This is a genomic window from Spirosoma liriopis (genome assembly GCF_023196085.1).
Lineage (GTDB): Bacteria > Bacteroidota > Bacteroidia > Cytophagales > Spirosomataceae > Spirosoma > Spirosoma oryzicola.
In genome coordinates this window covers 115343-173013 of the sequence record NZ_JALPRF010000007.1, presented here as the reverse complement: position 1 = coordinate 173013, position 57671 = coordinate 115343, and the positions used below count along the sequence as shown (strand labels likewise).

Sequence of the window (57671 nt, the reverse complement as noted above, 5' to 3'; positions counted from 1 at the left end):
GCAACATGAAATAAGTCAGCTAAGTCAGGTAGAAACGACCTTGGCCACCAACTGGTACTACGAGCCCCTTAAAATGGGTAAAGATTCCGTAACGCTAAACGATAAAACACTGGAACTAAATTACGTAAGTATTGACCCACGCACAATTGAAGCAGAAGGTATCCGCTTACTAGCGGGGCAAAATTTTCCTGAAAGTATGCCCCAAAGTACGGAGCAATATGTGTTGGTGAATGAAGCTGCCGCAACATTACTGGCATCTAAAACAAAGACCCTAGTGGGGCAAAATCTCTTGCTGGACTCGGCCTCTATACAAGTTATTGGCATCTTACCCAATGAGCTTATTGGCCAACAACGTCCTTTACTCTATCGGTATTTGCCCCATGAAATAACTACCCTGACTATAAAAATAAAGCCAAATACAGAAATGCAGGCGATCAAGGCCATTCAATCGGTATGGAAAGACCATTTCCCCCAGAAAACGGCAAATCTTTACAACTTAAAAGCATATCGTTATTCAGGCGAAATCAACGGAGAAATCAGTGGAGAAATGGAAATTTTCGGAGGCTCTGCCCTGATTGTGATGCTGATCGCTGCTTTGGGCATTTTAGGCATAGCCAGTTACTCGGTAGAAACGCGCACCAAAGAGCTGGGTATCAGAAAAGTATTAGGAGCAAACAATATAAAATTGGTGTGGATAGTTACCAAGAATTTTGGCCTTCTTATCCTAATTGCCGGCCTGATTGGTATACCCGGGGGCTTGTTTTGTGGTGATTTACTAAGAAAAGAACTGGGCACTTATCTTGATTTGGGTCTTATAAACGTAAGCATAGCCTTTGGTTTGGTTGCAACAGTCGGGCTTCTGACTGTTCTATCCCAAACCCTTCGAGCGGGACAAATTGAACCGGTAAACGTGTTAAAAGTAGAGTAAAAAAGGGTAACGGATTCATGGGCAGGTTATGACGATGGTAAGGCAGTTAATTCTATTGGGCAAGCCCATGACGAGACTGTAACGACCGACTACCCGTGGCGAGAGAGAAAAGCACATGTTGCTAACAAAATGGCTCGGCAGTGGTAGGGGCGAAGCGATAAGGGTGTAAAGTCAGCTAAGAGTGCACAAATGAGGCCGGGCTGCCGCCGTAAAACGAGATGAGAGCCTATTAGCATGCAGATTAGCTAAGCGCTAATTCATAGATGTCCGTCGCTTAAAACGCCCTATATGGGAAGCAGGTACATGAAGACTCCCCCGTCTCAGGTGGGAGCGCTTTTTGAGATAAAGAAATTTACGACTACCGATTTTCTTAAGCTTTGCCCAGTATTCTTCCGAAAAAATAGGCGAATAGGTAAAGATTATTCAAGTAGTTAAATCCATTCTATTATCGAGTTCCGCCATAGTGTAATCTTGCCCTAAAATCACTCTGGCCATGAAACGGCGAAACTTTCTGCAAACAGCGGCTCTCACCGGCGTCATACCCCTATGCACGGGAGGTAGCTCCAATTCCATTCCGCCCCTAGGGCCAACCCCGCCCTTATCGGCTTCTGAGCAAGAGGCCATTGCGACCGCTTTGGGCAAGAAGGGGACCTATAATGAAGCCCAGGCGACTTACTCAGTGCCCTTGCCCCGCAATGATCTTAACGTAATGGTGAAAGGTGTGCCAGTACCGATTCCCTTCGGCTTTGGAGGCTGGGTAGCCTTCAAAAAGACCCTTGATGGGAAACAGACCGTCATGATGAGTGATACCGTCCTGCTGGAAGCTGAGGTTAATCCGCTCATCGACGCCACTCACGCAGCGGGTCTGGAGGTAGGCGCTATTCACAACCACTTCTTCTATGAGCAGCCCCGCATCGTTTACATGCACCTGCACGGCATGGGCCAGACGGCCGATTTGGCCCGCAAATACACGCAGGCTATTGCCAACACGAAACTGCTTCCGGGCGTCGCCACACCGGCCAATCAGCCAGGTAGCGCGGCTACACCTAACCAAGCGGCTCAGTCGGGTAATAACGCCACCCCAACGCCCCAAAGTACCACGCCGACTGGCAAGGAATTATTCGACTTGCCAGCCTTAGACGAATTGGTGAAGTACAAGGGCGTAGTGAACGGCCCCACCTACAAGTACACCGTCGGGCGCGACGACGTGCAGATTATCGCGATGGGGACCGACATGACGGCTGCCATTGGGCTTAACTCCTGGGCTTCGTTGGCGGGTAAACAGGAAGATGCCCACATGGCTGGCGATATAGCCATGCTGGAAGGGGAAGTCAACGCGGTCGTGCGGGCTTTGCGTGATCATCAGTTGGAAGTCGTCGCCTTACACCATCACATGCTGGGCGAGCAGCCCCGGACGGTGTTCCTGCACTACTACGGGCGGGGGGCAGCCGTCAAACTGGCGAAAGGCTTTCGAGCGGCTCTGGATCAATTAGGCAAAGGTGGATCAATGAAACATTAAGCCGCATAATCTAAATCACTCGTCTGGCCTTTGAAACATCGGGCCAGTATGGATTCACGCCCATTCTCAACAAGATCGTCCGCAAAGGCCCAACCAAGAGCTATTTCGTGGCCCTACCGCTACCAGTTCGTTTTGGTAACGATCATGCGGGTTCCTTCACCGTCGGTTTCCAATTTGGCATCATCTTTTAACTCGTTTTAGCGATGGAATCATCTCAGGCGTCCTATACCCAAACTGATCTAGTTAAATACTTCCTTCGCTTAGGCACCCTAGGCTTTGGGGGACCGCCCGCTCTGGTCAGTGCCATGCACCGTGATCTGGTCATGGAGCGGGGCTGGATCTCGGAAGAAGACTACCGGGAAGGCATAGCCCTGGCCCAGTTAGCACCAGGGCCTTTAGCCGCTCAGCTATCCATTTATCTAGGGTATGTTCATTATGGAGTTTCGGGGGCAACCCTGGCCGGATTGGCCTTTGTACTGCCTTCGTTTGTGATGGTACTGGCCCTAAGCTGGGCCTACGTCCAGTTCAACGGCTTTCCCTGGATGCAGGCTATTTTCTATGGCATCGGTGCCGCCGTCATTGGCATCATTGCGATGGGCACCTACAAACTGACCCTAAAAACGGTGGGTAAAGACACACTGGGCTGGGTTCTCTTTGCCATTTCGGCCCTGGCGACGGCTCTAGCTGAGCAAGAGATCCTAGGGCTGGTGCTCTTGTCAGGGGGCATTTACTGGCTGGTTAAAACGTCGGACTTCTTTCAAACCGGCGTAGGCAGCGGCTATGCACCGTTCTTGTTGCAAGCCCTCACGGTGCCCACCGATTCACTGCTGTGGAAACTGGCCCTGTTCTTTACCAAAGCGGGCGCTTTTGTCTTTGGCAGTGGACTAGCCATTGTGCCGTTTCTGTATGGTGGGGTGGTCAAGGAATACGGTTGGCTTACCGAACAGCAGTTTTTAGATGCAGTGGCGGTGGCCATGATCACACCCGGGCCGGTGGTGATTACCGTTGCCTTTATTGGCTACCTAGTGGCTGGATTTCCAGGCGCCTGCGTGGCTGCCGTGGCTACGTTTCTGCCCTGTTATCTGTTTACAGTGCTGCCCGCCCCTTACTTCAAACGCTGGGGGAAGCATCCAGGGGTGAGGGCCATCGTCGATGGTATTACCGTGGCCGCAGTGGGAGCCATTGCCGGGGCGGTGGTGGTGTTGGCCCGTCGGCAGTTGGTGGATGTACCTGCTATTGTGATCGCGGTTGGCACGCTGGGGCTACTTTACCGAGTCAAGAAACTTTCTGAGTTATACCTAATTGGGGGAGCAGCATTAATAGGTCTTCTGTTGCGCTATTATACTTAGCAAAAGGCGTTTACTACAAATCTTCTAAAAAGCCCCATTACAGACGCCTATGGATGAGGACTAGACGTTTGTCTCAGGTGGGAATGTAAAAAAAAAGGAAATTATTCGATAACCGCTTTCGTAAATCAGATAAACCTATTTAATGAGGTTCGATGTTGCGAAGTGATCGCTTCTAAACGTATACCTAATTGATATTGGTCAATGTTTTCTTAGTACATTTGGAGAACTACCATCAATGGAATGCCCCTTTATGACCGATATCAAAAACTCTATGCAAACCTTTAAAATCTTTTTTCTGGGTCTGGCAGGCATACTCATTACAGGTTGCGCTCTGGCGCAAACCACCGGCACGGCCATTACGCTAGGTGGGAAAACAATTCATACCGTTGGTAAACTCCCTGCGGTTGGAACATCGGTTAAAGAGGTCACCTTGACGGGTGTTGATTTGAAGGATAATACGCTAGCTGATTACAAAGGCAAATATGTGATCATGAATATTTTTCCTAGTGTAAATACAGGGGTTTGTTCTAAATCAGTACGGAAATTTAATGAGGATGCAGCTGGCCTAAAAAACACCACCGTACTCTGTATTTCCAAAGACCTGCCTTTCGCCCAAAAAGCTTTTTGTGGCGCGGAAGGTATTAAAAATGTGGTGATGCTTTCGGATTTCAGAACTGATTTTGGCAATTCCTACGGCGTGCAAATTGCCGATGGCCCCATGAAAGGTTTGTTAAGTCGTGCGGTAATCGTGGTGAATCCCGAAGGAAAAATTATCTACGAACAGCAGGTACCAGAAATAGGTCAAGAGCCTGATTACGCTGCTGCCTTGGCTGTCATTAAGTAGTGTTTGAGAGCTAGTATTAACAGGCTTCAACGATAGGATACAAAAAACGCTCTGGCCACCAGCCAGAGCGTTTTTTGTGGTAACAAAGTAAAGAAAAATATATGGATATTCTGCCTCCACTCAAAGCAGCGTTTACTGAGAATAGGTAACGCACGCTTTTAATGTGATGAAAAATAAAGTTTTTACTTCTTCGACTTGCTAACTAGTCTTGAAAACGGTATGTGATTTTACGGCGGAGTTTGATTGATCAAACTTCGCCATTGATAAGCGCACAGATGGGCGCATTGATGACGGTCATTGCTGCAAAGCCGGTCTGCTGTAAGCTGCTAATCTAAAGCATAATTCAACAAATCGTCATGGCCATTACGGCTGTTTATATATACCAAATGTATGAATGGCTAAACTAGCCTTGCCAGAATCAACTCGCAACCTAACGCTTGATGCCGTTACGGGCTTGAACTTGACCAACCACTTGTAACCAATGGATTGTTTGTTGGTTGCCTCCGGGATAGCTACCCATTTTTTTCCATCCGATGAATAATCCACCGACCAACCCGTGGTACGGTGACCCAGTTCAATAACCTCCTGCAACATCAATACGTCAAATGTTTTCTTTTGGCCCAGATTAAACGTTATTGTGTCCGTAACAGCTTTATCATTCGTTGCGTAATAAGTACGCTCGTTGTCATCGATCATATTAGTCGGTTTATAATCACCCCCCCGTGGATGGAGTGATTTAACGACGGCACCAGTTGCTAGATTGGTTTTGAAGGTAGCCTTAATTAACTGTTGTAATCCAGCTGCCCTTGCCGAATCGATGGCCGAAATCAGCCCACGTTTATCAGGTGGAAAATTCAATAACAGTACGCTGTTATGACCAACTGAGTTGAAATAAAGATTCCATAAATCAGCCACACTTTTTACCTGCGTATCCTCTTCCTTGTGATAAAACCAACTGGGACGAATCGACACATCAACCTCGGCTGGTACGTAAGCGGTACCATTCACCTCACCATGGTTTAACTGAGCAATATGCGATTCTTCTTCTCGAATCGAAACTGGGTTGATTGTGGACCAGCATGGATCGCCGGATAAGCCGGATTCGTTACCCATCCAGCGGCAGTCGGCATAGCGGTATGAGTTTTTAGTGCCAAAAACAACACAGTTGGGTTGCAGTGTGCGGACCGTATCCGCCCAGCGATCATAAAAAGAAGACGTGATTTGATCAGCACCGGCACCATCCCACCATATTTCCCAGACAGGACCATAGTTGCGCAGTAACTCTGATAATTGACTGGCGTAATAAGTGCTGTAATCAGGTGTGCCGTACCGTGAATCATGGCGGTCGTGGGGCCCCAGATAGATGCCTGCTTTTATACCCGAGTCCTGGCAAGCATTGGCAAACTCGCGTACAACATCACCCTTACCATCTTTCCAGGGGCTATTTTTTACCGAATAATTTGTATGGGCGGTAGGCCAGTTGCAAAAGCCGTCAGCATGCTTGGCCACGAAGATGGCAGTCGAAATACCGGCGCTCTTCAGTACGCTTGTCCACTGATTACAGTTTAACGCCGTAGGATTAAATAGGTGCGGGCTCGCCGTACCGTCGCCTTCATTAACCTCGGCAAACGTATTCATTCCGAAATGAAAGAAAGCGATCATTTCTCGGTGGTACCATTCAATTTGTCTGGCGTTGGGCACTGGTCCAACGGGAGTCGGCGGTGGTTGGGCAATGGCAGTGGTCGCCATCGAAACGCAGGCTATTGCGCCTACTCCAAAGTGCGTTTTTAGTCGAGCTAAAATGTGTTTTAACTGCATACAGATACTTATCGAAAAAAATAAATAAACGGCTTTGTCATTGATTGTCTGACTGATGAACACAGTTTTCCCATCGCCACGAGTTGCTGGCTAGAATGTGACGAGAAATGAAATGCCAGTCTGACTTGTACCAACCCGACGTTATTATTTGCCCGATTGCCTAGCAAGCGAAAATCGGCGAATTTCGTAAACGAGCTGGTTCTTGCCCGAGAACAGCGGTTCCTGCATTTTGCGAAGGACTAATTTGCCGCGTGAGAACGCCAGAATACGAAAGCTGCTTAATACAGTACCAGTCTTGCCGACGTACTGCAACGAATCGCCGTTGATGACCCGGTAGCGGACAGGTCGCGCTTCAGCTTCCTTCCGCATGGTCATCGTGCCCGTACCGTCATAGTCGTAGATAATGTTGTCGGCATCGTTTTGTACGGCTTTTCGTTCCGTAAACCCGTTGGCATAGCGGTAGATGGAATCGGTCTTCCAGGCTCCTTTCAGGTCAGCCTCAGTTACGCGGAGCTTTGATTGACAGCCCATCAGCAGTAGGGTAACAAGTAAGAATAAGTAGGGCATTTACAGACTTTGGATAAGGTTTAAATGGTGTCAGAGCGGGACCACTAGCCCGGCCTGACACCACTAGCCTGTTAATTCACATAGTACTGGTTCTGCTTCAGCACCCCGTTGCTCAGGTCGATTTCGCGCTGGGGCAGGGGAAAATAATAGTGCTTGGGCTTGACGAACGTACGGCCGGGTTTGTATGGACCCCGGTCTTTTTTATAATGCGACACAATGTCGATCAGGCCCGCTTTATCCCAGCGCATGAGGTCCTGATGCCGTTCGTTTTCACCCGCCAGTTCGACCCGACGCTCGTGCATGATGTCGGTCATGGTCGCACCCGTTTTCGCTTTCAGACCCACCCGCTTCCGTACGGTATTCAGCTCGGTATCGCCACTTTGTCCAGACCGAATTTTAGCTTCGGCGACCAGCAGATAGACGTCCGACGTCCGAAGCCAGGGGGCGTTGAGTCCCTGATCCATGTCGCCGGCGTCGGTGAAACCGGTGTATTTACGGAACGCATGTCCCGTCACACGGGTCAGGTCGGGCGTAAACGTGCTGATACCGTTCGCTTTCCGATCGACTTTATCTCCATCGACCAACACGGTATAAACCCGGCGTGGGTCACCCGTTTCAAACTCGTTGACGAGGTCGGCGATGGGTTCGTGAAAACCCCAGCCACCCCATGAGCCCACTGTATGATAGTAAGCCGGCGAGTCATCAGTCGTCCAACCCGATTTGTATTGCAACGAGAACAGGATTTCAGAGTTGTTTTCCGTATCAAGCTGAAAGTTCTGGTCGAAGCTAGGAGCCAGCTGATAGGCCGTGTTACCAATCACTTTGTTACCACTGGCAATGGCTTTGGCCCACTGCGACTGGTACACATATAGCTTGGTCAGAAAACCGTTGGCGGCTCCCTGCGTGGCCCGGCCTACGTCGCTGCCACCGTACGACACCGGAAGCAGACTGGCCGCTTTCAGGAAGTCCGATTCTGCCTGTGCCTGCACTTCAGCTAGTGACGATTTAGCTTTGTTGAAATTACCGGCCAGTACATCGGCTTCGAGCAGGATAGGTACTTCACCGTAGATAACCGCCAGCCGCCAGTACACGAAGCCACGCAGGAAGTACGCTTCGCCCAGGCTACGATTGCGGATGCTCTCGTCCATCGTCACCTTCGGTGCGTTGATCAGCACAGCGTTAGCGCGGGAAATCACTTCATATTTGGTCGACCAGGTGTTCAGGATGTGGGTATTGGTCGGATCGAAGGTGAACAGTTCAAGCGACGTTTCGTCGGGGTGATCGCCTGCCCGGTTCATGTCATCGGAGCAGTTATCGAAGGTGTATTCGGTGTGCGCGAAACCGTCTTCGTCGAGCAAGGGCGCGTAAATTGCGTTGGTCGCCGATACGACATCGTCACCATTGCGCCAGAATTTGTTCGACGCTGTCAGGCCGTAGGGCGTCGATTCGAGCAAATTTTTCTGGCAGCCCGTGAGGCTCAATATGAGCAGTAGACTAGCCAATGTGTTTATATGTTTCATTGGAGAAAAAGCTTTTGTAAGTGTCGTTACAGACAGAATTCGGTGGGTTTAAAAAGCCAGTGTCGCACCCAGCGTGAAGGTGCGAGCTTGTGGATACTGCGCGTAATCGACGTTTTGTTGTGCGTACTGCCCCTGCGACCGGTCGCCATCAGCAAAGCCCAATTCGGGGTTCAGGCCAGCATACTTCGTGAACGTAAACACGTTCTGGCCCGTCACGTAAATACGCGCCTGCGACAGACCAAACCGGTTCATCAGCGTTTTAGGTAGTGTATAACCGAGGGTCAGGTTTTTCAGACGTAGGAAGTCCCCCCGCTCGATGAACAGGTCGGAGGTGCGGAAGTTGCGGTTCGAGTTGGTGATGCTGACGCGCGGTACGCTATTGCTCGTGTTCTGGCCGGTCCAGCGGTTCGTTTCCTCGGCGTAGAGGTTAAACGAGTAACTGGCGTCGAGTCCCTGCATCCGGTCGGCGTTGTAAATGTCGACGCCACCCTGTCCGAGGAAGAAAAGGGTCAGGTCGAAGCCCTTGTAGTTTAGTCCCGTATTCAGACCGTAGGCGACTTTCGGTTGTGGACTGCCTAGGATTGTGCGGTCGTTGTTGTCGATCACGCCGTCGCCGTTCAAATCCTGGAAGCGTACATCGCCGGGACGAATTAGCCCCTGTGTCCGGCGTGGGTCGTTGGCCAGGGCCGGGTCAGCGTCGATCTCGCCCTGCGTCTGATAGAGGCCATTGGTACGCCAGCCGTAGAACGTGCCGTACGCATAGCCCTCGTAGCTGCGGGTAATTTCCTGATCGGTGCGGCCGTAGGTCTGCGATCCGAGGAAGCTGCCGGGAGTCAGCAGTTTGGTGATCCGGTTCTTGATGAACGTCGCGTTACCGCTAACCGACAGGGTCAGGTTGCCGACTTTCTGTTGATAGCTTAGTTCCAGCTCCAATCCCTGGTTGCGTAGCTGCCCTACGTTCTGATCGGGAATGGTGGCCCGGCCCAGTGTACCCAGTGAGGGGGGCGATAGCAGCATGTTCTTCGTATTCTTGATAAAGTAGTTGACCGACGCTCGCAAACGGTTTTGCAGGAAGCCTGCTTCGAGCCCAAAGTTGCTCATCTCAGCCGTTTCCCAGCCGATGTTGGCATTGGCCAACCGTCCCTGTGCAGAACCCGACGTATTCTGATCGCCGAACGAGTAGCGGTAGTTTGAATTAATGAGCGCCAGGTATTGTAACGAGCTGACGTTCTGGTTTCCTAACTGACCCCATCCGCCGGTCAGTTTCAGGTTGCTAATGGTCGACAGGGCGCTCTTGAAAAACAGTTCGTCGGAGATACGCCAGCCGAGCGAGAAGGCGGGGAAGTAACCCCACTTGTTACCTGGTGCAAACTTCGATGAACCATCGGCGCGGAACGTAGCCGTTAGCAGGTAGCGATCTTTGTAGGCGTAAGTGCCCCGGCCAAATACCGATTGTAGGGCATCGTAGCTGCGGCCTCCGTCCTGTCCATTGCCAATGGCGACAATCGAACTGGCATAACGCATGTACCGAAGATCGGCATCTTCGCTGGCAAATTCGCGGCCCCGCGTTCCCGAATACAGGTCGTTGAAGGTCTGCGAGGTGTAGCCGCCCACCAGTCCAATCGTATGCTGACCGAACGATTTGTCGTACGACAGGAAGTATTCCTGTAAAAAGGCCCAGTACTTATCATTCGTGAGTGTCAGCTGGTTATACTGGTTAGTGCGGTATTGATCGGTGATTTTGACGCCAAATTCGCGCGTGTTGGTGAACGTTGCATCGAGAGCCAGGTTGGCGCGGGCTTTGAGTCCTTTCACGATCTCAAACTCACCCGTTACGCTTCCCAGCAACCGGTTGCGAGCGTTGTCTTTATCCTGCGTGTCAATGGTGTACTGCGGGTTGTTGATGTCGCCGAACGCGCCTTTCCCCTGTGTGGTGCTATAGGTGCCATCGGCGTTCATCACCGGCAGACCGGGGTGAAACCGGATCGCGCTCCACAGCAGTCCGTCCTGCGCCGAGAGCGTGTTGGGTGCGTTGTCGTGCGTATTGGTAAACTGGAGATTCTGCCCGATTTTGAGCCGCTCGGTGATTTTATGATCCGAGTTGATGCGGAACGTGTAGCGTTTGTAATACGAGTTGCCGATGATACCCGTTTCGTTATAATAACCCCCCGAAATGGCAAACGATGAATATTTACCACCCCCGCGTAGCGCCACGTCCAGATTTTGCGTAGTCCCCTGCCGAAGTATCTGGTCCTGCCAGTTGGTTTGCTGGGTCTGGTATTGCGCATCCTGCCAGATCGATGGAACCGTCAGACCGTCGTTGGTGTAGGCTTCTCGCTTGATGGCGGCCAGCGTGGGCGCGTCGAGTACGGGTAGTGTTTTGATACGGTTCGAAACGCCCGTGTAGCCGTTGACGCTGAACCGAAGTTTATCGTCGAACCGGCCCCGTTTTGTTGTGATCAGGACAACGCCGTTAGCCGCCCGCGTTCCGTAAATCGCGGAGGCCGATGCATCTTTTAATACGTCGATACTCTCAATGTCGTTGGGGTTGACGTCGTTCATGCTACCGGCTGGCACCCCGTCGATGACGATCAGCGGGTCGGCGTTATTGACCGTACCTAGACCCCGAATACGAATAGAGCCCGCATTACCCGGCGCACCACCGTTCCGGACGACGTTGACACCCGCTGCTCGACCCTGTAGAGCCTGCTGCGCACCACCCGAAGGTAGGTTCTGAATGTCGGCCCCTTTCACAGCCGAGATGGCCCCGGTCACGTCTTTCTTTTCCTGCGTACCATACCCAACGACTACCACTTCACCCAACTGCTGCACGTCGTTTTTTAGCGTTACGTTGATCGTTGCACGATTGCTGACGGGTACTTCCTGGGTACTATAGCCGATAAACGAAAAGACCAGCGTGCCGTTTGCGTCAGGAACGGTCAACGAATAGTCGCCGTCAGTGTTAGTAACGGTACCGGTGTTTGTACCTTTCAGTAGAATGCTGACACCCGGAATTGCCTGTCCATCCTCGCCCGTCACCCGGCCCCGTATCGTTACAGCCAGGGTCTGCCCTGCGTTGGAAAGCTGCGATTGAAAGCCGGTTGGGGTTAATGCGGAAGATGGTGTTTTAAGTTCTGCCTGCTTGACCGATTTTACAATGAATACGCCTTTTTTGACCTGTTTTACCGTCAGGTTTTGGGACGTCAACAGGCGGCTTAAGGCGGCTTTCAGGTCGGCTGCCTGCATCCAGTCGTCCGACGGTATGGGTCGGTTATCGAGAGTGGTAGCTGCGTAGCCAATCGTTACACCGTAGCGTCGTTCCAGTTCGGCGAGGGCCTCGCGGGTTGACCAAACGGTTTTGGGACGGCGAACGGACTGACTCTGCCGAGTCGTCGCCAACTGGAGAGAGGCAGCCGGTTGCGCGTTTAGCAACTGACAGCTTAGCAATGTAAGCAGCAGTCCAGTCGCAATGGTTCGGTAAGTGGGTAAATCGTTCATCATGTAACGGGTAGTCGGGGGATTTTTATTGGTAAGTCGGTTATCAGGAGTCAATGTCCCAGTTTAACGTTTCGGTGTGATTCGGACGTGTTTTGGGGAGAGAGTAGATACAGTAAGGTCATTGGCCTCGGCGATAGCGGCCAGCAATATGTCGGGATCACGGGTGGGTAGATGGATAGTCATTCGGAGATTCCGTAATGTAGAATCAGCAAAATCAATCCGGTAGCCGAGATCTTGGATGAGTAGATCGGCCATTTCGCCCAGTGTGGTATTATCGAAAATAAACTGTCGTGTCGTCCAGGCGCTGTATACGGCTGGTTCGACTCGCCGACGAACGATCGGCTGTTTTGTACTCGCAGGTACATCAATCAGTTCGCCGGGTACCATGTTGATGGGCGTCGACTGGCTGGCTACGTGCAGGCGTACGCGTCCGCTATTGAGGACGATGCGTGTTTGCCGAGCCTGTTCATTGACGGAAAAAACGGTTCCTAGCACTTCGACCTGTAGCTGATTGGGCGTCTTTACGACGAATTGTTGGTTGTTCGGCTGATGGGTAACCGAGAACTGCGCCTTGCCCGTCAGCCATACCGTCCGTGGCTCGTCAGCCGCCCACTGTTGGGAAAACCGTATTGAAGCATCCGTATTCAATACGACTGTCGACCCATCGGGTAGCTTTATCGACCGGGGAGCCTCTGCAAATCCACTGTATTCAACTATGCCCGTATTCATTCGGTAAATGATGAGGCCCAATACCAGTACCAAAAGGCTACTCAGCACAATACCCAGCCGACGTCTTGGGGAGGGTACTGGACGACAATGACGAATCGTGTAGGGGAGGTCTGGCTTGTCTTTACGGGCCTGAATAGCGGCCCAGACCGTTGCCTGTGCGTCAGCCGGTGGGGCAGTGGGCGAAAGCTGCCACATCGTTACCAACTGCCGGGCCAGTCGAACGTCGTCGGCTTTATGAGGGTGCTGGTTCAGCCAGACTTTCCAAACAGCCGCGTTTGCGGATTCGGGGTGTTTTACCCAATTAATAAAATCAGGATGGGCCGCCAGCTCTTCCGCCGTAAAATGATCGTATTGATGCATGCCTGCTCGCCGTAATCCGTGGACGACAGCCTAACGTTTCTAGTTTCAGAAGGGCAATGGCAGCTTTACGTTGGTTTTACCGGTTTTTTAGAAAGAATTTTTTAAAATAAATTACGGTCCAGTCTCTAGGCTACTTCGAACGTGATCGAGTAGACAACATAAGACGGGTACTAGCCAGGTAAAGTGGGATGGGTTTAGTTGCCTGCGTAGTTTTTCCAGCGCTTCATGGACCAGATTATAGACACTTCGTGTTTTGAGCGTCATGATCTCGGCTATTTCAGCATAGGACAGCTCGTTGGTATAGAGCAATGTGATTGCCTCTCTCTGACGGTTCGTTAGTTGGTTGATCGCTTGCTGCAACTGAGCCTGTCGCTGCTGGTTTGTTTCCTGCACGATCAATTCGAATTCATGAGAGACAGATTGTTTAACCGGGTTAGTTTCATCAAGGGCTGCAACGGATATAAAAGGGGCTTGCCTGCGAACGGCCCGGTACACGTGCCGACGCATTGCTTTAAGTAGGTAGAATTTAATAGGTACATCAGTCGCCAGATTTCGGCGGCTTCGCCAAATTTCAATAAACAAGGTTTGAATGCAATCCTTTATCAATTCTTCATCCTGAACAATATGATAGCCATATTGATACAAGGTGGAGAAATACGTTGAATAGATAGTCGAAAAAGCTTGTTCATTACCAGCCTGAAACTGCTGCCATAACTCACGTTCATTCGAAGTATCCATTCGTTTGTCGGTTCCAAAGCTCTGAATCGCAGCAACAGTCTGATGTCCATCGGACAGATAGTCAGAAGAAGACCGTTTCTACTGGTTATGACGAAGCTACTAAATATTTAGTGATAAATACCTAGGCCTAGTTGGAATACTAGTGGGCTCGCAGAGATAGTGGGACCGCCCCCCAACAAAGCGTAGGAGTCCAGCGGAATGACGAGGGTGGCGTACAGAAGCTAATTCAGTGATCTGAACGACCGTAGAGACTAGTTCACTGAATGCTTGCCTACGGTTTCTGCTTAACAGAAAGGCCTTCTTTAAGATGCAGCTATATGAATTTTCTTTTGGCAAAGTAAAGAGAGTTAATTTAGACAGGGATGTTTGTTGCTTTGTTTCCATCAGGCCTATTTGCTCACGCGAAGTCCCCGGACCACAAAGGCCAATAACGCTGCATCAACAAGCCCTATACGCTATTTAACTTCGACTCGACCGAGCGGATGAGCCCCCTCCAACAGGTGGTGAACCGCCATAGACCAGGCAGGATCGCTTGGATAAAGAGCGCTCCGCAGATAAGCCCAAGTAAGCCGTTGGACCATGGCTACCCGCTCAGGACTCTCATCTGTGGTCTCAGTCACTAGATACCCGCTGATCCCGCCTAACATATGTTCGGCCCCAAATAAACTAACTAGCCCGTTTGCCCCTGGACTTAAGTGATACGAATCGGTGAACCAATCGGGCCCTCGTTGAGTCAGGGGGGAGTAGTCCTGGTCGCCGGCTACTACCAGAGTAGGCGTAGTCAGGTGCGCATAACTCTGGTTTAGATGGGGGAAGTGTTCGGCCCCGAACAGACTTAGGTCCTCTCCACCCTGACCACCTGCACTCAGTAGGACCCCCACTTTAATGCGGGAATCAGACAAGTCAGCGCCCAAGCGACCATCTCCCTCAATAACTCGAGTACCCAACAGCACACCGACTGTTTGAGCCCCGAACGAATGACCAACGGCTGCAATCCGGGTTAGGTCAAGGCGTCCCTTCAAGCCTGGAAAGGCCTCTTCAATCAACGCCAGCTGGCCAAGGATCTGTTTCATATCCGCTACGCGATAGCGCCACATGGCCTCTTTTCGAGGATCACTTAGATAGGCTTTCACCGCTTCGCCATGAGACGCTTTAGGATCCGAGCTGAGCGTTCTGGAATCAAGAAAGGTCGGCTGAACGACCACAAAGCCGTGAGCAGCCCAGTAGTTGACTAAGGGTTCGTACCCGTTTGCGGATGAACCGAAGCCATGAGCAAACAAGATAAGAGGAAGGTGACTACCCGTCAGTGGGGCTGATACCCGCAAGGTTAGATCGTGTCCCCGTTCTGGTGCGGAGAGAACAATCGGATAAAAGGAGAGAACGGGGGTGGGCGTGGTACCCGTTTCATCGGGGCTAAGCGTTAGTAGCTTACTCATATACGCTTTATTATTAATTTGTTTGAGTGGCAAAGTTCATATCTATCGCTTTACTTTGTACAGTAGTTTCCCAAAGGGAAGTGGTATCCTGGAAGGAAGTGGCTTCAGACAAACGATGGCAAAACGCACGCACGGGGAAGAAACTTCTTCGGATTGCAAGCCGTATCTACGGGCTATCCAGGATGCGCAGGACATTTTAGGGGGGAAGTGGAAAATAAAGATTATCGGCAGCCTGGCCTTTAGCAACAAGCGCTATATGGAACTGCAACGGGTAGTGGCAGGAATCGGCTCTAAAATGCTGTCAAAAGAGTTGCAAGAACTGGAAGTAAATGGCTTGGTCAAACGGTCAATCATAGCCACTAGGCCTATTACTGTAGAATACGAGCTCACGGAGTATGGACGTACGCTCCAGCCCGTACTGGACGCGCTGGCGCATTGGGGGCAGGCTCACCGGACTAAGATGATGAATTAGTCGTTATAGCCTACAGCCACTGGCGTCGCCTAGCCTATTGGGCTTCTAAATAAGGTCGCCAGACAGTTATCGACACGACCGTTTCAAGGATACGCCAATCCCTGTAGTCTTAGGAGTGAAGGTATTTTGACAAAGAGATTAACCCGACTAGTCTTCGATGGGAGCGGCTATCGCTTCGCTGAGGCTATAAGTGGCCAGACCCTCACAGGTAGCTATCAGAACGGCCGTATCCAAATTGGCCCGCAAATACACCACCTTGCCCCAACGCATTTTGATTAGGTGTATCCCCTCATTGACATAGCTTGATCCGTCGGCGGGGGTAGCTCGGTCGGTCCATTCCACGGCGATAGTCGTCAGCCAGGGCCACCCGCTAACAGTTATACTACGAATCACAAAATTGAGCCCGGGAAAAAGCCGAAACAAGCGAGCAGACCATTGCCGCATGGCAGGAACACTATGACGGGTTCCCCCCAGGGCATGCTGGCCGCTGAAGGTATGGGTAATCGAGGGGGGACATGCCCTTGAGCATGGATTCATAGTCGCCCTGGCTTAAGCGCTCAAAATTGTGGTGGACAATCGTTTCGACAATGCGATGGTACATGGGGGTAGCGATTAGCTGAGTAAGTCGCACCAGCGGTTGCATCTGTTTTGCGGTACTTAAAGAGAACTATCTGTGGCATTTACAGTTCGGTTTGAGCACCCTGTTTGTAGACAAAAATTGTACATATCTCATCTACAAGCCTTTTTTGGGAATAAATAAAAGGCGTAACTTGATAAGCAGAAGTCATTCCCGTCGTCTTATCTATTGTATTTTTTCAAGTCTACTTGGGTAAGAGTTCTTATGTTAATGAACTATTCCTAGATCATCTGCCCTATACAGACCGTGAGATTGGGCTGGATTGTCCCTTGGATAGTGGGAGTGAAAAGAGAGTATTAGGGTACGTTAAGTGACTATGGTAAACCGCTCGTAAAGGGTGGTAATTGTTACTTCTTTCACGCCTTGTCGAGTGTAAATACGTCGTTTGTTGATCACGCGAAGTCGGTCATTAGCCTCAATGAAGACGGACTCAGGCTTGACCCACCGAATGGAGTCTGATTCGCCAACAGCTGTCACCACGATCTGGCTTAGATCATCAATAAAGGAGAACCGGTACGGACCCGCTTGATTCGCATAATTGACTAAGTGGGTGGGATTATAACTGAGCGTATCCCTCCCATTCCATTGAGTAGACCCTGAATAGGTGTTAATGTATTGCTCAGGCCAAAACTGAGAAAACAAGAACACGGATCCATAAACCGATTTGACCCGTAACTCCAAAAAAGCCCCGTAATTATTAAGCTCTAGGATCTCCTGGAGTAAGTTCGTGGACGAAGCGCCATCTAAATTGACATCTAGCGGCTCACTACTGGTCGAACTAACAACTTTATATTTACCATGAAACCGTTGATAAAGTGCTTCTACATCCTCTTTGGGAGGGATAGAGTCCGATTGCTGACAACTAACGGTTGCAATACATAGTAGGACAATGAGCATTAAAGCCGTCTTCATAAGTTGAGTTTGTGCGGAATAAATTTATTAAATAAGCTTAGGATAGTGAAGTAGTTCATTTGAGTGTCAGCGTTTAGTTAACGTAAAATCACTTATGTAACAGTACGTATGCTACTGAATTTAGTCAACACTAAATCAGTAAGCCAATGTATATTAGCGTATTACAACGAAATAAGAAAACTAGAAAATCGCTCCATTTTAAGCGACGCGTCGTATCGGTCTACCGAGCCGAAATTGCTCAGCCGGCCGATATTCAACAGTACCTGCATATTCCGCTCCGGGAATTGCGCCAGCTCAATCGCTGACGGTCCGCCGCTGCGGTATTACAAGCATCGACTAGCTCCTTTTCTGTACCCTTACCGGTATTTCAAGCGTATGAAAAAGCACAATCAGGAGGCCTATATCAAAGCCCTTGAGCGCCGATTGAGCGCCACCGAAGCCGAAAATCAGCACCTCAAACTTAAAGCTGAAGCCTTCGAAACGGCCATTCAAATTGCCGAAGAACAACTTCAGATCAAGATCCTAAAAAAGTCTGGTGCCAAACCGTCGACCAACTGACTCGTCCGCACCGGCGGCCCGGGCTATCCCCTGGTGGGCATGGAGCAGCTGTGTGGACTGTTTGGATTGACTCGATACGCCGGGTATGCGGCTACCCGGCGGCAGCAAAAAGTGGGTTTTCAGACTAGCTTGGTGCTGGCTGAGGTGATGCGGTTACGGCGGCAGGTACCTGGTCTAGGCACGACTAAGCTTCACGAGATGATGGCAGCGTTCTTGACTAATCATCAGATCAAGTTAGGACGCGACAAGTTACACAACCTGCTAAAGAGCAACGGATTATTATTAGTTAAGAAGCGCGCATACGTACGAACGCCTGACTCTGAACATGGCTTGAGGACGTATCCTAATCGGGTTAAAGATCTCAAACCAACGGCTGCCAACCAGTTGTGGCCGGGCCGCCGGTGCGGTAAGTGATCTAAGCTACGTTCGAGCGGGCACTAGCTTTGCCTACGTATCTGTTATTTTGGACGCTTACTCGCGCAAAATCGTGGGTTGGTCAGTGCACAAAACATTAGAAGCAAAAGGACCGCTAGCCGCTCTAGAAATGGCATTGACCGAACGAGGAAATAGCGACAAACCACTCATCCACCATTCGGATCGGGGTGTTCAATATTGTTCAGGGGCTTACATAGCTCGACTTCGAAAAGCGGCTATTACTATCAGTATGACCGAATCAGGTGACCCCAATGAAAATGCCTTGGCCGAGCGGGTTTTCCGTACATTGAAATACGACTTCCGACTGCAGGGCTTTGTCAATTTTAGCTTGGCCGAGACGGCCGTTGGACAGGCTATTCGGACTTATAATTCACTGCGCCCCCATGCGTCACTGAATTACCAGACTCCAAACCAAGCTCACCGGCAAGTTGGTCTTCAGCGGTTAAAATGGTATCCTTACAAGCGGGTTCGGTTTGGTAATGTGTCATTGCAAACTGACAAGCCGTTTTGTTCCCCTTTGTAGACCTATTTCAGTAGCATACGGTAATCCCGTTGCTGGAAACAATGAACAGTTGTTAAGTGTATCGTCACTATTGGCTGGAGCTTATGCATTAGAAGTCCTATTAGATGATCAGCGAATAATACATAAGCTAATTAAGGAGTAGATCAGCAAAGACGTAGTCATCACAAATTTTCGGACTTGAGTATAAGATAAACGGTTTACCAGTAAAGAAGGCCTTTAAGGAGACCAAGTCGTTTAACATCATTTGGTGATTGGTAAGCTGGATCAAATAGATATTCATCAATTAATATTATTATCTTCTCTACATTGTTTAACACAAAGTTGTGAAGTTCGCTTTGCAAAAATTGCGTCTTATTCAATAAGAGGTGAATCTCACTATAGGATGCTTTGCTATGTTGTAGTAAAGTAGGTATGTATTCGCTTTGATTCATACTTCTATCTTGGGTGTATAAGTGACCTAACTTTTGCAAAAGTCTCATTGCTTCTACAATACATAATGACCATGCTTTATAAAAATATCGGTCTTTTTTAGTTGCCACGGGATTACTTCATACTCTCCCAGGTATCCTTCTATTCAGTCTTCACTTGGTAACTACATATTCGGCTGGCTTATTTAACGGCATTGATCGGCACTTAGACCGAGGATTCGCTTTCTGGTTTGTTTTTGCGGGTTTGATCATGATAATCCTGGGCTATCCAATGGCTTGGGCATTGCGTAACAATGATATTCGATTACCTAAATCATTTGGCTACTTATTAGCTGGCGTTTGTTTAATTGGGGTTCTGTTGATACCTATCGGAGGCTTTTGGCTAGTTTCAGTACATGGTATTTACATCGTCGTTCAAGCGGATAAAGAGCATCAAGTTGACACGCAGTTGATTAACTAATTCTAAAACGTAACTTAAAGGGCTATTTTACTGATAGGCGTTAATAATTAGTAGTAACAATCATCTCATAAAACGATCCATTAAAATGGGGTGTTGTTTGAATTCTTGGCCGATTCAATCTGTTGCATACGGTTTAATAACCCCAAGTGATTCAGTTGTGCCGATCAGTTTCTATCCTTACTCGTTAACACTACTCTCTTCATTCGCTAGCCGATCGGCTACGCCAAACTGCTTATCTAATTCATGTATTATTCAATGAACGGTAGTACCTGGGTCTACATAGTAGGTGTACCTGTGGTTTTGTCGGGGTGATACCAGCCAAATAATAACCTTACTACCCGTCAAGTAATTTATATGACCCTCTCTCACCTGATTAACCACCAACCAGTAAACGCGCTTGTAAGTGGCAAACCAAAGAGTATCTACCAATTCTATACAGCCTCGAAAATGAACAATAGCAGAAAGGCTGTTGCCTAGGTGACCAACGAATACCTTGGTTATACCTAGTAAGGCCACTAGGTAATGCAAGTAAAATCCGATAGGGTCGGCATCTATTTGTGGATCAAAGCCATCGCAACAGCAGCATACAGTTATTGTATTAACTTTGTTGAGTTAATCAATAAACTAAGCAAGCAGGCATTGCCGTGGAGGAAAATCGTAAGTGGGTTGTTATTGGTGTTTTTTGTCTCGTTGCCCTGATTTATTTAGCCCGTTTATTCTATATACAGGTACTCGACGATACCTACTCACTCGGGGCTTCCAAAAACTCAATCAATCGGGTCATCGAGACCCCCTACCGGGGACAGATTTACGATCGAAACCATAAACTACTCGTCGATAATACACCCGTTTACGATCTGTACGTTACGCCTAAAAGAGTAATCATGGCGGATACGACCGCCTTCTGTACCTTGATGAAGCTGTCTAAAGCAGACTTTGACAGCCTGATGGGGTTGGCAAAGTCTTATTCGATGGTTAAACCATCACTCTTCAAACGGCGACTATCGAAGCAAGAGTTTGCCCGCATCCAGGATGCGTTAGTTGACTATAGGGGGTTTCATGCCCAGATCAACTCGGTTCGAATCTATCCCGGCCACACGCTGGCTAACACGCTGGGCTATGTCAGCGAAATCAGTCGCGATAAGCTCGATGCACAGGATTACCCCTATTATCGGCCGGGCGATTACATCGGACAGAGTGGATTGGAAAGTTATTATGAAGAACACTTACGGGGCCGGCGGGGCGTCAAATTCATGATGCAGGATGTGCATGGGGTTAACAAAGGATCGTGGAAAGGGGGCGCCTACGATACCCTAGCGGTGAAAGGCAAAAACCTTCTGATCAGTATTGATTCCGATTTACAGCGCTTCGCCGACAGCCTGATGATCAATAAAGTGGGAGCTATTGTCGCTATTGAGCCCGCTACGGGTGAGATTCTGGCGTCGGTATCAGCCCCAACCTTCGATCCAAACCTGCTTTCAGCCAGCAACTTTAGTAACCAGTACGGATCTTTGCTTAAAAATCGCTACAAACCACTGATTAACCGGCCAATTATGGCTAGTTACCGGCCTGGCTCCACGTTTAAGCTCATTCAGGCCCTAGTGGCCCAGCAGGAGGGCACCTTGACACCCCATACAGTGTACGGCCACGCTGGTTCGCCGATGCGCTGTCACTGTCGGGGGGGTAACGATTTACGGGGTGCTATCGGCAATTCCTGTAATCCTTACTTCTATCAGGTGTTTCGGCGGATGTTATATAACAACCATGAAACGAACACGTTTAAAGCCTCAGCCGTTGGTTTAGCCAAATGGCACGAACGGGTCGAACAATTTGGCATTGGTCAACAATTGGGTGTCGACCTACCCAGCGAGCGACGGGGTAACCTACCCGACGTGCCTTATTATGACCGGCTTTACAAAGGTAAAAATCGCTGGAAGTTTTCGTATATATCCTCGCTGAGTATTGGCGAGGGGGAGTTGCTGATTACGCCCCTGAAGCTGGCCAACTTAGCCGCGACTATTGCCAATCGGGGTTGGTATATAACCCCTCACTACCTCAAAGGCTTCGAAACGATGGGTGCGCAACTGCCTGAACAATACCGAAAGCACCATGCTACCGGCGTTGACCATCGCTATTACCTGCCGGTCATCGATGGAATGCGCCGGACTGTTGTGAGTGGTAGCGCTAAGTCGGCCAATTTGGCTGGGCTCGACATTTGTGGCAAAACGGGTACGTCGCAAAATACGAAATACGGTCACCAGTTTGATCATTCCATCTTTGTGGGCTTTGCTCCTATGAACGCTCCAACCATTGCCGTAGCCGTTTTTGTGGAAAACGCCGGTTGGGGGGGGGATGTGGCGGCACCCATCGCTGCGTTGGTGATTGAGCGGTATAATAAGGGGCGCACCGAGACAAAGTGGTTAGCCAATCGGCTCCGGGCGGCCCGGTATCTGCCCCCCATTGGTGGACTAAGAGCGTCTAGAAAAGTAGCCCCCTTAAAGAAGGACACTATGACGGAGCAACGACGAGATCTAGTGGTTGCTCCTTAACCGCTTCGCCCCCAGTCACAGCTAACCAGTATGCAGCCGTCAGCTGTTAGCCTAACACCAATCCTTGAAACCCCACCAGATTTAGATTAAGAGATTAAAAAAAGCAGTGGCTCTAAAGCCTTGTTCCTTTTACCAAAATAGTGGATTTTATGGATTGCTCTTTTAGATGCAAGAACCGGTTGCGCTCTTCATCATGCATAAAATTGGTAAAGTCATTCTCGCTTTCGAATTCAACGAAATGGATCTCGTAGGGTTGATCGATCGTGTGCTCAATAATTGCGCTTTCACTAGGTCGTATCCTCAATAAAAGCTGTCCATTGTATTTTGAAATGATTGGAATAGCTATATCCTCAAATTGATGAAAAACCGCTTCCTCTCCTTCCTTGACGTAAATAAGTTGAGTGATAAAAACCATGTTTCTCCAGGATGTGTCTTACGAGTTATCAAATCTTCTCTATACTGCTTGTTGTATAAGGGGCATCGTGTAGACCTAGACCAACTAATTATAAACGCTGCTGGTCTCTAAGGACCTAAATTTTACCAGCATCCGCTGTAATCTGGGACGAGTGTAGCGTTGCAATAAGATAGGATGAGCATTTAAAAGCAGATTCGATAGAATCAACCAGCGAGCATACTGAAGTGAATAAGCCAGTAGCACGTACCCTATTAGCAACAAGACAACGCTGCCAACTACTAAATGGCCTACTTCGGCCACGCGAGTGGCTCGTTCGTAAGCCTCAAAAGCAGTCAGCCCTTTTTTAAGTGGTGTCTGCTTTTGTCTAATTTTTTCCCATCCGCTTTTCAATAAGATGGCTCGGTACCACTCGACCCCTAGTCGTCGATAGAACGTTCCTTTATTTTCGAAAGGGTAGGCATCAAAGTAGGTGGCGTTCAGGGTTGGTTTAAGCAGTGATTCTCTAGTTGTGAACCAGAACATGAGCCCAAAGTTGACGACTAAACCAAAGCCCGCTGAGGTCACCTTCAGGCGAAGGAGCATAAAGCTGATTGATAGTGAGGCCAGGGTGAGGAGAAGCAGAATTTTTACCCATTTAAGCAGCATACCAAGACTTGTTTGTTCTAATTTTTCTTAATGAGGATCTGTACAGATATGCTCTAATTATTGGAAGTTAAGTACTACAGAATGGAAGACAAAAACAAGGCTTGTCTTACAGCTGTATGACAGAGGGCGAGGTCTGTGTTGACGTTTTGCTAAATAGTATAGGGAAGCAGTGTTTCAAATAACGCCCATTTCACAGTGATTATATACTGGCCTTGTTGCACACTGATTCTTTTTAGCTTCAGAAGTCTCAACTGGGTCGCCGGAGTGATTGCCGTCTCTCGAATCAACGTATCTTTTTCTAGCATACCCTTGAGTTTGTGACCGGGCCGCCGGTGTGGACTATTCCCCTCATTTCCTTAATGACTTTTTTGACGGCTGACCGTTTATAAAGCTTAGCAAAAAAAGTGCAAAATAGAATCTCTTCTGTTGCATGCTGAACAATAAAACGCGGTAACGGCCGTTATATATCTGTTATGCTTCTTCAGCCCCAGCACTAAACTCGTTGGGGCTTTTTCATTGGCCTACTGCTACCTTTATGGATATAGAACCTATATCTGATCAACCTCCCTCCCAGCCTGATCCCCTACCGATCCAAAAGCAGCATATTGAAGACGCTACTGATTTTTTTAAGTATTTGTGATGGCACCGGCCACCTGGAGCTTGTCGACGGGCTATGACAGTGGCTATTATTGGGAAGACGTTCAACGAACCCTACGGATTGCTGCGGGTATAGAGAAGTGGCCTGACTAAGGACCTTCCCCTTGAACTAGTGAATTAGTAACCAATATCGGTTAACATTAAATTTATTTGTTTTATGATATTTTCACAACGCACGTTTATAAAATGATGGATAGTACCCTTTCCTAGTTTGCCATTTATTAGAGAAACCTTCAAGCAAGGTTATTGATACGCTTGAGCCTTACTAAAGTTAAAACCAGTTCGAGCACTTCTAGCGCAGGGGCCTGAACTGGCTAATTACCCTTCGAAACAAACTATTGAGCCAGATAAAGAGTAGTAATCCAAGAATAATCAACACTGCATCCAGCTTATAAGAGAAGCCCATGAATTTCTCCCTGCCATCTAGGAAAAGTTCATACCGAAGCCATTAGCGCTCAACGATCGTCGTTACCTGGTCAAAGGGGAACGCTTCGTCGTAGATGAGCGGAATAATCATTCGACCACTCGTATCGATAAAGCCGTATTTGTCCTCCATGCGAACCATCGAGAGGCCATGCTGAAAATACGAGGCAAAATCATAGGTCAACGGCGTGCGCACCTGACCCGACTTATCGATATGGCCGAACTTGCCATGAATGGTCACTGCTGACCGATCTTCGGCTGTAAAGCCGGTCGCTTCATCGTATAAATGGGTGATGCGCAGCTTGCCCGTTTTGTCAATACAGCCCCATTTACCCTTCTTTTTGACCCAAAACAAGCCGTTGGTTGGCTTGCGGGTATCGGTATAGTCGAAGGAAACAATCAGTTCCCCGGTTAAAGGACTCACGTACCCGTACATACTCCCATATTGCACCCGTTGCAGGCCTTGGCCTGAATAGGTGTAGTCGACATCAATGGCATCGAGCGCCACTGGAACTTTCAGCATCAAATTGCTGTCAATAATGCCGAATTTACCTTGGTATTTAAACGGCGTGACGTGTTTGGATTGCTGAATCTGCAGGGTGACAAAGGGAGTAAAATTGAAGTTAAGAGTAAAGTATTCGCCCTTTCGCCACCACAGCACATCTTCTTTAGTGTCGTGGTTACACGTAAAATCGAACGTCGATTCATTAATTAGATAGTCTTTTGAATAGTGCTGAATAGGAATCTTGTACAGCTCTTTTCCAGTCTGATCAATGTAGGAAAGCCCGTAATGAGAGCCAGCCGGATAAATGACCCACGTTTTGCCATTACGGTAGCGATGTACTTAGGCTCGATGATGACCCTCCCCTGTTTATTGATAAATCAGTGTACACTCTGTCCTTGCGGACTCAGCTGCATAGGCACAAACTCGGCGAGCCCTTCTTCAAATTCGCCAATGTCGCGGTAAGCGGGAGTTAGTTTACGCCCGTTCTTATCCGTGAGAAAGGTTTGGTAGGAATGACACGACCTCGTAATCTTTTTGACTACATAGACTTCACCATAGTCCTGGCATTCATCATACGCTGTGAGCCAGGCTTGGTTTGGCACAGGCTGAGTCTGGGCGAATACCCCAGTTGATGGCCCGAGTAGTAAAAAAACCGTCAGGGTTCGAAGTGTGTCCAGCAGGTTTTGGAACCGCGGTCTTTTAAATGTATACCAGGTACTCCTAAAGCACTGTTGGCACATACATCTTGGTCAAAAAGAGAAGGACTATCCTTTCTAGATGTCGTGGCTTACCGTATTCCATACCATGACGTAGGAAAATGTAGATTTAGTTTCGTTTGTGGAACAACCGAGTTTACATAAAGCAGGAATACAGCCCTATTTCCTCTGCTGTTGTCGCTTCAGTAAGCGCATGACCTGAGTGGCCTGAAAAGCACAACCCCGTACCGTTTGAAAGCCGGTCTGGTTGAGGTGGTCGGCAATTTGAGCATAATTCTTGCCACCCTTGTACATCATGTCGGCAACGGATAAGGCCCGCCGGTTGGCCGGGTTGGCTAGCGCGTTACGTCGGGTAGTCTCCCCACCCTTCTGCTGACCCTGTGCGGTCAAATTCTCCAGCTTACCTAGTTTTGCTCCCTGGGCAATCTTAGCGGCTAGAGCCGCTCGAGTGCGCGCGCTGATTAATTCCCGGTCATGTTGAGCCAGTGAGGCAAAAATACCAATGGTTAAGGTGTTGGCATCGGGCATATCGACGCACTGGAAGTTAACCCCCGAATCCCGTAGCGCAAAGATAAAGGAGGCATTGCGGCTCAGGCGATCCAGTTTGGCAATGGCCAGAATAGCCCCCTCTTTCTTTGTGCGCTCAATGGCTGCTGCCAGTTGACCGCGCTGGTTGTTTTTACCCGACTCAACCTCGGTATACTCTGCCAGGATAACCCCCTTGATAAATCCGGCCGCAGCCGTGCGTTGGGCTTCCAATCCCAACCCTGAATCCCCTTCTGCTTTTGTAGATACGCGGTAGTAGGCGACGTATTGGGTGGGGCCTGTGGTGGCTAGGGCCGGGATTAGTTTCTCGGTCATTCGCTCACAGAATTACTTTGTTAATCCGAAAGGTGAGAAAGGAGTATTTCTTGGAAAGCTCCATGAGTCTGGTTTGGGCTTCTTCCAGGCTTAGTTGCTCGGCAGAGTCGGACACGGGCAAAAGTGCCCCGGTCGAGTCATCAAATTCTTTGAGAGTGATCCACTCCCCCTGGACGGGAGTAAGAAACTGAACTTCATGATAAATCATACCTTGTTTACTTTACCTACTTCGCTCTGGCTGATCAAAAATAGGATTTCTTATTTACTTTACAAGGCTTGAACGGGATGTTCAGAAAATGTAAAATACATTCTATCTTCCTTAAGAATTTATCTTTTGTGCCGTGGAACATCATTTTGGATACAAACAGTACGTTGCGTACTTTCGAGTATCGACTCAACGACAGGGGGCTAGTGGTCTGGGCTTATCGGCTCAACACACCTCCGTCAGTTCCTATATTTATAATAGAGGTGAGATTGTGGCTGAATTCACGGATATTGAATCAGGCAAAAAAAAATAATCGACCTGAACTACTTAAGGCTATAGCATATTGCAAAGAGAAGAGGGGAGTCCTGCTGATTGCTAAGCTTGACCGGCTAACGCGTAATGTAGCCTTTATTTTTACCCTTCGCGATTCGGGTGTCGAGTTTGTTTGTGCTGATATGCCCGAAGCCAATACGCTCACCATCGGGGTAATGGCTACTATGGCTCAGCACGAACGGGAAGTCATTGGGAATCGGACCCGCAAAGCATTGACCGAAAAGAAACGGGCTGGCTTCCAGTTGGGCAAACCTGAAAATCTCATTTCGGAGGCTACTCAAAAAGGGTTAGCTATCCGGCAGCAGAATGCCCGCGAGCACGAAAACAATCGACGAGCCGCTGCCTTCGCCCGGTCACTGCGTGGGGCCGGTGAGAGCTGGAGTGCCATTGCCGCAACACTGAACGAGAATGGCTTTCGTACGCGTCGAGGTAAACAGTTTCAAGCCGTGCAAGTACAACGAATTATTGCACTCTTCAACTAACGGGAGGGTATTATTTACTATCTAGGTAAATAATACCCTCCCTGACTCTGTGACAAGCGCCACCACCGGGTACATCACATCGTTTTTATAGAGAGTATTCTTCAGGTGCAGATTCATTGTAGCCAATGTACCAGATCTTCCGATACAGATGCACAACGATTCCACCTTGTTGGTTCAAATTTTCTGCTAACCGAGCGTCAACTTTGACACATCGCCATCGAGCAGACCGTACATCAATGTGTCAGTATGATCTTAGCTGATTATAAAGCTAAACAGACGGACATCGGCAGTTACCACCGTCGAGTTAGTATATATAAGCGTTTTTTTGCAAAATCGCCTTTAAGCGAAGTACATCTGCCGCTTTTCTAAATGGCTTCTCCAGCGATCTCTATACTTGCTAGATTTACGTAGCGAATTTCGTAGAGAAATATGATATATGCGTTCTTATTGTTAAATCCCTGGATTGAGTGCCGAGCACTGAAACTGGTCATTGGCAACACAAAAGCGAGTTGAGCCAGCGCCGGGGACAAGGCCAGTACCAGGTAGATCGGTAGGGTAATGCCTTTCATAGGGTTTATTGTGCTTCTAAGAAAAAGTTATAGCCTGCCCACGCCCGAATAGTAGACTGGCGAACGTTTTGCGAAGCGGCCATTCGGGCCGAGCTAATGACGGTATTGGCCAGGCCACATATACCCGGTAACTGAGCACCCTGAATGGCTGAGGAGCGGAGTTGACCGTTTACCTGACTGCATCAATCGGCCACCCAGTTACAGACTACTAACTATAACATAAGCCGGAGCAGAGATCATTAGACAACTGACAAATGGCGTACAGAATGGTATTCATAGACATCGGCTGTTATTGCTTCGGGAAAACCTGCTGGCCGTCCTTGATCGCCTGATCTTCATGTACGACAGCCGGGATCATTCAGGCAATGACTTTCTTGCTGCCATAATTACCTCCGCTCAGCACCGCGCGGGTTGGTTGCTTGCGGGAGCCACCGGTGAGCGCCGTTAGAATAGACTTTTTACTTCAGCCGCATCAGACAATCGAGTAGCGGTTAGGTTATCAGTTATACACACATCAGCCATGTACCGCTCCCCCTTACCACCTGAATCCAGAATAGAAATAAGATAAAGCGCAACATAACAACAAGGAAAATTAGCTTTGCCTGACGCTTGTGAAAGAAACCAGTATCAGTATAGATATTCCAATTTTTATTTATTGTTGTAATTATAATAACACTAGCATGAGCATTTATTAAATAAATGAGAATCTTATCAGAAGTAAAAACTATATTGCATCTTCGACTCATTTGCCCTTCTTTTGTAATAAAATCTATACATAACGTATCACTATGTTAACTCAACACAGTGTCCAGCTTTTTCTAAAACATAATCCCGCTTTAACTATCTCTGTACTTGAAAAGGAAGCTGGTTTACCCAAGGGTACTATTGCTCAGACCTTAGCTGGTACACGATCTTTGAATGCTAATCATTTGGCTAAACTAGAGCCTGTTTTGATTAAGTATGGATATTTAGAAAGCCTATACACAAAGGCTCGAGTTATTGCGGTGATCAACCACAAAGGGGGCGTTGGTAAAACAACGACCACTTCTTCCCTAGGTTCAGCTCTGGCTAACAGAGGATTTCGAGTTCTATTGATTGATTTGGACCCTCAGGGTAACCTGAGTCAGATACTTGGCGTTGAAAACCCTGAGCAGCAAGTTGCTCATGCGTTACTTTCAGATTCTCCCCTACCCATTGTACCAATCTCCGAGAATCTAAGCCTATCGCCTTCAGATATAGAGTTAGCGGATACAGAAGTACAACTCATCCTGAAAGTAGGGGGAGATCTAAGGCTGAAAAACAAGCTCAAGCCTATCCTACCAAACTATGATTATGTACTTATCGACTGTCCGCCCTCACTGGGTAAACTAACCACATCAGCCATGAATGCCGCTCATAGTTGTCTAATCACTTTGCTGCCCGAAATTTCTGCTGTGAAAGGAGTCGACTCCCTGTTGAGACGATTTATGGAAGTGAAAGAAAATCTTAATGCAGAACTTGTGGTTGACGGCATTGTCTTTACGATGGTAAAGAAAAATTCGGTGCATGAGGGTATTAAAGAGAGCGTACGACAATCGGTACCCTGTCAGATATTTAAGACACAGATTAAACACCTCGTTGACTTTCAGAAATCTCAAATTATGCAAATGCCGATCAATTCGTTTGCTAGTCAATCGGATGCGGCCAAGAACTATGCTGATTTCTGTGATGAATACATTGACTACTTACAGATTGTTAAATAAACTACCTCATGGCAAAGCTGAACCTACAATCCGCTATTCATAAGAACGTCAAAACGACCCTGAGCAATGCCTTTAGTAGTACAGAACATATCAAGCAACAAATAGCTATTCTCGATGAACTACGGGGCTGGATACCCGCGCCAACCCCAGACGAGTATAAGCAATTGGAATTAAATATTGCTGCTAATGGTTGCCGAGACTCGTTAATCCTTTGGGAAACAACTCAGCAGCAGGTTTATCCAGATTCGCCAAATCCAAACCATTCTCTCTATGTATTAGTCGACGGCCACAACCGCTATCAGATTTGTAAATCTCGAAACATTAGCTTTAATATCCAGCTAATGGATTTTACTGATTTAAAGTCTGTAAAGGATTTTATGATCGATCTACAGTTGGGTCGCCGTAATTTAACTCCGCAACAAATCACTTATTTTAGAGGGCTGCGATACCTTAATGAAAAAACGGAAAAAGGAAAATACGATCGGCGAAGCGAATTCAATAAAGTCGATGAATCCCTTCAATCAAAAGTTGCTAACAAGACTATAACTTCGGAGAAGGTTGAATCTACAGCCGAAAAGCTTGCTATTGAGTATAATGTTGGCCGTAACACCATCTTACGAGATGCGGAATATGCAGCTGGTGTAGAACAACTGACCCCTGAACTTAAGCAGTCTATTCTCACAGGATTAGTTAAAGTAGAGAAAGCTCAACTTCAAAAGTTAAGCAAAATACAACTGGATCAACCGATTCACAGTATCGATGCACTAAAACAGATTGTCGTCGGATCGGAAAAATCTAGTTCTGTTCTACCTGATAAAAAGCAGCTAAGAGAAAAAACGGAATCGGAGTTAAATGAACTGATGAGAGAACTAATACAGGAAAAGGTACTGACTCGTAAACGAATCGAACAACTGATTGAAAAAGCTTCTCAACTAAAAACAGTCATATAACAACTAGAAGCATTTCCTAACATCAATAATGTGATTATCAACATTTTACTCATAAGTCCCAAAATGGGACTTATGAGTAAAATGTTGATAATCACATATAATTATTTCGAATTTCGAGTGGAAACTCAGACAAGCTAAAGAACAGCATCTGAATCTGCAATCGCATCTGTCCTTCCTAGAAAGTAGTTTGTTTAGGGTCACAAGTTGTCGATAGCCGCTCCGAAAAAACTAGGAGTGATTGTACAACTCAGATAGGATCGAATAGCCCGGCGAGTTTAATTTAATACCATCAGGAGGTATCTATCGCAAAGCCTTCCGATGATGCATTCAGTAAGTTATGCTGTTCCAACACTATCGGGCTCTTGGGATTCCTGAAGTGTTATTGACGACAGATGAATAAAACCGCTTTCTCCGAAGTGTATAGCTGGCGAATGACGAGATAATTAATCACAGACTAGCCAAGTTTCTCCACAAACTGCTTTATGCTCTTAAACTCCTGCGTTTGTTACGTCCTAACATACATAAGTTGATCAAACCTCTTCTTGTTTATGAGTATATTAGACATCGAATGAAATATCATTAATAAAAATAGAATGAGGATTTTAGCAATCAGCTTGCTAATGCTTACTGCTTCAACTATTGATTATGAATTTTTATAGATATTTCCAAAACCCTTTTTCTTTTGCAACTAGCTTATCAATGCTTTGCATAAACATAACGGCCAGTTCATCATCAGATTTTTTGTGATATTCATATCCATATAAGTATCTGACTACATCTTGTTTCAACGTTTCACCATCATATACGTCATGTCTTCGAATCTCGTTTTTAGCTATCCTTTCTAGCAAAAGAGTCAAGAACTCATTTTTTTGTTCTGGCTTAGCTTTCTTACCAAGCTCAGTATAATACTTTTCACGATAGTTATCCAGTCCACGTTTGATAGCCGTTTCTATCTCTCTGTGTACTTTCATTGTGTCGATATTACTACGTTTTAAAGCTTGATTTCTAGCTTTACCCTTCGCTGATTCATTTTTGATAGCAACGTGCAGATACGCAATAAGCGATTGTATCTTGATCCCTTTATCAGCTTGTTCTTTGGCTAGTACGAGTACATCATGTACACGCTCTCGACCGTAATTCCCGACTAAAACCGCCAGTTCCTGAACATCAATTTTTTCAATTTCATACGCCAGTTTGAGTAGTTCTTGATCTGGCTCAACCGTTAAGGGTATGACAGTTTGGGGGGGCAAAGGAACATCAATGAGCGGCGAAGTCTTGCCTATGACAGTTTGGGGAAGTAAAGGGACTTCGATGATAGCCGGAGTCTTACCATTATCTTTAACGGTAAAGCTAATTTTGTGAACAGGTGTATTTGGATTATTCGGACGCTCTCTAATTAGTATATAATCAAAGGCTATGTCAGTCCTTTGCTTTAACTCGTCTTGGCATTTATCTAGCACACGCCGTTTGAAATCTCCAAACAGTTTGTAGTCACCCTCTTTTACTCCTAAAATCCCCCTTAATTCGTCATACCTAATCGTAGCCTTACCAGCCCAACGCCAGGCCTTAAGGTACAAATACATGCGAATAGAATGATTTGACTTTAAGACTCTTGTGTTTTCAATTTGATAATGAAAAAACTCTCCCTCAGCTATCTCAATGAAGTACGGTTTGAGTTTTTCCGATAGCTCAATTTCAATGAATCGACTGCTTTGATTCTCAAATATTTCGACAGAGGCAAAGAAGTTAGCTTTAAGCTCGCCCCCCCTTTTTGTCTTAGGTATGTGAATCGTGATATTACGCATTTCTTCAATTTCCCGCTTCAGCTCTGCGGTATCATTAGTAGAAACACCAATATTTTTTAAAAACTCTCTGATATACAGCTTATAAAACTTTTCTTCCGGGTTGTTTTTGGCAAGCATAGCCACCTCCAAAAATACCTTTTGCTGATTACGACTGAGGTCATATTTGGCCATTGCCACTGCATTCTTTAGTATTACCAGTTGCTCAGACTCAATAGGTTTTACTTCTTTGTTTTTTGCCATACCACTGCTACTTAACAGGAATCATCAGCAAGTTATGACTTTTTTTATAATGTCATATAAGCATCCTCTTTTTGTCATAGCTTATTCCCTTTCTTGTCATGGCTTCCCCCCCTTTTTGTCATAAAAACTCCCTTTTTTTGTCATAACTAAGTTTCTTAACTTACTGAAAGTCAATACATTATTAGCTATCTAAATTTATTTAAATTTCACAAAATACTCTCAAACAAAAATTGAGAGTATTTTAGCTCAAAAACCATTTGACAAGTTAAAAAGTCGAATCCATTGAAAAGATAAGTGGGTATGACAAAAAAGGGAAGATGCGAGGTATGACAAAAAGAGGATGTTTAGATGAACTTAAAATTAATAACTGTATTTAGCGGACTTAGGACATATTAAGCCGTTCCGCAAGAGACTCGATAAGTGGCAATGTAAGCAGAGTATGGCCGAAGCTGACGATTCCCACAAAAACCGCACCGGCAGACCAGCTTATGGAGAGTCTTTTCGGGTGGGACTGCTCCTGCAACTGTATTATGAACTTGCAGGATGTGTATGGTGAGATGTTTAACTATATTGAAGGCTACCGTTCCCCGATTGACTTTGAAAACCAATATTATCAAACTATTTTATCAACCTCTCATAAGTAAAGTGTCCGGCCAAACGGGCCCACCCAGCCGTGAACAAATTGATCTTCTCTTCCATAATTTAATTGTAAATATTCGCAAGAGGCCAATGGCGTATGTACGAGACCTGAAGGGCTAAAGCGACCGTATTCCGCCTAGCATTCAAGCGGGGTACGCTACTTATAACCGAGCGGATTGGTTCACAGATTGGTCCGCGTAACCCTTTATCATACTTCGGTTTGCTAATTGGGGCTGTTAGCGTAGCAGAGGCATGTTGGATGGCTTAACAAACTACTCACTCGCTTAATTGTTCTTGACTTATTCAAGCCAAATTTTCAAAAAGCGAAAACTTAGTATCTATCATCTATAGTTCTAAACGGATGACGTTCAAACAACCCTCATAGTAGCTTACAGAAAGTAACTCATTCTTTGTAATTTTCGATTTTATGATAAGGTCATAAGCTGTTCATCTTGTATGGAGGATTACATATACCTCGACAATAATGCAACTACGAAATTCGCTCCGGAAGTCCTACAAGCGATGATTCCGTACTTGTCAGAATATTATGGTAATGCTTCAAGTGCACACGGGTTTGGTAAGGAGATTAGCAATGCGGTAAAGGTAGCTCGTGAGCATGTACCAAATTGACTGTGAGTCTAATAAAGTAGTGTTTACCGCGGCTGCGACAGAGGCAATTAACTTAGGTATCAAAGGCTGTGTAGAAAATCAACCTGATCAAAAGCGGCATATTGTGACAGTAGAAACGGAGCCTGCCGCGGTGCTTGATGTTTGTCTGTATTTGGAGACACATGGCTACGAGGTAACATATTTACCAGTTGACAGAGATGGTTTAATTGACCTTAATGATATTTGTTCTACTTTGAGACCTGATACGGCTTTGGTAGCTGTAATGATGGTCAACAACGAAACTTGAGTTATATACAGTTAATTAAGCAGGTTACTCAACTCGCGCACGATGTAGACGCCTTATTTATGACAGATGCGACCCAAGCTGTGGGTAAAATACCAGTTAGTATTGATGAAAACGACGTTAACTTGATATCATTTTCGGCGCATAAGTTTTAGGTCTTAAAGGTGTCGGCGGCTTGTTTGTGCGGCAACGTTATCCTCGTCGTGTCCGATTGACCGCTACAACGCATGGTGGTGCCCACGAGCGGGGCTTACGGAGTGGAACGCGGAACGTACCAGGTATAGTTGGAATGGGTCGGGCTTGTGAACTGGCGCAGAAATCGAAGGTCGCTGATGTCGAACGAGTTGAGGAGTTACGGGATCATATAGAAGTATTGCTTTTAGATATTGATGGCGCTTTTATAAATGGTAGTGGAGTTAACCGACTTTATAACGCTACAAATATCACGCTTCCTGGTACAGACGTGAACGTTCCGATAGGCCAATTGAGAAACATAGCTCGGTCGAACGGATCGGCCTTTTCATCGGCGATGTATAAACCGTCTTATGTCTGAAAGCAATGGGTTTGACTGACGATGAGGCATCTGGTGCCATCCGAATTTCATTAGGTCGATACACTAGAGAAAGCGATATTTATCGGGCGGCTGAAACCATCAAACAACGGGTCCATGCTGTCCAATATTGATTTTCCCAGGAGCGAGGAATACAGAAGTGTGAGAATGAGCCTTTAGCTTTCTATATGGAAGCGTTGGTTGAAAGCACTCGGCTTGATCTGCTATTAGGGTATTTCAGTTTGTCGGCTATCAATATATTAGCGCTGGAATTTGCTAAATTTATCAGTAACGGTGGGCGGGTTCGTTTGGTCATTAATCATGTACTGTCGGCGAATGATAAGGCTGCAATTATTGAGTGAGCGAATACATCCGCCGATTAGTATGATTTTTCAATCCATGGTTTTCAAACGCTCCGGAAGGCACTGAATAAGTATGGCGACCACTTCTTTGCTTGTTTAGCCCGGTTGATAGCTTCTGAGCGGATGAAGATTCGTGCGATTAAACCTAGAACAAGCGAGGTATATCGCATTACAAGTCCGGTATCTTTTACGATGGTGTGAACAAGGTACGCTTTAAAGGTTCGTTTAATTTTACGGCTTATGGCTTGCTCGAAAACCTTGAAGAGTTGGACCTAAAGTTGTCCTGGAAAGTGGGCAACGAGGCTTTTACCGAATACGAAGCATACTTTGACTGCTTATTCAACGGCCGTAGCGACTACGCTGATTTTGTGCCATTTGAGCAAATAGAAGCAGCTATTGTTCGAGATTACGGCGGTAAAGAGTTTGATGAGTTGTTGATGGATGAACAGAGATTAGCAGCCAAAAAAGCGCAGCAAACCTGCAGCGTTTTGTACCAAAAAGCAGTAGAAAGAATCTTGCGTAAGATCGATATATATACCTGTTACACCCCAATTTCCATACGAGAGTGGCCCTCGTGATTATCAGAACGAAGCTTATCGGAATTGGGTCAATAATGAATTTCAAGGAATTTTTGCCTGGCAATAGGCACAGGTAAGACTATAACCTTCTCAGTGATAACACCTTTTAATCCCACTTATAGATAGTTCACTAACAACTATCTCTTTTCTTGGCGGGTCATCTCGAACTTGCGGTGAAACAATTTGAGTCCTTTGTATACGGTTACAGCTATCGTGTTTGGCTTAACCATAGCTATCTCAACGTTTAAGGCAATCCCCGTCTTAGGATGAATCAAGCGCCCCTTTGACCACAACTCGCCATCATACTGAAGATTGCGTATTAGTAGACTGTCTTTTACCAAGCCAAAGTTTTGCTCGCCTGCCTGATCGACCTCCGCCACTCGAGCAAAGTAAAGACCCGATTGCCGGTATACATCAACGCTGGAGCCTTTAGAAGGAAATTGCCACCGGCCAATGAGTTGATCCGCGGGTTGGTACGATACAGCGTTTATCAGAAACAGCATAACTAATAATAACCAAGCCCGGCATCGGTCTATGACTAGGCACATGGGTTGTGAAAGCGATTTCAACAGAGAATAGGCTTTAAGTGATTTGCGGTACGGGTGTGATGAATTGACAAACGCATTCAACGTGCTATAATGAATACTCATTTTAAGTCATTAAGGTTTATAACCAAACGTGTTCTTTACCAGTCTGGCAAGACCAATGCGACCGGAGTGCGTTGCCAGTCTGGGTAGTGACGAGTTGATTATTTATTATCAAAGACACTCATCGTTGAAGTGTATCGAAGCAGATGTTAAGATAGGTCTTGTTACAAATCATAAACGGTCATCTAATATTCGAAACGATCTAGTCGAGTGTTGGCTAATTGCTTTTGTAGAAACCCAATCATAACCAATACATATAGCTTCGAACCTAGAGTTAATCTAAATATTTCTTTGTTAGCAGGTGTACCTAAGCTCGAAAGTTTACCCGGTTCACCGCCTTTCCAGCCTTTTGAGCGGGTTTACCAGGATAGGTGTACCCTACTGAAGAGTCGTAGCAGGCTGGCTTCATCGTTACCAACGTTCGGGATACTACTGGGTATTACATGAGGTATTACCCAGTAGTGTTACCGGAGGGTGAAAAGTAAGATATCAAGTAACACCTTTCGGCCCAAAAAGTCCAATCCTGTGGTGCTTACCAGTATCTTTCGGCGATAACACCTCCGCTGTCTGGTATTGCCGGTAAACCCGCTCAGAAGGCTGGAAAGACGATAAACTAAATCCGGTAATATCGCTGACAAGGGTAGTATCAGCACTCTAGTTATGTAAAGCAAGCGTGGAACCTCATTTTGCACCATGCAAACCTTCGTCGCTTACTACTGAGTCTCCACTAAAAAGCAAGGCCAGTCCGGATTAGGCCTCGATGCCCAACGCAGCAGTGTACTCAGTTTTGTCAAAGATCAAACGCTGCTGGTAGCTGAATTTTGTGACATCGAATCGGGCAAGAATGATCAACGGCCTGAATTAAGGAAGGCCATTGACTATGGCAATCGCCACAACGCACTTCTGGTCATTGCCAAGCTTGACCGGCTGAGTCGGAACATGACCTTTGTGTCTTCGTTGATGGATTCGCATGTGAGCTTCGTGTGTGCCGACATGCTCGATGCCAATGAGTTCACAATTCATATTTTCGCAGCTCTAGCCCAGCAGGAACGGAAAATGGTCGGCGAGCGTACTAAAAAAGTCCTAGACGAGAAACTGCTTCGGGTGGGTCAATGGCGCAAAGGGGCCAACTCGTTTCTCTAGCCCGATGTGTCCGCTAAAGCCGCTTAGTTAAATCAGTTACGAGCAGCCAATAATGAAAACAATCGCAAAGCGGCTGAATTGATCAGTGCTTTAATGGCCACTAATACCAGTTATGTCGAGATGGCTGAGCGGTTAAATCGGGCGGGGTTTAAGACTGCCCGGGGAAGTCGTTTTCAAGCGACCCAAGTGATGAGGTTAGCGAAACAACTTGATCGAAGTTGATTTAGACAGGACATCTTCCCGCAGGATTAGAAAAATGCCCTGTAAATAACCAATCACAAATGGTCAAAAAATTAGTGGCGGCATCAACGTGCTGTTGCTGTAGATAGGGTTGATTGGGGTGCTAGGGGAGTTGATCAGATCGACCGTCTATGTTCGTACGTAAGCGCATATTTTGTTTGAGTAAAAGGGGTTTTTGGGTAATTGTTCAACCGATGCGTATAACAGACCACATTTGTCTCAGCTATGATAACGATGAAGTATCAGTTGAAGGGGCGTACTTAAAAGACCGTTCAACTGATACTTCATCGTTATCATAGCTGAGACAAATTGACGTAACTACAGCACACAAAGCCTAGATAACGTTTGGGACGGTGAGTGTAGGGGGTGAGTTTGAACTGCTTTCGACTAGCACGGTACCGATAAAAATGAGTCCCCACGCGTAGCGTTTGGGTCGGCGAAACGGCGCTTGGGTTCAGATCGTCTTCCAAGGTGTGCAGACTACCCCGAGTCTGCGCCGCTAGCAGGTAATAATCGGGTTGGTAGGCCAACGCTGTATCGCTGCCAGTCGTGCCGCAGAGCACTACGTAGACGGGTTTGGTTAACCACTTTAGTAAACCCACATCGTTCACCTGACTAAGGTTATCGGTGAAATTCTTTACTCCAGCGGATAATAACTGTTCATATTAAAAATTTGTCGTCGGCAGATTGGCTACTGATTGTTCGCCTTGCAACCCTTCTAGGACAATGCGGCTTTTTTCTTCAGCGGTGTACTGTTGGCTGGTTTGTCGCTGGACGTCTTTGATAATGGATAAAGCGGGCTTATGCTCAGCAGACATAGAGGGGAAAGCGGCAGCCGGTTTTCCTGTAGATTTTTTTTGGCTAAATTAGACATTACTAAGGCGATTTAGGATGAGACAATTTAAAGAATTGTCTCATCCTATTTGTCTACTTTTACTTGACGACGAACAGTTAGGCATATTAACTTTACCAACAAATTGGATTTCCTTATTTAGATAAAAATAGGCTTAATAAGTAGACACCTATCTTGTTGTTTTAATTTGAATAGCTACACACCAAGATGCTTGTCAAATATTTTTTATTCTAATCAATAAGACTTTTCTTTTCGGTAATCTAAAAAAAATGAATTTTAAAACATTTTTAATATATTTACTAAATCAGCATTAATATCTTTCTTTATAAGAAAATCCAATGAGAAACGTAGCTATTATTACAGATGTAGATTTCTGGCGTCACGGTTCAGGTAACCGAGTAAGAATTCGCTCATTGGTATCGTACTTAAATCAATATGTTAATTTAACGGTAATTCTAATTAATCAGAACATTCAATACAAAGATAATTTTAATCCATCTAATATTCAGTTTGTCAGTATTAATAACTACGATACGAAAGTACAACAAAAATTAGTTAAATATATACTCAAAAAATATCAATGTGATTGTTGCATTGTTGAATATATTCACTTAACTTATTTGATTGAAAGCTTACCAGATTCAATAAAAAAATTTCTTGATACACACGATATAATCAGTCGGCGCAATGAGTCATTTTTAGAAGCTGGGTACAAAGATAATTATACAGCTAACATTAGTTTTCAAGAAGAACTTGACTTCTATAAAATTTATGATTATATCTTAATGATAAAAGCAGAGGACTACGATTTGATTTCCAAGATTTTGGTAGAACCGAAAGTACTTTTAGTACCACATGCGTCAACAATATATAAGCCATCGATACGTAAGAATGCCTTGAATGTTGGTTATGTAGCTAGTACTTACTTACCAAATATTGATGGTATTAATTGGTTTATAAATTCTGTATGGGATAACATTAAAATAACAAAACCAACATTAAACATCTATGGGAACATATGTAGCTATATAAACGATTATAAAAATATAAAGAAGCATGGGTTTGTAAATAATGTCATGATAGCTTACGAAGCTGTTGATATAATAATAAATCCTGTTCGCTTTGGAGCGGGTATTAAGATTAAAAACATAGAAGCTTTGTGCGCAGGTTTACCTTTACTAACAACAACACATGGTATTTTAGGTATGGACGATGCAAAGGATGTAGCATTATTATCTGCTGATAGTGCAGAGCAATTCAAGGAATTGTTGGAATTACTACTCAGTGATTATGATCTACGTTTTCGATTAAGTCAGCAAGCCTATAAGTATGCCAGTAGTAGATTTAGTTCAGAAGTTTGTTACAGAAATTTACTAGACAAAATACTATCTAGCTAACCTGTAAATAATATTATTTACTATCTTTAAATTAAGAACTATGATGTTATTTATTAATAATTAATTAATAGGTACTTTATATACTGTTTTTGGTGAAAAAAGTAGATCAAATCAAGATTTTTATAAGGTCGTTTTTTGTATTTGCATTTTTAATATTTTAGTTAATTGTTATATATTTTTCGCGAAAAATATATACTTTCTAGTCTATGAAGACTTTCGTATAATTTAGAATTATAGCTATACTTACTTAAAAAAAGTCTTTGTATTAGGTAACTAGCATACTTAAAATTTTCAATTATAATTCGTTACAGACACTTGGAGTAGCGCTAAAAGCCGACATGGACCTATTCCATCTTTCGATCTTATTCAGTAGCGATTTTAATAGATTTTATTACCCTTTATTTCTTACATGTAATGAAGATTTGATAATATACATTGTTTGATCACTCTCACCTACTCCATATAATAATTCATTTCAAAAGATTGAACACTTAACCAAACTTCTTTAATACCTTGTCTAAACCCGGATACTTTTATAGTTGCTTAAAGCTGTCAACACTAGCAGCAAACATCTTGAATGAAAACGGTTTTTGCAGATACGCAACGAACGGAAAAGGAATTTCACCTAATTCCTTCAGATAGTACCCTGTTGTTAAAATAATACCAGAGTGGTGAGTTAAAATAGGACGTAACAGAGGAGCTACCTTAACTGGCAACTGACCTAAGCTCATAAAAAGCAGATCTGGAATATGAGTCTCGAAACAGGCATACGATGTTTCCTGAAACTCGGCCTCCCATCTAAATTCTAGTTCGGGCAACTGGGTAATGTAACTTTTGATAAGTTGACGCTGAATGGCGGTCTTTTCAATAATACCGCAGGTAATGCGTTGTCCAGAGGCCGCTTCCATTGGTTTATTTCGAGACTATTTGTTTGTATGTAATTAAAAAACTTTTAAAATAAAGTGGCAAAGATGCGCTGAATCAGACGTTTTTCATCCAGCATAATCTCTGCTGTCCCCTTAAGCAGAGGCTGAACCGGCAATTTGTTATCCGTGTTAGTAATTAACCCCCGGGTTAATTTCACGTTGGCCCGGTAGTGGTTATCCAAAGATACAGGGACGACGTTGCTAATCTTGCCTTCCAAAAAACCAAACTCGCTGCTAGGATAGGCATCTAGCCGAATTAATACGCGCTGATCAGCGTTGACTTTTCCGGCTCCTTTAAGTGGCAATTTAAGTTGAACTTCGTAATGCGTCACTGGAGGGACGACTAGCATCATGTACGCTTTGGGATTATTGTTTACGCCTTTCAACAAGTATGTTCGACCGGACACCTTGGCGCGCACGGGCGTCGCTACTTTCTTACTTCCGTCAACTTCAAAAATTAAGGTATCACCAACCTTAACCCGTTGCCCATCGTAGATGTTAGGGCGGTAGGTTATGTTGGGGTCGGTGATATACCATGTCACTTTTTGAGGTTGGTCACGTGCGTTAATCAGCGCTTCCGCCGTTAGTGTGTCGGGGTATTGTACAATATTCGCGGTCAACAGCAACAAAGCAATAACAGCGAAAATAACCACATTACCCCATCGGATAAGCCAGTGGGGAACATGACCAATAATTTCCTGCATTTCGTCACTGTACGAGTCGTGCCGATTGTTGAGACCCTGTATTTGTTCGACTGGCATGATTATCCCTGTGCTAATTCTAATTGGTTTTTAACTAATTCGTAGTAAACACCTCGTTGAGCCGTCAATTGCGAATGATTACCTACCTCCCTTACTTCGCCCTGTTCAAGAACTACAATCTGGTCAGCGTTGCGCACAGTACTTAGCCGGTGTGCAATAACAATAACCGTCCTACCTTCAAAAAAACGGTCTAAATTATCCATTATGATCCGCTCATTATTAGCATCGAGAGCACTTGTTGCTTCGTCGAAGAAAATGTATGCCGGGTTTTTGTAAACAGCACGTGCAATGAAGACTCGTTGTCGTTGCCCGCCGCTGAGTCCGGCACCGGAGTTGCCGATTTTAGTAGTAAAGCCGAGCGGAATTTTACGCAGGTAGTCCTGTAAGTTGGCCGTACGGATAGAATCCCATAAGCGGTCCTCGTCGATTTTCTGCCCGTCAACAGCAATGTTGCGTGCGATCGTATCTGAAAAAATATAGCCGTCTTGCATCACCGTGCCACAAGATTGCCGCCAGTCGCGAGCTGACAGATCGGTTAAGCTGCTGCCGTTCACCAGAATTTCTCCATCGGTTGGTGCGTAAAACTTTAGCAACAGTTTCAGCAACGTAGTTTTGCCGCTTCCACTTGTGCCGACTATAGCCGTTACCTTGCCTGCGGGGATGTGCAGATTCATATTCTTTAAGACTGGTGTCGAGTTGGGTCCGCCGTAGCGAAAAGACACGTTACGTAGTATAATACCCCGATTATGATTCGGGTTACCATGGGCTGCTGAAATCCGGTCATCATCAAAATACACCTCTGGTACTAGAGTCGGTCCGCAGGGCGATAGTGCAATGGAACGGCCTAGTAGCCGCTCTTCATCAAGTTCCTCATCCGGTTTATTGTGGACTTCTCCCAGCCGGTCTAAACTGATTTTGGCATCTTGGACACTGCGCATGAAAGTCATCAACTGACTCAGTGGCCCATTCATTTGTCCAATGATATAAGAGATGCTGAGCATAACGCCGAGCGTAATCTGATTATCGATGACAAGTGTTGCAGCGAGGTATGAAACGATAATGTTCTTTAACTGCGTAACGAACGATGCACCCACTTCCTGATACTGCTCTAAAACAAGACTTTGAATATTAATTTTAAATAGTTTAGCCTGAATCCGTTCCCACTCCCATCGCCGAGCTTTTTCGCAGTTGTTAAGTTTAATTTCCTGCATGCCGGTGATAAGTTCGTAAATCGTGTTTTGATTCTCGCGCATTCGCTGAAACCGTCGATAATCAAGGTCTTTACGCTGGCTTAAAAAAATGGCGATCCAGGCGACGGAAATAAAGCTGCCGATGGCAAAGATGGCTAGTAGTAGACCGCTGTATGTGCCCAGCACTATCGAAAAGATAAGGAGATTGACTACCGAAAACAGCGTGTTTAATGTAGCACCGGTCAGAAATGTTTCGATGCGATGGTGATCCTGAATACGCTGCGAAATGTCGCCGATGTTTTTGGACTCGAAAAAGCTAATCGGTAGCTTCATCATCTTCACCAAAAAGTTGGAGATGATCGAGACGCTAACGCGGGTGCTGATGTGTAGCAGAATCCAATTGCGTATCATATCCACTGCAACGTTGCCGACAAACAGCAGCAGCTGCGACAGCAGAATGAGATGAATAAAATTCAAGTTGTGACGATGAATGCCAAAATCGACCAGACTCTGCGTCAGAAACGGAAATACCATGCTGACGATGCTGGCAATGAACATGCCTAACAGCACTTGAAGTACATACCGACGGTAAGGCGTTAAATATTCAAATAAGAAGTGAAAGCCCGTAGTGCGTTGCCGCGTTTCCTCTTTGAGCTGGTAAAACTCTGGCGTAGGTTCTAACAATAGGCCAATGCCTTTCTGGTCGGCTGTACCTGCCCAGCACTTCATAAACGTTTCGCGGTCAACTGTAACCAGCGCGTGCCCAGGATCGCCAATCAGCAGCCGTTCGGTTGATTCATCCGAACGTCCTAGTAATCGCCGCCAGCTTGACTTACGTACGTCATAAAGTACGACAAAATGTTCCTGATTCCAGTGCAAAATGCAGGGCAGGGGGGCTTCTTTAGTTAATTGCTGGTAGGATAGCTTTGCTTTCAATGTTTTAAAGCCAATCGCTTCAGCCGCTTCACTGATGCCTAGTAAACTTACTCCTGATCGCGTGATGTATGCCTTAGCCCTCAGATAGTCTAGTGAATAATCTTTGCCATAATGGGCAGCTACCATTTTTATACAGGTTGGTCCGCAATCCATAAAGTCGAGTTGACGGAAATATTTGTATCGCGAGGCCATCTTATACGGAAATTGATTTAAAAAGCATTTCGTGAATTAAAAAAATTTCAGCCTGGAACATGGTAGATCAACTGATCCCATACAATAACAGCGATATTCCACTCAGAAATTCATTATCAAGTGGGTTGTCAAACGGACATTTAAGTTGTCTTTCTGCAGTGGATGATGACTCGTTCAGTGAAGTATATTCACTCCTAAGAAAGCGCCTTAACTGGTTACATTCCTTTTAATTATGACCTATTTAATTGTATACGCTGTGCACAAGCATAGAAATAATGTCATACTGAAAGTCCAATTCGGGAATAGACTGATCTGACTTGTCCTTGTAGTACTGTAGATGTATAATTAGAGTCAGCATAATACTAGTTTGATACTCAGTTCAAACCCTCCTATTCGATTCTACAAACAATACGCAGTTTCTATGGTACCATCAAATGGTAGCCAGCCATCGTTACCCTCTTTTATAGGACCGTCTAGCAAATTGTATAAAATGTTGAGTCTTCTGATGAAAACAGCCATCAATTAAATTAGAAGACATGTTCTCTCTAACTGGGCGGAACCGACTTATCTTATGTTTCCAAAAAATCAGTATTAAATGGTAACGCTGCGCTGTGAAAAACTAGCTTAAAGAGAAATTATTATCTGGTGTGTTTGTCGTCTGTTACGTAAGGAACAATCGGCTCTTTGAGTGCATACATTCTTGTTTAAAGCGACAGGTAATCAGGCTTGTCACATTCGATATACACACTTAAATTGGTAATTGTGTATCATAACAGAGTTGCTACTTTGGATGGTTGACTAGTCAATAGCTGACTCATTGATGGTAGCTTGATTCGTTCAAATACTCCAGCCTGTAAAGCCGCATCTTTTACATGTTCAACTTTATGAATGAAAATTTGATCATAAAACGCTTTAATTCGAGCTATATCATTAGTTTGTACTACGTCTCTCGACCAGCTGTGAACAGGAATAATATGCTCAATCACTTCGCCACAGTTGAACCACTTGTCGGAAAACTGTCCTAGCGTTCTATACTTAGCCAGAAAATGATCGAACCCACAACAGGGAAAATGCAGAATAAAGGGACCATTAGTCAGTAATACCGACTCATTAATCGATTCAAATCCGTGTACACCATCCGGTAGAGTGCTTGAATTCGTAATTGCGGCAGACTTACCATTCTTGTAGAAGTTAAAATAAGGCGTAAGACTGTTTAAGTTGTTCAGTAACCAGTTAGACTGGTACTTAGTCAATGTTTCTCGATTACGCTTGAATAATGATACCTCTCCAAAATAATTTTGAATGCAGTCAGTTTCTGGATTAGCCTCGTGATTAAAATAGCGGGCTACCGATATTCCTCGTGACGAAAGTTCATTAAAGTGTTCCCATACAGATTGATTCGGCGAGTAGAACAGTTCATCCACATCTATATGGAGCAACCAGTCAATGCCCGCTTCCTGCGCCATTTGCAAAGCTAAATCAACATTCATAACTTGGCGTGCCATCACTTCACGATCGGCAAATGCGTAATTGTCGATCGCTGACCTAGTTTGTAGCCATAGGTTGCGGAGTACAGTATCATGTTTAATAGCCGTAATGGACGGATGGTGTTCATATCGGATAAAGCCTTTGTCGTCGGGATCGTCGAAGAAAAGGAAAAGATGATCAAATCCAATCGAAAGATGATAGTTGATAAAATAGTCGAGTGTGGTATCTGCATTACGTAGCGTAGTAACAAGCGAGGTTTTCATTGCTTATCATCAAGATTGCACTAATCGATTTTCCATAAACTACCTATACATAGTTTCAGCTTTTATGCTGCTTTTACTGTCAATATCCTGTCGCACCGTCGGAATTCCTTTGTACGTAATGTTGCTCATTCCATTGGCAGTGGCATCCAATGCCGCTGAAGCGGATACTTCAGCGGTACTCATGCCTTCAACCGTTATAGTAACGGAGCTAACTTTTAAGCCATAGGCTTTTAAGTTAGACTTACCTTGCAAAAAAGCCTTTAGTCGTTCCGATTCTCCTTGAACTACCAATGATGACAGTTTATCCACTGTAAATCTTAGATTTTGGGCATTTATTATAGCGAAACCACTGGCCAGGCTGCTAGCTATTAGTTCAAGATCCTCCATTTTATCAAAGCCTCTGATTGAAAATCGAGTCAATTCTAGAAACTCAGCTTTTTTAAGAATTGGTAATGTAATTTTTACATTAACTACTCCGTGTTCAATATTTGGATTTTCACTACGCTTAACTGGGAAGTATTCAACGAATAATGTGCTGTTTCGAGTGCCGATATTCATAACCCCTAAATCCGGGGTAGGACCTGAAGCCTTGACAGAAAACGCAGTACCACCTATGATTGTCACAACAAAGGGACCAGTGATTCTAACACGATCGAACTCTTTCACTGAAAAGGTTCGGACGGTATCCTCATTTTGTTGCTTAATTATATCAGTTGCTATTGTCATTCCAACCACTGATGTTGCACAGATGTAGAAGAGTATGGCTATGGAAAATATCTCTAATCGTTTCATATGTTACTGTGGTTGGTACTCATTTTTATTGTGGTCCTTTTCAAGAAAATCCTTATGTAATAGGCTGATTGCGTACCCAGATATTACACGCGTACTTCGTCCCATTGGCAATAGGTAGTCCAGCATGTACTGAGTTAAGTAGAACCAAATTATTTTCGTCTCGATTTAGAAAATACAGGGCACTTCCTTGTTTAGGATGAACATTCATATTCAGTTCGGGGAAGAAAGTTTCTCCGCCCACAAAATCATCATTCAAGTATACCAGAATCGTATGGAGCCTGTGGTTTACTGACATTGAATCGAAGTGTGGCTTAAACTGTTGGCCTTCTCCGTAGCGTACGCACTGCAAAGGCTCAATTTGATTCAGATTGACCTTCAGTAACGTAGCCACTCGATTATATATAGCTTGAAATACAGGGTGTTGCAGATCTCTTAAAAAAGCAGAATAACTGGTTCGGGTATCTGAGTCCCTTACTTGGTTGTCTTCATATTGTAGTTGACTGCGTGTAAACAACTTTTTATCTTCAGCGTAATTAATAATGTAAGCACATTCATCTGCCGAGAAAAAGTTGGGGTAAACCTGAACACTTTCACGTTTGTAAGCAGCAGTAGCAATAGACTCCTCATCGGTATCCCAAAGTAATGCTGACTCAACTAATGTAGTAGGCTCGGCCATTAACAAGGCACCTGTCCAGTATTTTGAAAATGAACTGATTGGCTCTCTGACCTCACCTCGGAAGGGTGAAAAATAGTGTACCTCGTTCTCGTGAATGGTCCGGATTACCACAAAATAGCGATCCTGATCCGGCCAGACACAATGAGCCAGTAACGGACCTTTAAGCCGCATGAGTCCCTCGGAGGTAGCTTTGAAGGCAAACGTGTCAAATTGCCAAGACCTCAAAATGTAGTTAAGGTCGTTCAATGACACCAAAGGAAACCGAGGAGCTTGTTCAACGACTTCCCGGACCAGTGTCCGATTAACAGAACCACATTGCGCTAGTATAAACTGCTGTAAGGCCAGCACGTTAGGACACTGCACGGGGGTATATACAAGAGTAGTTTCCATGGCTTTCATTATTAGCGTGCACGGTTTTCTTCGTCTGAACTTCCTGATGTTCGGCTTCTACGCGAAAATGTAGATCGCCCGTAGTTGTATGTAAACCGAATAGATGCCTGTTGCACGTTTCGCATCTGTATAGTCGAAACATTAACATCCTGGAAAATTCCATAAAATTTTTGTTGATAAAGATTAAAGGCGTCGGCAAAGTTTGCCTGAATCGATCCAGCTCCTTTGAGTATGCTCTTTTGTAAACTAAAGGACATTGTGCCGTAGCTAATGGTACGGTAAAATTGGCTAGCGCTGGGAGCGCTGTAATCATACGTGTATTCGAGCGTATAGCCACGTGGGAGCGAAAATACGTGCTGACCACTTAACACAAAACTCCAGGCCCGGTTATCAAAACTACCCTCATTAAATAACGACGTGGTCCGTATGTAGTAGGCTACGGCGCTGTGCTGCGTTTTCCACCAACTATTAATCTTCAATGGAGCTGCTATATCAAAGGTTACCAATTGACTTTTGTCTAGATTCGTTCGAGTGTAGCGAATCACCTTCGTTATCTCATCCTGAATAGGCATCTGAGCGATCAAGTTCCTGTCAACCCGGTAAGTGCCTGTTAGCGTAATATCTTTGTATGTGTAAGCCAGTTCGGTCGAACTGCGTATAGCAGGCAGTAAAAAAGGGTTGCCTTCTGAATACTCAAAAGGGCTAGTATAAAACTGAAAAGGATTTAATTCGTAGAATGTAGGCCGTTGGAGCTTGCGGGCATATGAAAAAGAAAGACTCTGCTTCTCGTCTAACTTTTGTTGAATCTGAAGGCTGGGTAACCAACGGATAAAGTTTCGTTTCACTACATTGTCAAGCGTCAATGAATTACCTTCTGCAACGGTTTTCTCAACCCGCAGAGCTGCTTCAATACTGGTTCTGCCCATTTTTTTCTCAACCAGCAGATAGGTTGCTATGATGCGTTCATTGTATAAGAAATGATTGCTACGACGAAGATCACGCGCCATTACTCCTGTTGCCGACAGCGTGTCATAGATTAGTTCATTGTCAGTATTTGTCAGGCTTAGCTTAGCTCCTAAGTCTATTCTCATTGTGTTGTCGACTAGGTGCGTATAATCAGCCTTGAGAGATTGAATGCTAATAGTTGATGGAAATTGACCCAAGAGCACTGAAGGGAACGAGACGGAGGCAGTTAGGTCGCCAGTATAAATGGTACGTAAAGTCTGCGTTTTTGCGGTCTGATAACTGGCGTAATCAAGATTCACGGAAAGCTGATCTCCCGTGGAACTAAGGGTACCCCGATAATTTAGATCGACTGCCACATTAGCAGGCCGTGTAACCGTCCGTGTCTCAGTAGGAAGCTCTCGCTGAGAGAACATAGCTATGCCTGTTGGGTAGTTCGCAATCTGGGTCGTATTGTCAGTGAAGTCATTTTGGCGGTTTGTCACACCACGCGCCATAATTCCAACCATATGACTCTTACTAATTGAGTAATCAATAGATGCCTGATAAGATAAAGGGTGATTTCTCCAATGCGTGAAAGCATTACTGCTAAACACGGTGCGTTCGGCATTCGTCTGAACGATTCGTTTACTCACTTCATGCAAAAAATCATTGCTTTCATAGTAACCTGCTCGCCCGTAATAAGTTAGCTTCTTTGTTTTAAAGGTAGCACTTCCACCAAGTTCGTATCCCCCATAATACCGGTTTACAGAAGTGCCTACGTAGGAACTACCTTTAAGGCCAAGCGTTTTATCCCGCTTTAGCTTTATATTAATTACGGCTCGGGTTTCTCCGTCATACTGAGCTGAGGCATTACTTATGATTTCTACCTGCTCAATATCTTCGGAGGGTAGATTTCTCAACTCTTCGGCCGTGAGCGGTAATTGTTTACCATCTATGTAAACCACGGGCGTGACTGAACCTTTAATAGTAATACCTCCCTGCGGGTCAATCCGCAGACCAGGTGCTCGTTTGAGTATGTCTAAGGCGGTAGCAGCTGTTTTATAAAAAGAGTTTGAGACGTTAAGCGTTAACTTTCCTAAGGTTCGCTCTACAACCGGGCGCTCACCTTTTACAACAACGGTCTGTAGCGTTTTAGTATCATCGATCAGTTGTAACACTCCCAAGTTAATAGGATCAACATTTGCAAGTACTGTAATTTCCTTATTGCTATAAGCCTTATAGCCAAGCGAAGTAATAATCAGTTTGTAGCTACCGGGAGTAAGGTTTGTTAGCTCGAATACCCCTAGTGTGTCGGTCAGTACCCCCTTGGTCAGTGTTGAATCATTCAAAGCGGTCAGTAGAACACTAGCAAACTCAACAGCTCCCGCCTTAACGTTATGCACCTTACCAATGATGGACTGAGCATTTACGCCATTCAACCCACCCAAGGCTATCAAGAAACTGATGCAAACATATAAGATAGCTTTCATAAAAATGGTCATGTCTACAAGGCGAAAAAGTAGTACAACTCGTATCAAAAATCGTTGTGAAGCAATTGTGCCACAAATGTTGAGCAGGTTTTATACTGAACTGGACCAAGTTTTAACTGGGCTATAAAGTGAAATATCCTTTGTTGCCACCTAGCAGCTACCCCCGAATTTTGAGTGATGATCAATACTAGCACCATTTTAAGGTTATCAAATATTGGGGGACTGGTTATAAGAAAGTTGACGATATCTGATAAGCGGGTTTCCCCATGACTAAGTTGAATTAGATCAATCAATGTAAACCAAGCCTGTATCTCTGTCTCGTGAGTTGTTTTAGCATCCCAGCCTGTCATGTTTCCAAAGGTAAGTTGACACAATTCGATGGACTGAGCAGGGTATGTCAAAAATACATTGACAGTTTCGTTGGTCAGTTGCCAGAGCATGTCTGAGCGAAGTTGACCGGAAGTCTGATAAGTCAGTTCGTCAGACCATCTTTTTCCATTACCAATTGCTGGAACCTGTTGATAAACCAAGAATTTAAGCGCTATGTCAATCATACAAGCACCCTCCTTTAGCCGACCCTGCCGAAATAGCAGTCGGGCTAGGTTGTGTAATTGCTGTACCCGATGAAAGGCTAAAATGTACATACCTTCTGCAACCAGTTCGGCATCACTATCAATGGATTTTATCAGTAGGCGCTCAGCTTCGGCATAATTTCCCTGTTTATAGCACAGATAAGCCAATGCTGGCAAAGCTGAAACATCAATTAGTTGATTTAGCATTGCCCTGTTAGTAAATTCACTGCGCGCGATAGTTGCTTGGGCAAATACTTGTTCAGCACTACTCAGCTTGCCCTGCCGAGCGTAATTGAGTCCTGTCTGATATTGGTCCCAGAAGTAATTTACTGAACGCCAATGCGAGCCGGCCTTTTGTCGGCTTATAGGAGTAAGAACATCCGTGTATATATCCGAATTGGTTTTTTCAGAACCTTTCCAAGACTGAGGTTGATAGGTTAGAAGTGAAGCCGTCAACGCTTCCCAATCGGCAACCGTATTATTGGCATGGTTAAAGTTCATAGGAATGGCTTATGAATTAGTTAACAAGGCTACAAATTCCTCTTTGCCATTTTTCCGCATTGCGTAATGCATGAGAAGTTTATCCTTGATATTGAACTTGTTGGTCGGGCAGGCCGCCATGTTCTCACGCCATGACTTAGGACAACCTCCTCCGCAAACAGGTAGCATAGGACAGCTGGTACAAGAATATTTTCCTGCCAGAATTTCGTCGTGGAAGCTTAATAACTCCCGATGCGATGATAGCGAATCCAGACCATCATTAACGTTGCCAACTTTGTATTTGGAATTTTCGTAAGTCTCCACATAGGGCACCTCAGTGCAGTCAAACACATTACCAAATGCATCAAATACTTCAGCATCGGGGGTAACCGATAAGCAGACAACAGGATTCAATTTAGGAACTAGTCCTGGCGAAAACCCATATTTATACTGCTCCATAATCCAGTCAATCTCTTCATCAGCAAAGGTTTGCTTCTCAAGTGAGAGTTTATGGGCATCGTTACCCCAAGAGTGGATTGCAGCCACATAGAAATAAGCTATTTTGTCCTGTAAATTGTATTCAGCCAATAGCTGAATCAATGGTAACACGCTCTCTTTATTTCGCTCATCTACATTACAACGAATCGAGATGGAACAACCCAGTTCCTTAAAATCAGGACGATTATAAATTTTGATTAGGTTCTGAAAAATTAGATTGAATGTTGACAATCCTTCTTTGGTATGGCGACGAGCATCGTGATACTCAGCTGTACCGTCGAGAGTAACCTCTATCGTATTTATGTCATGCTTCCGAACAAGTTCCAGAAAAACCGGTTCCTTTAAACTCAATCCATTAGTGACCAGCTTTGCGCTATAAGTGCAATTATGCAGTCTGGCCATCTCCTGAATTTTGGGGGTTAAGGCGCGAATCTGCGCGTACGCCATTAGCGGCTCTCCACCAAACCATGCAATCTCGACGTGATTATACCTTTTGCGATCAAACTTACTTTTGATACGTTCCAAAATTCGCTCAGCTGCGTTACCACTGATGTAGTCTTTGGTGTGCTGCTGGCCGCAGTAGCCGCATCCAAGCTGGCACATAGCAGTCGGCTGGATGACATGATAAAGCGTTTGACTATCAGCCACAGCTGCTTTATTTCGATTGATAATCAACGATAGTTCATCTTCGGAAACAGGTACAATTGCCTCTATTTGACGCAACTTATCAAAATCATTGTCGTGCATCTCATCCCAAGCCTCACGCTCAAGTTTTTGATGAAGCGATTCGCTGACAACTAGTACGCGGGCAGTTCGTGTAGCCAGCAGTACCCGTTTCGGAATTAGGCCTGCTATTGTATCCGTTACTACGATGTAATGGGAACGTTTAAAATTCATGACAAGGCAGGTTTATAAAAATAATTAATAAGTAAAATCAATTAATTGGTCAAAAAGTATCCTGGTGCGAATCAACTTACAGTATTAAGCCTACGCTGTACCCATTGTTGTTTGCCACGAGTGAAATTGCTTTCCGTCCTGCATTTTATTTGAGGCTAGTTTAGGGGTGATTTTGGTTATCAACTCCGAGTAATTATCCTCTGGTGTGTTTCGTTAATTGAGGACAAGACCTACTGACTTGAGTTTCTTAACATGTTCGAGTTGATACAGGAACAAAATCTACAGTTTGCTATTTGGCTTGAAGAATGGTCTACCAGGACCACTTGTGCACCATTCGATAATGCACAAGTGGTCTATGCTATCTCTTACTTGGGCGTACCACCACAAGCCTGGTTTGGTCCGCAGCTTTGATTCTGAGGACAAGCCACATTAACATCGGTTCCACCTGCCAGTTCTTCGGCTTCTTCAGGGGTCAATTCACTAAAGCCTTCCGACTCGTTCCCAACCTCCTTTAACTGATTGATGATGTTTGTAAGTGATTTGCTTGCCATGATGATAAAAAAGTTAAATTGTTTAGTATAACAGAATCAAGCACTTGTGGCGCCTTCGTGCCGCTCCGTGTCACATTGACAGCTAAAAGTTGCATCTTTAGTTGGCGCCTTAAAAAATCTTTAGACCAACGCCACTATTTACTCGTCCAACCCCTGTGTTTACCTGACCTCCCTCTCTTTCAACAGAACCAACTACAACTGCTGATTATAGTAAGTGCGTTAGCAGATATCTAACGACAAGCTTGCATTCAGTACAAGGCTGATTTATATAAATAATGGGGTAGGTAGATTTCCTTATCTAGCCTATTGAATTAACTTCAACACTACTCCCCAATTATTGACCAACTTACATTAAGTGATTTTTTGGCACCGATCAGTTTCTCTGCTTCACCAGGAATCGTCTTGCCTCTTCTCATTCTATTCTAGAGTGTTAAACTCTCTGAGCTCATGACGCTGTGCTTTATAGTATATCCGAGTCGATGCAAGAATGAATTCTACGGTTTGCTCTTCTATCCCCAAAAGATTGATTAATGAGGCTTGCCATAAATTAGGCTGGTGTACCACCACAGGCAGAGTTGCCTGGACAAGCCGTGTTGATAAGACCAGAGATAGGACAACCACCGTTGACGGTTCCGCCTGCCAGTTCCTCGGCTTCTTCAGGGGTCAATTCGCTAGCGCCTTCCCTTGACTCATTCTCTTCTAATTTGTTTAATTGATAGAGAACATTAGCTAGTAGTCTACGATTCATAGTAGCCTTGGGTAAATATTATATTGAATTCTTTAGTTTGCTGTTTGTCTAAATAGTATTTATCAAGACCACTTGTGTACCATTCGATAATGCACAAGTGGTCTATGCTATCCCTTACTTGGGCGTACCACCACAGCCTGAGTTTGGTCCGCAGCTTTGATTCTGAGGACAGCCCAAGTTAACATCAGTTCCACCTGCCAGTTCTTCGGCTTCTTCAGGGGTCAATTCACTAAAGCCTTCCGACTCGTTCCCAACCTCCTTTAACTGATTGATGATGTTTGTAAGTGATTTGCTTGCCATGATGATAAAAAAGTTAAATTGTTTAGTATAACAGAATCAAGCACTTGTGGCGCCTTCGTGCCGCTCCGTGTCACATTGACAGCTAAAAGTTGCATCTTTAGTTGGCGCCTTAAAAAATCTTTAGACCAACGCCACTATTTACTCGTCCAACCCCTGTGTTTACCTGACCTCCCTCTCTTTCAACAGAACTAGTGCCTGCTCATAGGACAGAGGGTTAACTTTCGCCTGCGACTGTAGTAATGGTGTTAACTGAGCTAATAATTGGTTCTGAATGTGGGTGATCAGCTTTAACAGATCGTGACAGTAGACCGAGGGGTTGTCGAAGCCGCTGGCTGGGTGATAACGATGGACAAAAAACCCTCCTCCACATACTTCCCGAATAGGACAGCGTCTACAGGCAGTAGGTAAGGTCCGTTGACTTTCGGCACATTGAGCAATTAGTGGGGCTGTTAATGCTGATTCTAGTGAGTGCGTTCGCAGGTGCATGCCTTCTTTCGTAATGCGCGGCATGCACACCTTCAATGAATCTTCCGCTTCGATGCTTCCATCCGTTTCGATAACCAAAAATAGAGCACGTGTACGACCAATCGCTTCTGTCGCTTCCGCGAAGCCCAAAATTAGGTTTATAATTTGCTGAAAAAAGCGAATGCGTGGGCGCACATTGGATGGTATAAGCATCCACGCATCGAAGAGTCGGACGAGCCAGTCGCCATAAAGCGTTTGTAGCCTGTCAGAGTAAAAATGTGGGGGCAATTTGTGATGCGTTCCATCAGGCAGCAACAAATTAAGCGACCGCACGTTTAACCCAACGAAGTGCTTTAAAAAAGTCTCCGGTTCTGTAGTTGGATCGATTACAACTAATACTCCCGGATGGTAGCGAAATGCGGGATGTTCCTGCGCCTTCTGCAGGCCTGCTACCACAGCTTGGTAGGAGCCACGACCTCGATGATCGACCCGATGTGCATCATGGACAGCTGCCGTCCCGTCAATGCTAATGCCTACCCGAATGGCTAGCTCGCCTAAAGACTGGCACCATGCATTAGTGAGCAACACACCATTGGTTTGCAGGGCGTAATGAACATGGGTATGCGATGGAAGTGATTTCTCTACCTGGCTGACAAACTGTTGGTAAAATGAAATGGGAGCCAGTAATGGCTCCCCTCCGTGAAAAATAAACTGAAAATCTTTAATCCTGTGCTGGCGACAATAATCGCCTACCCGGCTGAGTAATAAATCAACTGTTACATTACTCATTAGGCGGGGCTGCTCCCGGTAGGTCGTATCGTCATGATTATATACATAGCAGTAGGAGCAGTTGAGATTGCAACGGCTGGCTACTTTTAGCACCAGCCCCCGAATACGCGGCTGGCGACGTTTTATCATATTGCGTAAGCAGAGAGTGTTTTAGAACTTAGGCGTGTTGGAAGTTTCACTTCTTAACCAGCCAACCTCCGGCTGTTGTGGCGTTGCTGGCGTACCACCCATCACTTCGGTGGAATCAAAGGGGCTTTCGGGCTGATTGAGCTGTTCGATAATCTTTTTGCGAAGATTTTTCCGCTTTGGCAGCGAGAATATGTTTTTCCATTTCATAACGCTAACGTATACCTATATACGTTTATTTAAGTTGATTAAGGCTTTAGGAGAATTGATGGGTCAACAAACTTTTGTTGTTTAGCCACTATATGCTCGTATGTTGGCGAGTAATCTTTATCGCCCCCCCGCACTTCAAGTGCAAGTTCGTTAGAAACTAGTTCTAGATCCTGTCCAGAGATTCGTTTCGTCGTAGGATTTCGGTTCACCTTTTGTAAAAAGTTTTTCCAGCCTGATTCCATGAGCTAGGGGAGTTGGTTTATAATTGCTGACCTAAGATTAGACTAATATGGAAGGCTGAACAAAATAATTAGACCAATTACGGTAATTACTCGACAGATCGCGAAACGCATAAGCTTAAAAACCTATTATTGTAGCTGACGAGCTTGGTTCGATTCATAATAACGGGCCAGAAAATGATAGATTACCACCTCCTGCGTCCGTTGTTTAGAAGCAAAAAGGCGCTTTATACTCATATGAAGATATGCGTCCGATAGGTCTAACAATGGGGGTTGATCAACTAAGGTGCTTCGTTTTATTGAGATACGCTGTATAAGAGAACGCAGCCGTATCGACCTTTCCGTTAGGATCGCAGATATTTCATGAACTGTTGGGGTATAATCGGAAAGGTTAAGTATAATCTGTTCATGTTCAACCCGGAAGCGGGCATTGAGTTGTTGCCGTAGCGTACGGTCAGCCTGATGCTCAGCTAGAAATTGTTCCTGCAAGTGCCGTAGAAGGTTAGCCTTTTCCCGATTACCCAGCTTAAAATCGGCCAATAAGGTATTGCAGCTTCGCAAGGCAAACTTCCAGCGATCAGCGAGATCAGATTCCTAAGCTAAATAACGTAACGTTGCTCAACTGGCGGCTTCAAATATGCTTTCTTCGGTCATTATAGAGTTTCCGTACCGGTGAAGTTCGCGTTCGTATGTATCAATTTGCACCCGATATATAATCCCCGATTTTCGGTACGGTTCTGTCCATTTATGAAGTCGTTCGAGAACTAGGTCATGGAACTGGAGAGTCTTGCTCTGGAGCCGTAGTCTAAGATGAGGTTCTGGATCGACATATCGGATAAAGAACCAGTTTTGTACTGTACCTTCTATCCTTGATTGCTGCAAAAACGGAAAAATCAATTCCTTGAGTAGCTCGTCCGCTATTTGTCGCCTGAATATAACTTAATGTATAGCTATTCGCTACCTGGTTGAAATTACCGGTTTACCAACTCATGTGCGGACAAGGTTGTACTATATCTATGGTTTATTGGCTCAACGGGGGCAGTTTTCTTAAGAGTAGGCAGGAGTCTCTCGCAGGGGATGACCAATTCGCTAACGTAAGCACCCTGCTCATCGCCAGCTCCGCTCAGGCGTTGTTACACACTCTACCAGGCAAACGGTCGGTTGCCGCTGGACTTCGTCAGCAGTAGTTGCTGGCCCAAGTCCGTTTCCAGATCGAGCACCGGTTCATTGTCTCCTTCTACGACGGCAACCCAATGGGGCAACTGATGAGCTATACGTAAGTGGTTGATCAAACTGTCGGTTGAGGAAAGAGGTAGGGTCGACGAACGCAAAGTCCACCTTGCCCGACTTAGGATTAGGTTTCGATAAGTAATGCGGGTTAAAAAACCTGATCACGAAGTGGTCTCCAATCCCAATACAAGCTCAACGAGCTGTTCTGCCCTTGTAAGTCGGCCAAGAACTGATAAATACTTAGGCCAGTTCTATAATTGTGAGCTGTAGACAGCCGGGGAATGACTTCTTTCTGATGACATTCTGACCATAAAATGACCCTGCTATCGGAGCGTACTAAAACCAACAGATCACTCATTTTGAGCTG

The 57671-nt window shown here is 45.4% G+C and carries 55 protein-coding genes and 5 pseudogenes (2 of these 60 running past the window's edge); 21 read left to right on the top strand and 39 right to left on the bottom strand.

All coding sequences use genetic code 11. The features are described 5' to 3' along the window. The 4 genes from M0L20_RS25950 to tpx form a co-directional block, all read left to right on the top strand. A protein-coding gene (locus tag M0L20_RS25950; RefSeq protein WP_248480075.1) for a permease prefix domain 2-containing transporter crosses the window boundary here: on the top strand, positions 1-928 show its final stretch. Its footprint begins 1760 nt before the window's first position; the window shows 928 of its 2688 coding nt (coding positions 1761-2688); the start codon falls outside the window, past its left edge; the stop codon is at positions 926-928. A 493-nt stretch (positions 929-1421) separates the two neighbouring features. Continuing rightward, a complete protein-coding gene (locus M0L20_RS25945; RefSeq protein WP_248480073.1) occupies positions 1422-2447 on the top strand; it encodes a DUF1259 domain-containing protein in 1026 nt (341 codons plus the stop codon). A 203-nt stretch (positions 2448-2650) separates the two neighbouring features. Continuing rightward, positions 2651-3796, top strand: a complete 1146-nt coding sequence (locus tag M0L20_RS25940) for a chromate transporter (protein ID WP_248480072.1) — start codon at positions 2651-2653, stop codon at positions 3794-3796. 250 nt (positions 3797-4046) lie between these two features. After that, positions 4047-4640 (top strand): thiol peroxidase, encoded by a 594-nt coding sequence (gene tpx / locus M0L20_RS25935; RefSeq protein WP_248480071.1) that lies wholly within the window; start codon positions 4047-4049, stop codon positions 4638-4640. Between the two features lie 363 nt (positions 4641-5003). Here the strand turns inward: tpx and M0L20_RS25930 are convergent, their stop codons facing one another. From M0L20_RS25930 to M0L20_RS25900, 7 genes are all read right to left on the bottom strand, one after another. Next, on the bottom strand, positions 5004-6458 hold the full coding sequence (locus M0L20_RS25930; RefSeq protein WP_248480070.1) for an alpha-L-fucosidase: 1455 nt from the start codon (positions 6456-6458) through the stop codon (positions 5004-5006). A gap of 144 nt (positions 6459-6602) precedes the next feature. Beyond that, positions 6603-7025: a hypothetical protein gene (locus tag M0L20_RS25925; protein WP_248480069.1), complete on the bottom strand. Its 423-nt coding sequence runs from the start codon at positions 7023-7025 to the stop codon at positions 6603-6605. Positions 7026-7096: 71 nt separating this feature from the next. Next, positions 7097-8545: a RagB/SusD family nutrient uptake outer membrane protein gene (locus M0L20_RS25920; protein WP_248480068.1), complete on the bottom strand. Its 1449-nt coding sequence runs from the start codon at positions 8543-8545 to the stop codon at positions 7097-7099. Between the two features lie 48 nt (positions 8546-8593). Continuing rightward, the gene (locus M0L20_RS25915; protein ID WP_248480067.1) at positions 8594-12046 is read right to left on the bottom strand and encodes a SusC/RagA family TonB-linked outer membrane protein; all 3453 of its coding nucleotides are present in this window, start codon (positions 12044-12046) and stop codon (positions 8594-8596) included. 60 nt (positions 12047-12106) lie between these two features. Further along, positions 12107-13132 carry a FecR family protein gene (locus M0L20_RS25910; RefSeq protein ID WP_248480065.1) on the bottom strand — a complete coding sequence of 342 codons (1026 nt, stop codon included), beginning with the start codon at positions 13130-13132 and terminating at the stop codon, positions 12107-12109. 111 nt (positions 13133-13243) lie between these two features. Continuing rightward, positions 13244-13870, bottom strand: a complete 627-nt coding sequence (locus tag M0L20_RS25905; RefSeq protein ID WP_248480064.1) for an RNA polymerase sigma factor — start codon at positions 13868-13870, stop codon at positions 13244-13246. Positions 13871-14325: 455 nt separating this feature from the next. Then, on the bottom strand, positions 14326-15306 hold the full coding sequence (locus M0L20_RS25900) for an alpha/beta hydrolase family protein (protein ID WP_248480063.1): 981 nt from the start codon (positions 15304-15306) through the stop codon (positions 14326-14328). Positions 15307-15361: 55 nt separating this feature from the next. Between M0L20_RS25900 and M0L20_RS25895 the strand changes: the two genes are divergently transcribed. After that, positions 15362-15778 carry a winged helix-turn-helix transcriptional regulator gene (locus M0L20_RS25895; RefSeq protein WP_248480061.1) on the top strand — a complete coding sequence of 139 codons (417 nt, stop codon included), beginning with the start codon at positions 15362-15364 and terminating at the stop codon, positions 15776-15778. Positions 15779-15925: 147 nt separating this feature from the next. Here M0L20_RS25895 and M0L20_RS25890 read toward each other — a convergent pair whose 3' ends face one another. From M0L20_RS25890 to M0L20_RS25880, 3 genes are all read right to left on the bottom strand, one after another. After that, the gene (locus M0L20_RS25890; protein ID WP_248480112.1) at positions 15926-16222 is read right to left on the bottom strand and encodes a nuclear transport factor 2 family protein; all 297 of its coding nucleotides are present in this window, start codon (positions 16220-16222) and stop codon (positions 15926-15928) included. Between the two features lie 10 nt (positions 16223-16232). Then, positions 16233-16421: a hypothetical protein gene (locus M0L20_RS25885; protein WP_248480115.1), complete on the bottom strand. Its 189-nt coding sequence runs from the start codon at positions 16419-16421 to the stop codon at positions 16233-16235. 300 nt (positions 16422-16721) lie between these two features. After that, a complete protein-coding gene (locus M0L20_RS25880) occupies positions 16722-17327 on the bottom strand; it encodes a hypothetical protein (protein ID WP_248480060.1) in 606 nt (201 codons plus the stop codon). Positions 17328-17473: 146 nt separating this feature from the next. Here M0L20_RS25880 and M0L20_RS25875 point away from each other — a divergent pair, with 146 nt between their 5' ends. The 6 genes and pseudogenes from M0L20_RS25875 to M0L20_RS25850 all read left to right on the top strand — a co-directional run bounded on the left by M0L20_RS25875 (position 17474) and on the right by M0L20_RS25850 (position 22280). Further along, entirely contained in the window at positions 17474-17632 is a 159-nt protein-coding gene (locus M0L20_RS25875; protein ID WP_248480059.1) for a hypothetical protein, read from the top strand. Positions 17633-17702: 70 nt separating this feature from the next. After that, a complete protein-coding gene (locus M0L20_RS25870) occupies positions 17703-17885 on the top strand; it encodes a hypothetical protein (protein WP_248480058.1) in 183 nt (60 codons plus the stop codon). 39 nt (positions 17886-17924) lie between these two features. Beyond that, positions 17925-18299: a hypothetical protein gene (locus M0L20_RS25865; RefSeq protein WP_248480057.1), complete on the top strand. Its 375-nt coding sequence runs from the start codon at positions 17925-17927 to the stop codon at positions 18297-18299. A 49-nt stretch (positions 18300-18348) separates the two neighbouring features. Further along, positions 18349-18843 carry an integrase core domain-containing protein gene (locus tag M0L20_RS25860; RefSeq protein WP_248480056.1) on the top strand — a complete coding sequence of 165 codons (495 nt, stop codon included), beginning with the start codon at positions 18349-18351 and terminating at the stop codon, positions 18841-18843. A 531-nt stretch (positions 18844-19374) separates the two neighbouring features. Beyond that, positions 19375-19731: pseudogene (locus M0L20_RS25855) on the top strand (DUF6463 family protein); the annotation flags it as partial. A gap of 644 nt (positions 19732-20375) precedes the next feature. After that, the gene (locus M0L20_RS25850; RefSeq protein WP_248480055.1) at positions 20376-22280 is read left to right on the top strand and encodes a peptidoglycan D,D-transpeptidase FtsI family protein; all 1905 of its coding nucleotides are present in this window, start codon (positions 20376-20378) and stop codon (positions 22278-22280) included. Positions 22281-22392: 112 nt separating this feature from the next. Here the strand turns inward: M0L20_RS25850 and M0L20_RS25845 are convergent, their stop codons facing one another. The 6 genes from M0L20_RS25845 to M0L20_RS25820 form a co-directional block, all read right to left on the bottom strand. Further along, entirely contained in the window at positions 22393-22695 is a 303-nt protein-coding gene (locus M0L20_RS25845) for a DUF1330 domain-containing protein (protein WP_232564141.1), read from the bottom strand. An 84-nt stretch (positions 22696-22779) separates the two neighbouring features. Next, positions 22780-23340, bottom strand: a complete 561-nt coding sequence (locus M0L20_RS25840) for a glycosyl-4,4'-diaponeurosporenoate acyltransferase CrtO family protein (RefSeq protein WP_248480053.1) — start codon at positions 23338-23340, stop codon at positions 22780-22782. Between the two features lie 1105 nt (positions 23341-24445). Next, complete coding sequence (locus M0L20_RS25835) at positions 24446-24943, bottom strand: WG repeat-containing protein (RefSeq protein ID WP_248480051.1); 498 nt, start codon at positions 24941-24943, stop codon at positions 24446-24448. Between the two features lie 359 nt (positions 24944-25302). Further along, positions 25303-25527 carry a hypothetical protein gene (locus tag M0L20_RS25830; protein WP_248480049.1) on the bottom strand — a complete coding sequence of 75 codons (225 nt, stop codon included), beginning with the start codon at positions 25525-25527 and terminating at the stop codon, positions 25303-25305. Positions 25528-25800: 273 nt separating this feature from the next. Continuing rightward, positions 25801-26502: a recombinase family protein gene (locus M0L20_RS25825; RefSeq protein WP_248480047.1), complete on the bottom strand. Its 702-nt coding sequence runs from the start codon at positions 26500-26502 to the stop codon at positions 25801-25803. A 4-nt stretch (positions 26503-26506) separates the two neighbouring features. Next, positions 26507-26710, bottom strand: a complete 204-nt coding sequence (locus M0L20_RS25820; RefSeq protein WP_248480045.1) for a hypothetical protein — start codon at positions 26708-26710, stop codon at positions 26507-26509. Between the two features lie 133 nt (positions 26711-26843). Between M0L20_RS25820 and M0L20_RS25815 the strand changes: the two are divergent. Then, positions 26844-27522 (top strand): annotated as a pseudogene (locus M0L20_RS25815) (recombinase family protein). 365 nt (positions 27523-27887) lie between these two features. Here M0L20_RS25815 and M0L20_RS25810 read toward each other — a convergent pair. Further along, a complete protein-coding gene (locus M0L20_RS25810) occupies positions 27888-28091 on the bottom strand; it encodes a hypothetical protein (protein ID WP_248480044.1) in 204 nt (67 codons plus the stop codon). Between the two features lie 788 nt (positions 28092-28879). On the opposite strand from M0L20_RS25810, the gene M0L20_RS25805 reads away from it, so the two are divergent. Further along, positions 28880-29833 (top strand): ParA family protein, encoded by a 954-nt coding sequence (locus tag M0L20_RS25805; RefSeq protein ID WP_248480042.1) that lies wholly within the window; start codon positions 28880-28882, stop codon positions 29831-29833. An 8-nt stretch (positions 29834-29841) separates the two neighbouring features. Beyond that, positions 29842-30783 carry a ParB N-terminal domain-containing protein gene (locus M0L20_RS25800; RefSeq protein ID WP_248480040.1) on the top strand — a complete coding sequence of 314 codons (942 nt, stop codon included), beginning with the start codon at positions 29842-29844 and terminating at the stop codon, positions 30781-30783. A gap of 653 nt (positions 30784-31436) precedes the next feature. Here the strand turns inward: M0L20_RS25800 and M0L20_RS25795 are convergent. Continuing rightward, a complete protein-coding gene (locus tag M0L20_RS25795; RefSeq protein ID WP_248480039.1) occupies positions 31437-32828 on the bottom strand; it encodes a replication initiation protein in 1392 nt (463 codons plus the stop codon). A gap of 1095 nt (positions 32829-33923) precedes the next feature. Between M0L20_RS25795 and M0L20_RS30415 the strand changes: the two genes are divergently transcribed. The 5 genes from M0L20_RS30415 to M0L20_RS25785 all read left to right on the top strand — a co-directional run bounded on the left by M0L20_RS30415 (position 33924) and on the right by M0L20_RS25785 (position 35870). Then, the gene (locus tag M0L20_RS30415) at positions 33924-34097 is read left to right on the top strand and encodes an aminotransferase class V-fold PLP-dependent enzyme (protein WP_354004282.1); all 174 of its coding nucleotides are present in this window, start codon (positions 33924-33926) and stop codon (positions 34095-34097) included. Further along, complete coding sequence (locus M0L20_RS30225) at positions 34084-34383, top strand: aminotransferase class V-fold PLP-dependent enzyme (RefSeq protein WP_262924026.1); 300 nt, start codon at positions 34084-34086, stop codon at positions 34381-34383. Before M0L20_RS30415 ends, M0L20_RS30225 begins: the two co-directional genes overlap by 14 nt. Before the next feature lie 59 nt (positions 34384-34442). Then, entirely contained in the window at positions 34443-34535 is a 93-nt protein-coding gene (locus tag M0L20_RS30220) for an aminotransferase class V-fold PLP-dependent enzyme (RefSeq protein ID WP_262924025.1), read from the top strand. A gap of 56 nt (positions 34536-34591) precedes the next feature. Next, a complete protein-coding gene (locus M0L20_RS30215) occupies positions 34592-34933 on the top strand; it encodes an aminotransferase class V-fold PLP-dependent enzyme (protein WP_262924024.1) in 342 nt (113 codons plus the stop codon). Positions 34934-35489: 556 nt separating this feature from the next. Continuing rightward, positions 35490-35870, top strand: coding sequence for a hypothetical protein (locus M0L20_RS25785; protein ID WP_248480038.1), 381 nt, complete (start codon positions 35490-35492; stop codon positions 35868-35870). A gap of 137 nt (positions 35871-36007) precedes the next feature. Here the strand turns inward: M0L20_RS25785 and M0L20_RS25780 are convergent, their stop codons facing one another. Next, positions 36008-36373 carry a DUF2147 domain-containing protein gene (locus tag M0L20_RS25780; RefSeq protein ID WP_248480037.1) on the bottom strand — a complete coding sequence of 122 codons (366 nt, stop codon included), beginning with the start codon at positions 36371-36373 and terminating at the stop codon, positions 36008-36010. 876 nt (positions 36374-37249) lie between these two features. Here M0L20_RS25780 and M0L20_RS25775 point away from each other — a divergent pair. Further along, a pseudogene (locus M0L20_RS25775) lies at positions 37250-37660 on the top strand (recombinase family protein); the annotation flags it as partial. A 533-nt stretch (positions 37661-38193) separates the two neighbouring features. On the opposite strand, the gene M0L20_RS25770 reads toward M0L20_RS25775, so the two are convergent. Further along, complete coding sequence (locus M0L20_RS25770; protein ID WP_248480036.1) at positions 38194-38511, bottom strand: hypothetical protein; 318 nt, start codon at positions 38509-38511, stop codon at positions 38194-38196. Positions 38512-38565: 54 nt separating this feature from the next. Continuing rightward, positions 38566-38718 (bottom strand): hypothetical protein, encoded by a 153-nt coding sequence (locus tag M0L20_RS25765; RefSeq protein ID WP_248480114.1) that lies wholly within the window; start codon positions 38716-38718, stop codon positions 38566-38568. 373 nt (positions 38719-39091) lie between these two features. Between M0L20_RS25765 and M0L20_RS25760 the strand changes: the two genes are divergently transcribed. Then, on the top strand, positions 39092-40150 hold the full coding sequence (locus M0L20_RS25760; RefSeq protein ID WP_248480035.1) for a glycosyltransferase: 1059 nt from the start codon (positions 39092-39094) through the stop codon (positions 40148-40150). Between the two features lie 533 nt (positions 40151-40683). Here M0L20_RS25760 and M0L20_RS25755 read toward each other — a convergent pair. The 18 genes and pseudogenes from M0L20_RS25755 to M0L20_RS25680 form a co-directional block, all read right to left on the bottom strand. Continuing rightward, positions 40684-41058, bottom strand: a complete 375-nt coding sequence (locus M0L20_RS25755) for a response regulator (protein WP_248480034.1) — start codon at positions 41056-41058, stop codon at positions 40684-40686. A 44-nt stretch (positions 41059-41102) separates the two neighbouring features. Then, positions 41103-41837 (bottom strand): HlyD family secretion protein, encoded by a 735-nt coding sequence (locus tag M0L20_RS25750; protein ID WP_248480033.1) that lies wholly within the window; start codon positions 41835-41837, stop codon positions 41103-41105. Between the two features lie 2 nt (positions 41838-41839). After that, a complete protein-coding gene (locus M0L20_RS25745) occupies positions 41840-44155 on the bottom strand; it encodes a peptidase domain-containing ABC transporter (protein ID WP_248480032.1) in 2316 nt (771 codons plus the stop codon). Positions 44156-44922: 767 nt separating this feature from the next. After that, on the bottom strand, positions 44923-45906 hold the full coding sequence (locus M0L20_RS25740; RefSeq protein ID WP_248480030.1) for a glycosyltransferase family 2 protein: 984 nt from the start codon (positions 45904-45906) through the stop codon (positions 44923-44925). Positions 45907-45945: 39 nt separating this feature from the next. Beyond that, positions 45946-46698, bottom strand: a complete 753-nt coding sequence (locus M0L20_RS25735; RefSeq protein ID WP_248480028.1) for a GIN domain-containing protein — start codon at positions 46696-46698, stop codon at positions 45946-45948. 52 nt (positions 46699-46750) lie between these two features. After that, positions 46751-47773, bottom strand: coding sequence for a 2OG-Fe(II) oxygenase (locus tag M0L20_RS25730; protein ID WP_248480026.1), 1023 nt, complete (start codon positions 47771-47773; stop codon positions 46751-46753). Between the two features lie 2 nt (positions 47774-47775). Next, positions 47776-50199, bottom strand: coding sequence for an outer membrane beta-barrel protein (locus tag M0L20_RS25725; RefSeq protein ID WP_248480025.1), 2424 nt, complete (start codon positions 50197-50199; stop codon positions 47776-47778). Between the two features lie 44 nt (positions 50200-50243). Then, positions 50244-51272 (bottom strand): tetratricopeptide repeat protein, encoded by a 1029-nt coding sequence (locus M0L20_RS25720; protein ID WP_248480024.1) that lies wholly within the window; start codon positions 51270-51272, stop codon positions 50244-50246. Positions 51273-51281: 9 nt separating this feature from the next. After that, positions 51282-52646, bottom strand: a complete 1365-nt coding sequence (locus M0L20_RS25715; RefSeq protein WP_248480023.1) for a radical SAM/SPASM domain-containing protein — start codon at positions 52644-52646, stop codon at positions 51282-51284. Positions 52647-53011: 365 nt separating this feature from the next. Further along, positions 53012-53197: a hypothetical protein gene (locus M0L20_RS25710; protein WP_248480022.1), complete on the bottom strand. Its 186-nt coding sequence runs from the start codon at positions 53195-53197 to the stop codon at positions 53012-53014. Positions 53198-53744: 547 nt separating this feature from the next. Further along, positions 53745-53945: a hypothetical protein gene (locus M0L20_RS25705; RefSeq protein WP_248480021.1), complete on the bottom strand. Its 201-nt coding sequence runs from the start codon at positions 53943-53945 to the stop codon at positions 53745-53747. 114 nt (positions 53946-54059) lie between these two features. Beyond that, the gene (locus M0L20_RS25700; RefSeq protein WP_248480020.1) at positions 54060-54245 is read right to left on the bottom strand and encodes a hypothetical protein; all 186 of its coding nucleotides are present in this window, start codon (positions 54243-54245) and stop codon (positions 54060-54062) included. Between the two features lie 159 nt (positions 54246-54404). After that, entirely contained in the window at positions 54405-55628 is a 1224-nt protein-coding gene (locus M0L20_RS25695) for a radical SAM protein (RefSeq protein ID WP_248480019.1), read from the bottom strand. A gap of 21 nt (positions 55629-55649) precedes the next feature. Next, complete coding sequence (locus tag M0L20_RS25690; protein ID WP_248480017.1) at positions 55650-55835, bottom strand: hypothetical protein; 186 nt, start codon at positions 55833-55835, stop codon at positions 55650-55652. 38 nt (positions 55836-55873) lie between these two features. Further along, the gene (locus M0L20_RS25685) at positions 55874-56077 is read right to left on the bottom strand and encodes a hypothetical protein (protein ID WP_248480015.1); all 204 of its coding nucleotides are present in this window, start codon (positions 56075-56077) and stop codon (positions 55874-55876) included. Between the two features lie 126 nt (positions 56078-56203). Next, a pseudogene (locus M0L20_RS30410) lies at positions 56204-56995 on the bottom strand (thiopeptide-type bacteriocin biosynthesis protein). A 221-nt stretch (positions 56996-57216) separates the two neighbouring features. Next, the gene (locus tag M0L20_RS30210; RefSeq protein WP_262924023.1) at positions 57217-57405 is read right to left on the bottom strand and encodes a lantibiotic dehydratase family protein; all 189 of its coding nucleotides are present in this window, start codon (positions 57403-57405) and stop codon (positions 57217-57219) included. 47 nt (positions 57406-57452) lie between these two features. Next, positions 57453-57671, bottom strand: a pseudogene (locus tag M0L20_RS25680) (lantibiotic dehydratase) (its annotated part continues 330 nt past the right edge of the window); the annotation flags it as partial.

Excerpts from the sequence above, each read along its gene's own strand:
- M0L20_RS25945 (WP_248480073.1), top strand. The coding sequence starts at position 1,422 with ATGAAACGGCGAAACTTTCTGCAAACAGCGGCTCTCACCGGCGTCATA.
- M0L20_RS25940 (WP_248480072.1), top strand. The coding sequence starts at position 2,651 with ATGGAATCATCTCAGGCGTCCTATACCCAAACTGATCTAGTTAAATAC.
- tpx (WP_248480071.1), top strand. The coding sequence starts at position 4,047 with ATGACCGATATCAAAAACTCTATGCAAACCTTTAAAATCTTTTTTCTG.
- M0L20_RS25930 (WP_248480070.1), bottom strand. The coding sequence starts at position 6,458 with ATGCAGTTAAAACACATTTTAGCTCGACTAAAAACGCACTTTGGAGTA.
- M0L20_RS25925 (WP_248480069.1), bottom strand. The coding sequence starts at position 7,025 with ATGCCCTACTTATTCTTACTTGTTACCCTACTGCTGATGGGCTGTCAA.
- M0L20_RS25920 (WP_248480068.1), bottom strand. The coding sequence starts at position 8,545 with ATGAAACATATAAACACATTGGCTAGTCTACTGCTCATATTGAGCCTC.
- M0L20_RS25915 (WP_248480067.1), bottom strand. The coding sequence starts at position 12,046 with ATGATGAACGATTTACCCACTTACCGAACCATTGCGACTGGACTGCTG.
- M0L20_RS25910 (WP_248480065.1), bottom strand. The coding sequence starts at position 13,132 with ATGCATCAATACGATCATTTTACGGCGGAAGAGCTGGCGGCCCATCCT.
- M0L20_RS25905 (WP_248480064.1), bottom strand. The coding sequence starts at position 13,870 with ATGGATACTTCGAATGAACGTGAGTTATGGCAGCAGTTTCAGGCTGGT.
- M0L20_RS25900 (WP_248480063.1), bottom strand. The coding sequence starts at position 15,306 with ATGAGTAAGCTACTAACGCTTAGCCCCGATGAAACGGGTACCACGCCC.
- M0L20_RS25890 (WP_248480112.1), bottom strand. The coding sequence starts at position 16,222 with ATGCGGCAATGGTCTGCTCGCTTGTTTCGGCTTTTTCCCGGGCTCAAT.
- M0L20_RS25885 (WP_248480115.1), bottom strand. The coding sequence starts at position 16,421 with ATGCAACCGCTGGTGCGACTTACTCAGCTAATCGCTACCCCCATGTAC.
- M0L20_RS25880 (WP_248480060.1), bottom strand. The coding sequence starts at position 17,327 with ATGAAGACGGCTTTAATGCTCATTGTCCTACTATGTATTGCAACCGTT.
- M0L20_RS25875 (WP_248480059.1), top strand. The coding sequence starts at position 17,474 with ATGTATATTAGCGTATTACAACGAAATAAGAAAACTAGAAAATCGCTC.
- M0L20_RS25870 (WP_248480058.1), top strand. The coding sequence starts at position 17,703 with ATGAAAAAGCACAATCAGGAGGCCTATATCAAAGCCCTTGAGCGCCGA.
- M0L20_RS25865 (WP_248480057.1), top strand. The coding sequence starts at position 17,925 with ATGGAGCAGCTGTGTGGACTGTTTGGATTGACTCGATACGCCGGGTAT.
- M0L20_RS25845 (WP_232564141.1), bottom strand. The coding sequence starts at position 22,695 with ATGGTTTTTATCACTCAACTTATTTACGTCAAGGAAGGAGAGGAAGCG.
- M0L20_RS25840 (WP_248480053.1), bottom strand. The coding sequence starts at position 23,340 with ATGCTGCTTAAATGGGTAAAAATTCTGCTTCTCCTCACCCTGGCCTCA.
- M0L20_RS25835 (WP_248480051.1), bottom strand. The coding sequence starts at position 24,943 with ATGCTGAAAGTTCCAGTGGCGCTCGATGCCATTGATGTCGACTACACC.
- M0L20_RS25825 (WP_248480047.1), bottom strand. The coding sequence starts at position 26,502 with ATGACCGAGAAACTAATCCCGGCCCTAGCCACCACAGGCCCCACCCAA.
- M0L20_RS25820 (WP_248480045.1), bottom strand. The coding sequence starts at position 26,710 with ATGATTTATCATGAAGTTCAGTTTCTTACTCCCGTCCAGGGGGAGTGG.
- M0L20_RS25810 (WP_248480044.1), bottom strand. The coding sequence starts at position 28,091 with ATGAAAGGCATTACCCTACCGATCTACCTGGTACTGGCCTTGTCCCCG.
- M0L20_RS25805 (WP_248480042.1), top strand. The coding sequence starts at position 28,880 with ATGTTAACTCAACACAGTGTCCAGCTTTTTCTAAAACATAATCCCGCT.
- M0L20_RS25800 (WP_248480040.1), top strand. The coding sequence starts at position 29,842 with ATGGCAAAGCTGAACCTACAATCCGCTATTCATAAGAACGTCAAAACG.
- M0L20_RS25795 (WP_248480039.1), bottom strand. The coding sequence starts at position 32,828 with ATGGCAAAAAACAAAGAAGTAAAACCTATTGAGTCTGAGCAACTGGTA.
- M0L20_RS30415 (WP_354004282.1), top strand. The coding sequence starts at position 33,924 with ATGGAGGATTACATATACCTCGACAATAATGCAACTACGAAATTCGCT.
- M0L20_RS30225 (WP_262924026.1), top strand. The coding sequence starts at position 34,084 with ATGTACCAAATTGACTGTGAGTCTAATAAAGTAGTGTTTACCGCGGCT.
- M0L20_RS30220 (WP_262924025.1), top strand. The coding sequence starts at position 34,443 with ATGACAGATGCGACCCAAGCTGTGGGTAAAATACCAGTTAGTATTGAT.
- M0L20_RS25780 (WP_248480037.1), bottom strand. The coding sequence starts at position 36,373 with ATGCTGTTTCTGATAAACGCTGTATCGTACCAACCCGCGGATCAACTC.
- M0L20_RS25765 (WP_248480114.1), bottom strand. The coding sequence starts at position 38,718 with ATGTCTGCTGAGCATAAGCCCGCTTTATCCATTATCAAAGACGTCCAG.
- M0L20_RS25760 (WP_248480035.1), top strand. The coding sequence starts at position 39,092 with ATGAGAAACGTAGCTATTATTACAGATGTAGATTTCTGGCGTCACGGT.
- M0L20_RS25755 (WP_248480034.1), bottom strand. The coding sequence starts at position 41,058 with ATGGAAGCGGCCTCTGGACAACGCATTACCTGCGGTATTATTGAAAAG.
- M0L20_RS25750 (WP_248480033.1), bottom strand. The coding sequence starts at position 41,837 with ATGCCAGTCGAACAAATACAGGGTCTCAACAATCGGCACGACTCGTAC.
- M0L20_RS25745 (WP_248480032.1), bottom strand. The coding sequence starts at position 44,155 with ATGGCCTCGCGATACAAATATTTCCGTCAACTCGACTTTATGGATTGC.
- M0L20_RS25740 (WP_248480030.1), bottom strand. The coding sequence starts at position 45,906 with ATGAAAACCTCGCTTGTTACTACGCTACGTAATGCAGATACCACACTC.
- M0L20_RS25735 (WP_248480028.1), bottom strand. The coding sequence starts at position 46,698 with ATGAAACGATTAGAGATATTTTCCATAGCCATACTCTTCTACATCTGT.
- M0L20_RS25730 (WP_248480026.1), bottom strand. The coding sequence starts at position 47,773 with ATGAAAGCCATGGAAACTACTCTTGTATATACCCCCGTGCAGTGTCCT.
- M0L20_RS25725 (WP_248480025.1), bottom strand. The coding sequence starts at position 50,199 with ATGAAAGCTATCTTATATGTTTGCATCAGTTTCTTGATAGCCTTGGGT.
- M0L20_RS25720 (WP_248480024.1), bottom strand. The coding sequence starts at position 51,272 with ATGAACTTTAACCATGCCAATAATACGGTTGCCGATTGGGAAGCGTTG.
- M0L20_RS25715 (WP_248480023.1), bottom strand. The coding sequence starts at position 52,646 with ATGAATTTTAAACGTTCCCATTACATCGTAGTAACGGATACAATAGCA.
- M0L20_RS25710 (WP_248480022.1), bottom strand. The coding sequence starts at position 53,197 with ATGGCAAGCAAATCACTTACAAACATCATCAATCAGTTAAAGGAGGTT.
- M0L20_RS25705 (WP_248480021.1), bottom strand. The coding sequence starts at position 53,945 with ATGAATCGTAGACTACTAGCTAATGTTCTCTATCAATTAAACAAATTA.
- M0L20_RS25700 (WP_248480020.1), bottom strand. The coding sequence starts at position 54,245 with ATGGCAAGCAAATCACTTACAAACATCATCAATCAGTTAAAGGAGGTT.
- M0L20_RS25695 (WP_248480019.1), bottom strand. The coding sequence starts at position 55,628 with ATGATAAAACGTCGCCAGCCGCGTATTCGGGGGCTGGTGCTAAAAGTA.
- M0L20_RS25690 (WP_248480017.1), bottom strand. The coding sequence starts at position 55,835 with ATGAAATGGAAAAACATATTCTCGCTGCCAAAGCGGAAAAATCTTCGC.
- M0L20_RS25685 (WP_248480015.1), bottom strand. The coding sequence starts at position 56,077 with ATGGAATCAGGCTGGAAAAACTTTTTACAAAAGGTGAACCGAAATCCT.